Origin of the sequence: Variovorax sp. J2P1-31 (genome assembly GCF_030317215.1) — a bacterium.
In the GTDB taxonomy this organism is placed as follows: domain Bacteria; phylum Pseudomonadota; class Gammaproteobacteria; order Burkholderiales; family Burkholderiaceae_C; genus Variovorax.
In genome coordinates, this window is record NZ_JASZYA010000001.1 from 2,015,734 (window position 1) to 2,072,134 (window position 56,401).

Sequence of the window (56,401 nt, forward strand, 5' to 3'; positions counted from 1 at the left end):
CGGAGCATCCACACGTGACCGATCCATCCGAATACAGTCCGCCCAAAGTCTGGACCTGGGACAAGGCCAGCGGCGGCAAGTTCGCCAACATCAACCGCCCGATCGCCGGGCCGACGCACGACAAGGAACTGCCCGTCGGCCGGCATCCCCTGCAGCTCTATTCGCTGGCCACGCCCAACGGCGTCAAGGTCACGGTGATGCTGGAAGAACTGCTCGCGCTCGGGCATGCGGGCGCGGAGTACGACGCCTGGCTCATCAGGATCGGCGAAGGCGACCAGTTCGGCAGCGGCTTCGTCGGCGTCAATCCCAATTCGAAGATCCCGGCGCTGCTGGACCGCAGCGGGCCGGCGCCGGTCCGCGTGTTCGAGTCGGGCGCGATCCTGGTCTACCTGGCCGAGAAGTTCGGCGGCGCCTTGCTGCCGACCGAGCCCGCGAAGCGGGCCGAATGCCTGTCCTGGCTGTTCTGGCAGATGGGCAGCGCGCCCTACCTCGGCGGCGGCTTCGGCCATTTCTACGCCTACGCGCCGACGAAGATCGAATACGCGATCGACCGCTTCGCGATGGAGGTCAAGCGCCAGCTCGACGTGCTCGACCGGCGCCTGGCCGAATCGCCCTATCTGGCGGGCGAGGACTACACGATCGCCGACATCGCGGTGTGGTCCTGGTACGGCGCGCTCGCCAAGGGCCTGCTCTACGAGGCGGGCGAGTTCCTGCAGGTGCAGGCGTACACCCACGTGCAACGCTGGACCGAGGCCATCGCCGCGCGGCCCGCGGTGCAGCGCGGCCGGCGCGTCAACCGCACCTGGGGCGATGCGGCCGGCCAGCTGCCCGAGCGGCACGCGGCCAGCGACTTCGACGCCCCGCCGCCGCAGGCCTGAGCGCCGCGCGCCGGCTCAGGCCCGGCGCTTGAACAGGGCCGACGCCCCGCTCGCCAGCGCGAGCTCGTGCGTGGTGCGCAGCAGGGCCGGCCCGAGTTCGAGCATGCGCGCCTCGCTCAGGCGCACCAGCGGCCCGGCGATGGTCACCACGCCGAGCACGGCGCCGTTGCCGCTGCGGATGGGCGCGGCCATCGCGGTCATGGCCGGCGCGAACACCTCGACGATCATGCTGAAGCCGCGCTGCCGTGCGGCCTTCAGGAAGCCGAGCAGGGCCTTCACGGTGGTGGGCGCTTTCGGTCCGAAATCCTCCGGCTTGCCGAAGCCCTGCTTCGAGACCAGGGCCAGCGCCTCTTCGTCGCTCAGCGTCGACAGCCAGGCGTGGCCGGCCGAGCTGCAGGACAGGTTGACCGACAGGCCCATGTCGGGGTCGTAGCGCAGGCCCCGCATCGCGCCCTGCGCCTTCGCGACGAAGGTGAGCTCGTCGCCGTCGACGACCGCCAGCCGCACGAGCTCGCCGGACTCCGCCGCCAGCCGGTCCAGCAGCGGCTGCGCGATGTCCACGATGCCGCTGGTGCTGAGGAAGCCGAGCCCCAGCGAGACCAGCTTGATGGTCAGCATGTAGTCGCCGTGGCTCTGGTCCTGCCGCACGTAGCCGCAGCGCACCAGCTCCGCGAGCAGGCGGTGCGTGGCGCTCAGCGGCATGTCCAGCTCGGAGGCCAGGGCCGACAGCGGCTTGCCTTCGGGATGCTTCGCCAGGTGCTCCAGGACGTTGAAGCTGCGTTCGAGGATGCTGCTCATGGGCGGTTCGGGTGGTCGGTATGAGAAGGGCCGGGTGCCCGCGACATCCGGAATCTACCAAACTTTGCCAAAGGGTTTCCACTATGGAAATCATTTCCACTTTTTAAATAGCATCCATCGGTCGGCGCCCTGCGGGTCGTCACGTCCTGTTCGCCTTTTGATGGAGATCTCCGTGAAGCCCACCGCCCGTATCCTGGCCGCCGCCGGCCTGTGCCTGCTCCTCGCCCTGCCCGCCGCCGCGCAGCAGGAGCGCGTCATCCGCTTCGGCCACCTCAACAACGCCGACCATCCGGTGAGCTTCGGCGTCAAGCGCTTCGCCGAGCTGCTGGCCGCCAAGAGCGGCGGCAAGCTCAAGGTGCAGGAGTTCCCGGCCTCGCAGCTGGGCAACGAGATGCAGCAGCAATCGGCCCTGCAGGGCGGCGTGCAGCAGATGTCGGCGCCGGCCACCACCTCGCTGGCGGGCATCGTGAAGGAATTCGGGCTGGTGGACTTCCCCTTCGCGGTCGGCAGCTTCGCGCAGGCCGACGCCCTGCTCGACGGGCCGCTGGGCCAGGCGCTGATCGCCAAGCTGCCCGAGAAGGGCCTGGTGGCGCTGGGCTACTGGGACCTGGGCTTTCGCAACGTGACCAACAGCAAGCGCCCGATCACCAGGGCCGAGGATTTCGACGGACTCAAGCTGCGTGTGATCCCGAACCCGGTGTTCCTCGAGACCTTCAAGGCCTTCAAGGCCAACCCGGTGCCGATGCCCTTCGCCGAGCTGTACGGCGCGCTGGAAGCCAAGGCGGTCGACGGCCAGGAGAACCCCTTCGCCGTGATCCTGTCGAACAAGTTCTTCGAGGTGCAAAAGTTCCTGAGCGCGACCAACCACGTGTATGCCGCGAACATCGTGCTGGTCAGCAAGAAATTCTGGGATTCGCTCACGCCCGCCGAACAGAAGATGATGAACGACGCCGCCAACGAGGCGCGCGGCTACCAGCGCCAGGTGAGCCGCGCCGCGGCCCAGCGCTCGGTCGGCGACCTGCAGGCCAAGGGCAGTTCAACGAGGTGGCGCCCGCCGAGCAGGCGCGCATGCGCCAGATCGCCAAGCCGGTCATCGACAAGTTCTCGGCCAGCTACGACCCCGCGATCGTGAAGCTCTACAACGACGAACTCGCGCGCATCCGCAAGTGATGCGGGCCCAGGCGAACACCCCCATGCGCATCCTCGTCCTCCACGGCCCGAACCTCAACCTCTTCGGCCGCCGCGAACCCCACATCTACGGCAGGACCACGCTGCCCGAAATCAATGCCCGCCTCGAGGCGCTGGCCGCCGAGCTGCAGGTCGAGCTGGCCACCGTGCAGTCGAACCACGAAGGCACGCTGATCGACTTCCTGCACGAGCACATCGACAGCGCCCAGGGCGCCCTGGTCAACCCCGCCGGCCTGACGCAGCACGGCGTGCCGCTGCACGACGCGATCAAGGCCATGCCTTTCCCGGTGATCGAGGTGCACATGTCGAACATCGCGGCCCGCGAGGCCTGGCGCGCGCACTCGATCATCTCGCCGGCCGTGAAGGCCACGGTGCAGGGCTTCGGCCCGCACTCCTATCTCGCGGCACTGCGCGCGCTGGTCGAGAGCCTGCGCGAGAGCGCGCCCGAGCACGGCGCGAGCCGGCCATGAACCGCTGGCTCGACGGCATCTGCCGCGGCATCGAGGCGCTCATCGCCTTCATGCTCGCGGTGATGGTGGTGCTGGTGTTCGGCAACGTGGTGCTGCGCTACGGCTTCAATTCCGGCATCACGGTGTCGGAGGAGGTGTCGCGCTGGCTCTTCATCTGGATGACCTTCCTGGGCGCGGTGGTCGCGCTCAAGGAGCACGGCCACCTGGGCGTCGACATGGTGGTGCAGAAGCTGCCGCCGGCCGGCAAGAAGGCCTGCCTGGCGCTGAGCCATGCGGTGATGCTCTACATCGTCTGGCTGCTGTTCGAAGGCAGCCTCGCGCAGGCGCGCATCAACTGGGACGTGAGCGCGCCCACCACCGGCGCCTCGATGGCGATCGTCTATGCCGCGGGCATCGTGTTCTCGGTCTGCGCGGCCTTCATCCTCGCGCTCGACCTGTACCGGCTGCTGACCGGCCGGATCGCCGACGAGCACCTGGTCATGGTGCAGGAATCCGAAGAGGCGGTGCAGCTGCAGCAGATCCTCGGCGCGGCGCGCGAGCCCGGGAGCCGGCCATGACCATCGCCGTCTTCGTCGGCTCGCTGCTGCTGGCCATGGCGGCCGGCATCCCGATCGCGTTCTCGCTGCTGGCCAGCGGCGTCGCGCTGATGTGGCACCTGGACCTTTTCGATGCGCAGATCCTGGCGCAGAACGTGATCGGCGGCGCCGACAGCTTCCCGCTGCTCGCCGTGCCCTTCTTCATGCTGGCCGGCGAGATCATGAACGTCGGCGGCCTGTCCAAGCGCATCGTCGACTTCGCGCTCGCGCTGGTCGGCCATGTCAAGGGCGGCCTGGGCTACGTGACCATCATGGCGGGCTGCCTGCTGTCGGCCCTGTCGGGTTCGGCGGTGGCCGATGCGGCGGCGCTCACCGCCCTGCTGCTGCCGATGATGGTCAAGGCCGGCCACGACAAGGCGCGCGCCGGCGGGCTGATCGCGGCCACCGGCGTGATCGGGCCGGTGATCCCGCCCAGCATCGGGCTGGTGATCTTCGGCGTGGCCGCCAACGTCTCGATCTCGAAGCTGTTCCTGGCCGCCATCGTGCCGGGCATCCTCATCGGCGTGGCGCTGTGGCTCACCTGGGCCTACCTGGTGCGGCGCGAGAAGATCGTGCCGCCGCCGCGCAAGTCGGCGGCCGAGATCGCCACCGCCTTCCGCAAGGCGCTGTGGGCGCTGATGCTGCCGGTCATCATCCTCGTGGGCCTGCGCATGGGCGTCTTCACGCCGACCGAGGCCGCGGTGGTGGCGGCGGTGTATGCGCTCTTCGTGTCGGCCGTGATCTACCGCGAGATCAGCTGGCAGGATCTCTACGGCATCTTCGTCGCGGCCGCCAAGACCAGCGCGATCGTGATGTTCCTGATCGCCGCGGCGATGGTGAGCGCCTGGCTCATCACCGTGGCCGACCTGCCGTCCAAGGTCATCGGCCTGCTCGAACCCTTCATGGGCAACAAGATCCTGCTGATGGCCGCGATCATGGTGCTGGTGATGGTGGTCGGCACCGCGATGGACATGACGCCGACCATCCTGATCCTCACGCCGGTGCTGATGCCGGTGGTGAACGCGGCCGGCATCGACCCGGTCTACTTCGGCGTGATGTTCATCATCAACAACTCGATCGGGCTGGTGACACCGCCGGTGGGCACGGTGCTCAACGTGGTGGCGGGCGTCGGGCGGATCTCGATGGACGACGTGACCAAGGGCGTCGTCCCTTTCATGATCGCGGAGTTCGCGATCATGTTCGTGATGGTGCTCTTCCCCTGGCTCGTGACCTGGCCGGCCAAGCTGTTCCATGGTTGACACACAAAAGAAGGAGACCTCATGACCGCATCCCTCGTTCGACAGCTCACCGTCGCGGCCCTCGCTGCGCTCGCCATGCTCGGCGCCCAGGCGCAGGTCAAGGAGCGCACGCTCAAGTTCGCGTTCCAGAACCAGGCCGGCCACCCGCAGGCGCAGGGGGCGCAGAAGTTCGCCGACCTGGTGGCGGAGAAATCCGGCAGGAAGATCACGGTCAAGCTCTTCCCCGGCGGCGCGCTGGGCGGCGACCTGCAGACGGTCTCGGCGCTGCAGGGCGGCACGGTCGAGATGACGGTGCTGAACGCCGGCATCCTCAGCGCGCAGGTCAAGGAGTTCGCGGCCTACGACCTGCCCTTCCTGTTCGGCAACGCACAGGAAGCCGACGCGGTCACCGACGGTGCCTTCGGCAGGAAGCTGCTGGCCCGGCTGGAGGAGAAGAACCTGCACGGGCTCGGCTACTGGGACCTGGGCTTCCGCAACCTGACCAACAGCAAGCGCCCCATCGCGAAGGCCGAGGACATCGCCGGGCTCAAGATCCGCGTGATCCAGTCGCCGCTGTACATCGACCTGTTCAGCACGCTGGGCGCGAACGCCACGCCGCTGCCCTTCCCGGAGCTCTACGCCGCGCTGGACCAGAAGGCGGTCGACGGCCAGGAGAACCCCAACACCACCATCCTGGCCTCGAAGTTCGCCGAGGTGCAGAAGTACATCACCCAGACCCGCCACATCTACAACCCGCAGGCGCTGCTGATCGGCCGCAAGACCTGGGACGGCATGAGCGCGGAAGAACGCAGGATCATCGAGGACGCAGCGCGCGAAGCGACGCAGTTCCAGCGCGGCGTGTCCAGGGGCGAAGCCGACAAGGCGCTCGAAGCGCTCAAGGCCGCGGGCATGGTGGTGTCGGAACTGCCGCCGGCCGAGATGGCGAAGCTGCGCGAGAAGGTGAAGCCGGTGGTCGAGAAGTACGCGGCCGCGGTCGGCGCCGAGACGGTCAAGGAACTGAACGCGGAGATCGCCCGGGTGCGCAAGTAGCGGCCCCCGGGCGCCCGTCGCTCAGTGGCTGATCATCCAGGGCCGGCGCCCCGGCGCGCTCTTCGCGCCGTTGGGCGCGGTCACCGTGGCGCCCCGCTTGGCGCCGCTGCAGCAGCCGCAGCCCGAGGGATGCTTCAGCCGCGCGTAGTCGCCCGAGCGCACCGGCTCGTGCGCCGCGCGTTCGTTGCCCGCGATGGCGCGGCGCGTGCCGTCGGCCATCAGCGCCAGGCGCGGCGCGCCCGACATCACGCGCGGTGCATCGGCGCCGCAGTCGGGGCAGATCGCCGGCACATCGCGCTGGCTCACGCTGCGGATGGCATCGAAGCCGCCGCAGCCGGCGCATCGGTAGTCGTAGGTCGGCATCGCGGCGCGGCCTTCAGCGCAGGTCCGGCGACAGCGGCATGTCGATGCTGCCGTCGATGAACTTCGTCGGCCCGCTGGCGTTCGGGTTGATGTCGAAGTCGAAGATCTCGGTCGGCAGCCACAACGTGGCGCACGAGTTGGGCACGTCGACCACGCCGCTGATGTGGCCCTGCACCGGCGCCGTGCCCAGGATCGAGTAGGCCTGCGCGCCCGAGTAGCCGAACTTCTTCAGGTACTCGATGGCGTTCAGGCAGGCCTGGCGGTAGGCCACGTTGACGTCCAGGTAGTGCTGCTTGCCCGACTCGTCGACCGAGATGCCTTCGAAGATCAGGAAGTCCTTGTAGTTGGGCGTCATCACGCTGGGCTTGAAGATCGGGTTCTTGATGCCGTACTTGGCCATGCCGCCCTTGATCAGCGTGACCTTCATGTGCACCCAGCCGGCCATCTCGATCGCGCCGCAGAAGGTGATCTCGCCGTCGCCCTGGCTGAAGTGCAGGTCGCCCACCGAGAGGCCCGCGCCGTCGACGTAGACCGGGAAGAACACCTTGGAGCCGCGCGACAAGTCCTTGATGTCGCAGTTGCCGCCATGCTCGCGCGGCGGCACCGTGCGCGCGCCCTCGGCCGCGGCCCTGGCACGCGCTTCGCCGGTCATCTTGCCCATGTGGGCGGTGCCGGCCGAGGGCGGGTTGGCCAGGCCGGGCACGCGGTGTGGGTCGGTGTCGATGAGCTTCTGCTCGCGCTCGTTCCACATGTCGAGCATGGGCTTGTCGGGCAGGCAGCCGATCAGGCCCGGATGGATCAGGCCCGCGAAGTTCACGCCCGGGATGTGGCGCGAGCTGGTGAACATGCCCTTGAAGTCCCAGATCGACTTCTGCGCCTGCGGGAAGTGGTCGGTCAGGAAGCCGCCACCGTTCTTCTTCGAGAAGAAACCGTTGAAGCCCCAGAGCGAATCCTGCTTGGCGCCGATGTCGAGCAGGTCGACCACCAGCAGGTCGCCCGGCTCGGCGCCCTTCACGCCCACCGGGCCCGAGAGGTAGTGCACCGTCGTCAGGTCGATGTCGCGCACGTCGTCGGCGCTGTCGTTGTTCTGGATGAAACCGCCGGTCCAGTCGAAGGTCTCGAGGATGAAGTCGTCGCCCGGGTTGACCCAGCAGGCCATCGGGATGTCCGGGTGCCAGCGGTTGTGGATCATCTCGTTCTCGGTGGGCGACTTCGTCAGGTCGACCTTGATCAGCGTGTCTGTCATTTGCAATGGCTCCTGGAGTGGTGGTTAAACAGAGAGGTAGGTCTTGATGTGCGCGACGTCGGTCTTGTCGCGCGCGGTCTCGTGCACCAGCCGGCCGCCCTCGATCACGAACAACCGGTCGGCCACGTCCATGGCGAAGCTCAGCACCTGCTCCGACACGACGATCGTGATGCCGCGCATCCTGCGGATCTCGTTGAGCGCCTTGGCGATGTCCTTGATGATCGAAGGCTGGATGCCCTCGGTGGGCTCGTCGAGCAGCAGCACCTTGGGGTCGGTGACCAGTGCGCGCGCGATGGCCAGCTGCTGCTGCTGGCCGCCCGAGAGGTTGCCGCCCTTGCGCCGCTTCATGTCCCAGAGCACCGGGAACAGCGCGTAGATTTCCTCGGGGATGCGCTTGGCCTTGGCGTTCTCCAGGCCGGTCTGGATGTTCTCTTCCACCGTCAGCGTGGGGAAGATCATCCGGCCCTGCGGCACATAGGCGATGCCCTTGGCCACGCGCCTGAAGCTCTCGTCGTGCGACACGTCCTGGCCCGCGACGCTGATGCGGCCGCTCCTGATCGGCAGCACGCCCATCAGGCTCTTGAACAGCGTGGTCTTGCCCATGCCGTTGCGACCCATGATCGCGACCGTCTCGTTGGGCCTGGCTTCGAACGAGATGCCGTGCAGCGCCTCGCTCTGGCCGTAGGCGGTGTGCAGGTCGGTGACTTTCAACATGTCGTGGGTTCCTTGGAGGCGGCTGAATACGGACTTCCGGACGCAGGGGACGCAGAGGTTTCGCAAAGGACGCCAAAAAGAAAGGCGAAGGAAGCACCGGATCTTTTGGATGTTTTCTTTGGCGTCTTCTGCGAAACCTCTGCGTCCTCTGCGTCCGGTCTTGGTCTTGGTCTTCGTCTTCCAAACTCGCTCATGGTCAATGCCCCAGATACACGTCGATGACGCGCTCATCCGCCTGCACCTTGTCCATCGGCCCTTCGGCCAGGATCTTTCCCTGGTGCATCACGGTGACCTTGTGCGCGATCTGCTTGACGAACTCCATGTCGTGCTCGATCACGATCACCGCGCGGTCGGTGCAGATGCGCTGGAGCAGTTCGGCCGTGAGCTCGCGCTCGCGCGCGCTCATGCCGGCGATGGGCTCGTCGAGCATCAGCAGCTCGGGCTCCTGCATCAGCAGCATGCCGATCTCCAGCCACTGCTTCTGGCCGTGCGACAGCAGTCCGGCCTCGGTGTCGAGCCGGTCGGCCAGGCGCACGTCGGTCGCGACTTCCTGCACCTTGGCCTTCACCGCCTCGGTGCACTGGAAGGCCAGCGCGCCGAACACCGAGCGGCCCGCGGGGTAGGACACCTCGAGGTTCTGGAACACGCTGAGGTTCTCGTAGATCGAGGGCGTCTGGAACTTGCGGCCGATGCCCAGGCGCACCCGCTTGTGCTCGGCCATGCGGGTGAGTTCGGTGTTCTTGAACTTGATGCTGCCGCCGCTGGCCTTGGTCTTGCCGCAGATCAGGTCGAGCAGCGTGGTCTTGCCGGCGCCGTTGGGCCCGATGATCACGCGCAGTTCGTTCCTGTCGATGTAGAGCGTCAGCTTGTCGATGGCCTTGAAGCCGTCGAAGGAGACCGTGAGGTCTTCCACGGCGAGGGCGAAGTCGGTGTTGCTCATGGCGTGCGTCCCTTGTTCAGATGCGCTGGCTGCTCACGCCGTCGGGCAGGCTGGCCTCGTCGGCGCGAGCCGCAGCGGGCGGTGCGACCGGCGCCGGCGCGGCGGCCTCGCGCAGCGCCTGCCGGCGGCCCCTCCACCAGGGCACGATGTGGCTCTCCCACAGGCCGGCCAGCCCCATCGGGAAGGCCATGGTCACGCCGATGAACAGCGCCGCCATCAGGAACAGCCAGAGGTCGGGAAAGCTTTCGGAGAACAGCGTCTTGCCCGCGTTCACCAGCAGCGTGCCGTAGACCGCGCCGACCAGGCTCATGCGCCCGCCCACCGCGGCGAAGATCACCATCTCGATCGAGGGCACGATGCCCACGAAGCTGGGCGACATGAAACCCACCTGCAGCGAGAACAGTGCGCCGCCGATGCCCGACAGCGCGGCCGCCAGGCAGAAGGTGAAGACCTTGAAGTTCGACACGTCGTAGCCCGAGAAGCGCACCCGGTCTTCCTTGTCGCGCATGGCCAGCAGCAGCGTGCCCAGCTTGCTCACCTGGATCCAGCGGCACAGCAGGATGCTGGCCACCAGCAGCGCGACGCAGACGTAGTAGAGGATGTACTTGGCGCTGTCGGTGCGCGTGTCCCAGCCGGCCAGGGTCTTGAGGTCGGTCATGCCGTTGACGCCGCCGGTGTAGCCCTGCTGGCCGATGATCAGCACCGTGACGATCAGCGCCACCGCCTGCGTGATGATCGCGAAGTAGACGCCGCCCACGCGGCGCTTGAACATCGCGTAGCTGATGATCCAGGCCAGCAGCGTCGGCACCGCGATCACCAGGATCAGCGTGAGCGTGAGGCTCTTGAAGGGCAGCCACATCAGCGGCAACGCGGTGATCTGGTTCCAGTCCATGAAGTCGGGGATGCCGGGCGTCGACTGGATCTTGGTGGTGATCGGGTCCGAGGCCTCGAGCTTGAGGAACATCGCCATCGCGTAGCCGCCAAGGCCGAAGAACACGCCCTGCCCCAGGCTCAGCACGCCGCCGTAGCCCCACACCATCACCAGCCCGACGGCGACGAAGGCGTAGGTGAGGTACTTGCCCACCAGGTTGAGGCGGAAGATGTCGAGCGTGAGGGGCAGCACCACGGCCAGCAGCAGCACCAGCAGCGCGAGGCTCCAGAGCTTGTAGCGCAGGATCGAGGCCTTGATGAAGTTCATCGATGACTCCAAAGCAAAAAGAGGAGGTTGAAGGTGCGCAGCAGGTTCACGCGTACCTTCAACGGCGGACCTTGGAGGCGAACAGGCCCTGCGGCCGCATCATCAGGATCAGCACGATCAGCGACAGCGTCAGCACCTTGGCCATCGAGCCGGTCATGAAGAACTCCGCGATCGACTGCGTCTGGGCGATGCCGAAGGCCGAGACCACGGTGCCCAGCAGGCTGGCCGCGCCGCCGAAGGTGACGACCAGGAAGGCGTCGACGATGTAGAGCTGGCCCGAGGTCGGCCCGGTCGAGCCGATGGTGGTGAAGGCGGCGCCCGCCATGCCCGCGATGCCGCAGCCGATGGCGAAGGTCAGGCGGTCGGTCTTCTTGGTGTCGATGCCGGTGGCGTTGGCCATCACGCGGTTGGCGACCGTGGCGCGCACCCGCAGGCCCCAGCGGCTGTGGTGCAGCGCCAGCAGCACGGCGGCGGTGGTGAAGAGCGTCAGGGCCAGCACGAACAGGCCGTTGATCGGGATGTCCAGCCCCTCGGCCGGCGACCACGATCCCATCAGCCACTCGGGCAGCGTGGGGCTCACCTCCTTCGGCCCGATGAAGGTGCGGAAGATCTGCTGCAGCCCGAGGCTGATGCCGAAGGTGGCCAGCAGCGTGTCGAGCGGCCGCTTGTAGAGGTGCCGGATCAGCGCCCACTCCACGCCCCAGCCGACGATGAACGCGAACAGGAAGGCCAGCCCGATCGCGAAAGGAAAGTAATAGGGCATCCACGTGGGCGCGAGGCTTTCGGTCAGCCGCGCCGCCATGTAGATGGTGTAGGCCCCGATGGTCATGAACTCGCCGTGCGCCATGTTGATGACGCCCATCTGGCCGAAGATGATGGCCAGGCCCAGGCCCATCAGCAGCAGCACCGCGAACAGGCTCAGCCCCGCGAAGCCCTGCATCAGGCCGATGTTCCACATGTCTGAAATGCTCATGGCACTGCGTCCGGTAAGAGTCTGGAACAAGTCGTGGGACACCGCGGAACCGGCTTTGTCGGGCCGCTGGTGTCGCCCCCTCGAGGGGGAGGCGGCTACACGAAGTGAGCCGCTTCGGGGGTGGGCTTATTGGTAGCCCTTGGGGAACGGATCGGGCTTGATCAGCTCGGCCGATTCCGCCACCACCTTGAAGGTCCCATCCAGCTGCCCCTGCCCGATGCGCGCCTTGCTCCACAGATGGTGGTTGGCGTCCAGCTTCACGTAGCCTTCGGGCGCGGTCTTGAGCTCGATGCCCGGCGAGGCGGCCACCACCTTGTCGATGTCGAAGCTGCCGGCCTTCTCGACCGCGGCCTTCCACAGCCAGGGGCCCAGGTAGCCGGCCTGCGTCACGTCGCCGATCACCGCGTCCTTGCCGTACTTGGCCTTGAAGGCCTCGACGAACTTCTTGTTGTTCGCGTTGTCCAGCGACTGGAAGTACTTCATCGACGAATAGAAGCCGGCGAAGTTCTCGCCGCCCACGCCGGTCATCTCGTCCTCGGTCACGGCCAGCGTCAGCAGGAACTGCTTGTCGCCGGTGATGCCCGCGGCCTTGAGCTGCTTGTAGAAGGCCACGTTGGAGCCGCCCACCACGGCCGCGAAGATGCAGTCCGGCTTGGCGACCTTGATCTTGTTGATCAGCGAGTTGAAGTTGGTGTGGCCCAGCGGGTAGTACTCCTCGCCCTTCACCGTGCCCAGCTTGCCCACGGTCTCGATGTGCTTGCGCGCGATCTTCATCGAGGTGCGCGGCCAGATGTAGTCGGAGCCGACCAGGAAGAAGGTCTTGGCCTTCTTCTCCTTCGCGCCCCAGTCCAGGCCCCAGATGATCTGCTGGGTGGCTTCCTGGCCGGTGTAGATCACGTTCTTGCTCTGCTCCAGGCCTTCGTAGAAGGTCGGGTAGTACAGGAGGCCGTTCTCCTTCTCGAAGATCGGCAGCACCGCCTTGCGCGAGGCGCTGGTCCAGCAGCCGAAGACCGCGGCGCAGTGGTCGTTGACCAGCAGCTTCTTCGACTTCTCGGCGAAGGTGGGCCAGTCGGAGGCGCCGTCCTCCTTGATCACCTTGATCTTGCGGCCCAGGATGCCGCCCATGGCGTTGATCTGGTCGATGGCGAGCTGTTCGGCCTGGATCGAGCCGGTCTCGGAGATCGCCATGGTGCCGCTGGACGAATGCAGCTGGCCGACCGTGACCTCGGTGTCGGTCACCGCGAGCTTGGTCGTGTTGACCTTGGCGGTGGGGAACTGCTGGCCGAAGCTCAGGCCGCTCAGGCCCATCACCGGCAGCACGGCCGCGCCCTGCAGCAGGCGGCGGCGGCGCAGCGCGAGCTGCTGCGGCAGCATCGAATCGAGGGACGGGTCTTGGTCGCGGTCATGGGCCATTGAGGATCTCCAGTCAAGGATGGAAGGGTGGAAGGACGAACGGGCCACGGGGCGGCGGTGCACCAACGCTGTGCGGCGCTTGGCACACCGAGCACCATGGCCGTGACTGTAGGAACGCAGGCCGCATGGCCGAATACGTCAATCAACGTAGCCGGGCCGCGGGCCGCAGCGGCGAGACTGGCCGACCGGTTTTCCATCGCCGGACGGACAAGGAGCGCTTCTTGCAACGTGACGGCCATTCCCCCTTCCCGAAAGAACGGAACATGCCGCCCGTCACCGGTCAGAAGATCTTTCGCATCCGCCGCGAATACAACACCTGGGTCGCCAACGAGACGCTGGAGGACTACGCGCTGCGCTACACGCCGCGCAGCTTCCGCAAGTGGTCGGAGTTCCGCGTGGCCAACGCGGCCTTCGGCGCCACCTCCTTCCTCGCGCTGGAGGCCATCGGCGGCGCCATCGCGCTGAGCTACGGCTTCGAGAACGCGCTGTGGGCGATCCTGGTGGTGGGGCTGATCACCTTCCTGACCGGGCTGCCGATCTGCTTCTACGCCGCCAAGTACGGCGTCGACATGGACCTGCTCACCCGCGGCGCCGGCTTCGGCTACCTGGGCTCCACCCTCACCTCGCTGATCTACGCCAGCTTCACCTTCCTCTTCTTCGCGCTCGAGGCCGCGATCCTCGCGCTGGCGCTGCAGATGTACTTCGACTGGTCGCTGGCGGTGTGCTACCTGGTGTCGTCGATCGTCATCATCCCGCTGGTGATGCGCGGCGTCACCATGATCTCGGCGCTGCAGCTGTGGACCCAGCCGGTCTGGCTGCTGCTGTTCGTCTGCCCCTTCGTGGCGGTGCTGTGGAAGAACCCGCAGGCCTTCGTCGACTTCACCGGCCTGGTCGGCCGCCTCTCGGGCAGCAACACCTTCGACCCGCTGATGTTCGGCGCCGGCGCCACCGTGGCCTTCGCGCTGGTGGTGCAGATCGGCGAGCAGGTCGACTACCTGCGCTTCCTGCCCGAGAAGACCGCCGCCAACCGCGGCCGCTGGTGGGCCGCGGTGCTGGTGGCAGGGCCCGGCTGGATCGTGCCGGGCATGCTCAAGATGATGGGCGGCGCCTTCCTGGCCTTCCTGGCGCTGCAGCACGAGATCCCGGCGCTGCACGCGATCGAGCCGACCCGCATGTACCTGGCCGGCTTCGCCTACGTCTTCAGCGACCCGGCCTGGGTGCTGGGCATCACCACGCTGTTCGTGGTGATCTCGCAGATGAAGATCAACCTGACCAACGCCTACGCGGGCTCGCTGGCCTGGTCGAACTTCTTCGCCCGGCTCACCCACAGCCATCCGGGGCGCGTGGTGTGGCTGGTGTTCAACGTGCTGATCGCGCTGCTGCTGATGACGCTGGGCGTGTTCGCGGCGCTGGAGAAGGTGCTGGGCCTCTACAGCAACATCGCGATCGCCTGGGTCGGCGCGCTGGTGGCCGACCTGGTGATCAACAAGCCGCTGGGCTGGAGCCCCAAGTCGATCGAGTTCAAGCGCGCCCACCTCTACGACATCAACCCGGTGGGCCTGGTGTCGATGCTGGTCGCGGCCACGGTCGCGATGGTGGCCTATGCCGGGCTGCTGGGGCGCTGGGCCGAGGCCTTCGCGCCCTTCATCGCGCTGCTGACCGCGCTGCTCGTGTCGCCCTTGCTGGCCTGGAAGACGAAGGGCCGCTACTACCTGGCGCGCACCGACATCCGCCAGTGGCAGCCCGGCGAGATGGTGCGCTGCTCGGTCTGCGACAACCGCTTCGAGTCGGAGGACATGGCGCACTGCCCGGCCTACGGCGCGCCGATCTGCTCGCTGTGCTGCACGCTGGAATCGCGCTGCCACGACGGCTGCAAGAAGGACTCGCGCGCCTCGCAGCAGATCGGCCTGTGGCTCAAGGCGCTGCTGCCGCCGGCGCTGGCGCTGCGGCTGAACTTCCGGGTGGCGCACTACATGCTGGTGGCGGCCTCGCTGGTCGCGCTGCTGGCCACGGTGATGGGCATCGTGTTCGCGCAGGAAGGGTTGCTGGACGCGCAGGCCGCCCACCTGTACCTGCGCGCGCCCTTCCTCAAGGTGTTCGCGCTGCTCGCCATGGTGGCGGCGGTGGCCGCCTGGTGGGTGGTGCTGGGCAGCGAGAGTCGCAAGATGGCGCAGGAGGAATCGAACCGCCACAACCACCTGCTCACGCTGGAGATCGAGGCGCACCGCCGTACCGACGCCGCGCTGCAGAGCGCCAAGGAGGCGGCCGAGGCGGCCAACCAGGCCAAGACCCGCTACGTGGCCGGCATGGCGCACGAGCTGCGCACGCCGCTCAACAGCATCCTGGGCTATTCGCAGATCCTGCTGAAGAACGACCACGCCACCCACCCGCCGCGCGCCGCGGTCCAGACCATCCACAAGAGCGGCGAGCACATGCTGGGGCTGATCGACGGCCTGCTCGACCTGGCGCGCATCGAGGCCGGCCGGTTGCAGCTGGAACCCATGCCGCTGGCCCTGCCCGGCTTCCTCGACGAGGTGGTGCGCATGGTCCGGCCGCAGGCCGAGGGCAAGGGCCTGGCCTTCGTCTACACGCACAGCGGGCGGCTGCCGGCCTGGGTGCATGCCGACGCCAAGCGGCTGCGCCAGATCCTGATCAACCTGCTGACCAACGGCGTGCGCTTCACCGAGGCCGGCACCGTGACCCTGCATGTCGATGCCCGGCGCGAGGTGCTGCGCTTCGACGTGGTCGACACCGGCATCGGCGTGGCGCCGCAGGACCACCAGCGCATCTTCCTGCCCTTCGAGCGCGGCGCGGCCGGCCGCCGCCACGGCGAGCCGGGCACCGGGCTGGGCCTGACCATCACCGGCCTGCTGACCTCGCTGATGGGCGGCGAGCTGCGCCTGAGCGCGACCTCCGCCCAGGGCAGCACCTTCAGCGTGCGGGTCTACCTGCGCGAGGTGGCCGACCCCGGTCCGCAGGCCGAGCCGCAGCGCCCGATCTCGGGCTACTTCGGCCCGCGCCGCACGCTGCTGGTGGTCGACGACCAGCCGGTGCAGCGCCAGATGCTGGCCGGCATGCTGATGCCGCTGGGCTTCGACGTGCGCGAGGCCGCCAGCGGCACCGAGTGCCTGGACAGCCTGCGCGAGCACGTGCCGGCCGCGATTCTGCTCGACATCAGCATGGACGACATGGACGGCTGGGAGACCGCCACCCGGGTCCGGGCTGCCGGCTTCGAGCAGGTGCCGATCGTGATCGTGTCGGCCAACGTGTTCGAGAACCAGGCCGAGCGCCTGCGCGCCACCGGCTGCCAGGCCTTCGTCGGCAAGCCGGTGATCGAGTCGCAGCTGATCGCCACGCTGGAACGCCACCTGGGCCTGCAGTGGCTGCAGCACGCACCGCCGCCGGCCGCGCACGATGCAGCGCCGCCGGCGGCCGAGCCGGTCGCGCTGCCCGAGGAGGCGCGGCTGGAGCTGATGCGGCTGGTGCAGGTGGGCCATGTGCGCGGGCTGCAGCAGGCCCTCGACCGGATCGGCGCGGGCGACCCGGCGCTGGCCGCGGCCCGCACGCGGCTGCGCGGCATGCTGACCCGCTTCGAGCTCGAGGATTTCAAGAACGCGATCGCGGAGGATGCCGATGCACCCAGTGCCTGAGAACGACCGCCCGGTGGTGCTGGTGGTCGACGACGCGCCCAGCAGCCTGGGCATGCTGTGCGACACGCTGGAGGCCAGCGGCTACACCGTGCTGGTGGCGGCCGACGGCGAATCGGCGCTGCAGCGGCTGGAGCTGGTGGTGCCCGACGCGATCCTGCTCGACGGCATCATGCCCGGCCTCTCGGGCTTCGAGACCTGCCGCCGGATCAAGGCCAACCCGGCGCTGGCCCACATCCCGGTGCTGTTCATGACCGGCCTGTCCGAGACCCAGGACGTGGTCGAGGGCTTCGCCTGCGGCGGCGTCGACTACGTGGTCAAACCGATCCGCGCCCAGGAGGTGCTGGCGCGGCTGCACACCCATGCGCGCAACGCCCGCATCACGCGCATGGCGCGCGACGCGGTCGACGTGGCGGGCATGGGCGTGGTCTTCGTCGACACCCGCGGCCGGCTGGCCTGGCGCTCGCCGCAGGCCGCGCTGTGGCTGCACGCGCTGGGGGAGCCGGCCTCGCCGGGCCAGCTGCCGGCCGTGCTCGACGCGGCGCTGGTGGCGGGCGGCAGCGTGCTGGTACGCACCGCCGCCGGCACCCGGCTGTCGGTGCGCAACCTGGGCTCGGCCACGCTGGGCGAAACCATGCTGCTGCTGGCGGTGCACCGCGAGGGCCCGGCGGCCGCGGCCCGGGTCAGCGAGGCGGCGCTCACGCCGCGCGAGACCGAGGTGCTGTCCTGGCTGGCCAAGGGCAAGACCAACCGCGACATCGGCGACATCCTGGGCATGAGCCCGCGCACGGTGAACAAGCACGCCGAGCACATCTTCGAGAAGCTGGGCGTGGAAACCCGCTCGGCCGCGGCCGCGCTGGCCAGCGGCCACCTGGTCTGAGGCCGCGCGCTCAGCCGTGCGCCGCGTGGCGCTGGCGCGTGGCCGCGGCCTTCTTCGCCGAGGCCGAGCGCGCGGCCGCGGGGCGCGCCGCCGCCGCCGCGCCGCCCGCACGCCCGCCCTTGCGCGAAGACTCGTGGTTCTCGGGCTGGCCGCGGCCCGAACCGCTCTGCTTGCCGCCGCCCGACGCCTTGTTCACCGTGGCCCAGGCGCGGCGCTCGGCCTCCGCCTTCGGCACGCCGCGGTCCTCGTAGCCTTCCTCGATGTGTTCGGCCTTCCGCTTCTGCTTGTCCGTATAGGACGACTTGTCGCCTTGAGGCATGGCAATGCTCCTGTGAATGGCAAGGCCGCCATTGCCGCGCGCGAGCCGTGCGGCGCGGGTAGGAAAAGGCAGCATGCGCCCGTCGGTCGCGCACGGTGCGCGCACCGACAGCCGGCGTCGGCCCGGGCCCACAGCCGCCGCCCGCCGCGCGGCCGCAAGCTGGGCTTTTGACGACATGCCGCAGGAGAAATGACATGGCCACGAGCAGCGCCGCAGGCGCCCCCAGCACCCATCCCGTCCAGCCTGACGACGACACCCGCCTGCTCGGCCCGAGCGACAGCTCGGACAGCGGCAGCGACACCCTCGGCCAGCGCGCCGACCTGGCACCACCGGAGGACAGCCTGACCGGCACCACGCTGGAGCCGCTGGACGGCGGCAGCGACAGCGCCGGCACGGGCGAGCGCGCCGATGCCGAGGGCGACCTGCCGCCCGACGGCGCGGACATCCTGCCCGACCGCATCATCGGACCGGGCGGCCGGCGCCTCGACCCGGCGGAGGTCCATTCTCTGGGCGGCAGCTGGGCCGCCGAGGACGGCACCGACAGCGACGATCCGGCGGACGACGCGGACGACGCCTGAGCGGGTCCGACGCCTCCTACGGCGATTGCAGGCGGCGCCGACACCGCGTGCGCAGGCAGGGAATAAGGTGTACAAAGTATTACTCCGAAAGCGAGGCATGCCATGCCCCACACCCGCAAATCGCCGCCGGAAAACGGCGAGCACCCTCATGCCCCGGACCTGAAGAAGGGTCTGTTCCAGGGCACGCCCGAAGAGGTGGGCCGTGCGCTCAAGCGCTCGGCCGAGCGCAACCCGAAGCGCAAGGCCGATGCCTTCCCCTCGGCCATGTCGATGCTGAACTTCTACCTGAACCGCGCCGGCCACCAGCTGACCGCCGCGCGCCGCAGCCAGCTCGAAGCGGCCAAGGACGTGCTGCGCGAACTGTTCCACCGGCCGCCGCACCATCCCCTGTCCTGAGCCGGCGCCGGGCGCGCGCGCCCGCATAAACTGGCGGCTTCCGAAGCTTTGCGCCCCGGGGCGCCCGATGCCATGGACCGTCCGCCTCTCTCCTCCGCCGCGATGCGCGCGGCCTTCGCGCCCACCGGCACGCTGCGCGCGTCGATCAACCTGGGCAACCCGATCCTCGCCGCGCGCGATGCGGCCGGCGGCGAGCCCACCGGCGTCTCGGTCGACCTGGCACGGGCCCTGGCGCAGCGCCTCGATCTGCCGCTCGAATGCCTGGTGTTCGACAAGGCGGCCCAGTCGGTGGAGGCGGTGCGCGGCGAGCGTGCCGACATCGGCTTCTTCGCCATCGACCCGGCGCGCGGCGAAGGCCTGGGTTTCACCGCGCCCTATGTGCTGATCGAAGGCAGCTACCTGGTGCCGGCCGGCGCGGCGCTGCAGGACAACGCCGAGGTCGACCGGGCCGGGCTGCGCGTGGGCGTGGGCTCGGGCAGCGCCTACGACCTGTTCCTCACGCGCGAACTCCAGGCCGCGCACATCGAGCGACTGTTCAATGCCGAAGCCGTGATCGAGGCGCTGCGCGCCGGGCGCGTCGAGGTCGCGGCCGGCATCCGCAAGCAGCTGCAGACCCTGGCCCAGGCCGACGCGGGCCTGCGCCTGCTGCCCGGCCGCTTCATGGTGATCCAGCAGGCGATGGGCCTGCCGGCCAGCCGCGGCGCGCACGCCCAGGCCGCGCTGGCGGCCTTCGTCGAGGAGATGAAGGCCAGCGGCTTCGTGGCCGAGGCGCTGGCGCGCCACCGCATCGACGGCGGCACGGTCGCGCCGGCCGCCTGAGCGCGGGCGCTACAGCAGGTCTTCGGGCAGCAGCTTCAGCAGCAGCCAGTCCTTGAGGCTGCCAAGCCAGCTCGCGCCGGGCTCGTCGGTGATCCGCTTCTGGCTGCCGTCGGGATCGTGCTCGATCCATTCGACGTTCTCGCCGTCGTCGCCGCGCAGGCGCAGTTCGTAGGCGCCCATCGAGCGCAGCGTCATGAGCTTGCCGAACTGCTCGGCCAGCGCCGGGCTGTCGACCAGGATGCCGATCTCGGTGTTGAGCCGCGCCGAGCGGCCGTCGAGGTTCATCGAGCCCAGGAAGATCCGTCGCCGGTCCACCAGCGCCACCTTGGCGTGCAGCCGGCCGGAGGAGCTGCGGAAATCGCCCAGCCCGGCCTGGCGCGGCGCGAGCTTGCCGCCCAGCTCGAACACGCGCACGCCCGCCTTGAGCATGCGGTAGCGGTACTTGGCATAGCCGGCATAGACCAGCGATTCGTCGGTGGCGTCGAGCGAGTTGGTGAGCACGATCACCTGCACGTCGTTGTCGACCGCCATCTGCAGCAGCTTGATCCCCTCCTCGCCCGGGATGAAATAGGGCGAGACCATCACCACCTCGGAGCGCGCGCCGCTGAGCATGGCGATGGTGCGCTGGGTCACGCTGTCGGCGAAGCTGGCCTCGGGGTCGTCCATCGCGACCTTCTTGGGCGTGTCGGCGATCGCGCGGCCGTCACCCGGGATCAGCGCGAGGCGGCCGGCGTGCAGCTGGCGTTCGATGGGCGCATGGCCGAGCACGTCGGTCTCGCGTTCGGTGGTCGCGGGCGCGGCCCCGGCCAGGCGGGCCTGCAGCCAGCCGCGCGTGACCTCGCTGTCGGCCGGGACCCGCATCAGGTTGTCGATCGGACGGGTCTGCGCACTGTTCCAGAAATCGTCGAAGGTGTCGGACAGCTCGGGCACCACCGGCCCGCTGACCAGCACGTCGAGGTCGATGAAGTTCGCGACATCGCTGCGCATGAAGTACTCGTCGGCGATGTTGCGCCCGCCGGTGATGGCCAGGCTGTTGTCGGCCACGAAGAGCTTGTTGTGCATGCGCCGGTTGAAGCGGCGGAAATCTCCCAGCGACAGGGCCAGCCGCAGGCCGAGCGGCCCGCTGCGCACGGCCAGCGGATTGAACAGCCGCAGCTCGAAGTTGGGCTGCGAGGCCAGCGCGGCGAACAGCTCGTCCTTGCCCGCGGTGTAGAAGTCGTCGACCAGCAGCCGCACCCGTACGCCGCGCCGCGCGGCGTCGAGCAGCGCGCCCAGGAACTGCTTGCCGCTGGCGTCGTCCTGCAGGATGTAGTACTGGGCGTCGAGCGTCTTCTGGGCCGCGCGCGCCAGCGCCAGGCGCGCGTTGAAGGCGGTCGGCCCCTCGGGCATCAGCTGGAAGCCGGAGAAGCCGGTGGGCATGTCCTGCCCGCTGGCCAGCGCGATCTGCGCCAGCCGGGTGTCGGCGACGTCGGTGCGCGCCGCCGAGAAGCGTTCGGGCTGCGGTGGCGGCAGGCTGGCGCAGCCGGCCAGCAACACCGCAGCAAGCAGGGTCGCGGCACGCAGGCGTCGCTGGAGCTTCAGCGCCATCGCGTCACCACGCCCGTTCAGACCCGTTCGGCCACCCAGCCCTGGACCGAGGCCAGCGCGGCCGCGAGGCCGCTGGGGTCGGTGCCGCCGGCCATCGCCATGTCGGGCTTGCCGCCGCCCTTGCCGCCCACCTGCTGGGCCACGAAGTTGACCAGCTCGCCGGCCTTGACCTTGGCCAGCGCGTCGGCGGTCACGCCCGCCGCCAGCTGCACCTTGGCGCCCTCGGCGATCGCCAGCACGATGACCGCGCTCTTGAGCTTGTCCTTGAGCTTGTCCATGGTGTCGCGCAGCGTCTTGGCGTCGCCGCCGTCGAGCTGGGCCACCAGCAGCTTGAGGCCGCCGAGGTCGATCGCCTGGGCGATCAGTTCGTCGCCCTTCGACGACGCCAGCTTGCCCTTGAGCGTGCCGACCTCGCGTTCGAGCACCTTCATCTGGTCGAGCAGCTGGGCCAGGCGCGCCTGCACCTCGGCCGGGGTCGACTTGAGCGTCTGGGCCGCGGTCTGCACCGCCGACTCGAGCGCCTGCAGGTAGGCCAGCGCGTTGGCGCCAGTGATCGCCTCGATGCGGCGCACGCCCGCGGCCACGCCGCTCTCGCTGGTGATCTTGAACAGGCCGATGTCGCCGGTGCGACTCACGTGCGTGCCGCCGCAGAGCTCGCGGCTGGAACCGATGTCGAGCACGCGCACGGTCTCGCCGTACTTCTCGCCGAACAGCATCATCGCGCCGGTCTTCTGGGCCGACTCGATGTCCATCACGCGCGCCTGCGTCGCGGCATTGGCCAGGATCTCGGCGTTCACGCGCTTCTCGATCTCGAGGATCTGCTCGCGCGTGACCGCGGCGTTGTGCGCGAAGTCGAAGCGCGTCTTGTCGGCGTCGACCAGCGAGCCCTTCTGCTGCACGTGCGTGCCCAGCACCTCGCGCAGCGCCTTGTGCATCAGGTGGGTCACGCTGTGGTTGCGCATGGTCGCGTGGCGGCGCTCGCCGTCGACCGCGGCCTTGACCGTGTCGCCGACCTTGAGCGTGCCCTGCGTCTGCGTGCCATGGTGGCCGAACACGTCGGCCTTGATCTTCTGCGTGTCGTCGACGCCGAACTGCACGCCCTCGGCGCTCAGCGCGCCCTGGTCGCCGACCTGGCCGCCGCTCTCGGAATAGAAGGGCGTGGTGTCGAGCACCACGATGCCCGGCTGGCCTTCCTTGAGTTCGGGCACGGCCGCGCCTTCGAAGTACAGCGCCTGCACGGTGGCCTGCGCCTCGAGATGCTCGTAGCCGGTGAAGGTGTTGCCCGCGCCGGCGTACTCGACGTTGCGGTCCATCTTGAACTTGCCGGCCGCGCGGCCCGCGGCCTTCTGCTTTTCCATGGCGGCGTTGAAGCCGGCCTCGTCGATCGACCAGCCCTGTTCACGACAGACATCGGCTGTCAAATCTAGAGGGAAGCCGAAGGTATCGTGAAGCTTGAAAGCGACATCGCCAGGGAGCACTTTGCTCTGTGGCGACTCCGCGCTTCCAATCACGCGTTCGATGTCCGTATGCGCCGGATGTTCAGACGTCCGGGCGATCGCCACCTTTTCGCTTGGGAACATTGCGCTGTTCAGAATGTCCATGCCGTTGGCCAATGTCTCGAAGAAGCGTTCTTCCTCGGCCTTGAGCGTGTCGGTGATGTGCTTCTGCTCGGCCACCAGCTTGGGATAGGCGTCGCCCATGATGGTCACCAGGTCGGCCACCAGCTTGTGGAAGAAGGGCTTCTTCTGGCCCAGCAGGTAGCCGTGGCGGATGGCGCGGCGGATGATCCGGCGCTGCACGTAGCCGCGGCCCTCGTTCGAGGGGATCACGCCGTCGGTCACCAGGAAGGCGGTGGCGCGGATGTGGTCGGCGATCACGCGCAGGCTCTTGTGGTCGAGGTCGGTGGTGTGCGTCTCGCGCGCGGCCGCCTTCACCAGCTTGTCGAACAGGTCGATCTCGTAGTTGCTGTGCACGTGCTGCAGGATCGCGGCCAGCCGCTCCAGGCCCATGCCGGTGTCGACGCAGGGCGCGGGCAGTTTCCTGACCGAGCCGTCGGGCTGCATGTCGAACTGCATGAACACGTTGTTCCAGATCTCGATGTAGCGGTCGCCGTCTTCGTCCGGCGAGCCGGGCGGGCCGCCCGCGATCTCGGGGCCGTGGTCGTAGAAGATCTCGGAGCACGGGCCGCAGGGGCCGGTGTCCGCCATCATCCAGAAGTTGTCGGACATGTAGCGGCCGCCCTTGTTGTCGCCGATGCGCACCACGCGCTCGGGCGGCAGGCCGATCTCCTTGGTCCAGATGTCGTAGGCCTCGTCGTCCTCGATGTAGACCGTGGCCCAGAGCTTCTCGGCCGGCAGCTTGTAGACCTGGGTCAGCAGCTCGAAGGCCCATTGGAGGGATTCGCGCTTGAAGTAGTCGCCGAAGCTCCAGTTGCCCAGCATCTCGAAGAAGGTGTGGTGGCGCGCGGTGTAGCCCACGTTCTCCAGGTCGTTGTGCTTGCCGCCGGCGCGCAGGCAGGCCTGCACCGAGGTCGCGCGCTGGTAGGGGCGCTTGTCCTCGCCGAGGAACACGTCCTTGAACTGCACCATGCCCGAGTTGGTGAACATCAGGGTCGGGTCGTTGCCCGGCACCAGCGGGCTGGACGGCACGATGGTGTGGCCCTTCGAGGCGAAGAAATCGAGGAAGGTCTTGCGGATGTCCGCGACCGTGAAGGTGGGCTGGCTCATGGGATGAAAAGGCTGGCGCAGCGGAACAGTGCTCCCGCTAACTGCTTGATTTGATTGGCCATTCGATTATAGGTTTGGGACCACCCCCGCACCCGCGTGGGCCCATGCCCTTTGCCGCGCCGCCCGCGCCCGCGAAGCGCTACTTCAGGTCCATGAAGTTGCTCTCGATCCAGACCCGGCCTTCCTCGTTGAGCGCGAGGTCGAGCGCCTGGTCCTTGGAGATCTTCTTTTCCTTGATCGCCACCGACAGCGGGTTCTCGAAGGAATCGTCCTTGCGGTGGTTGTAGATGCGCTCGTTGCCCTCGGGATCGCTGTAGATGTAGGACACGCTGATGCCGTCGAGATCGGCGAAGGGCTGCAGGAACTCCATGAACTGCGAGGCGGTGATGCCCTCGGCCTTGATCGCCTGCCAGTGCTTGAAGTAGATCGACTGGCCCAGCACCTGCTCGCGGCGCTGGATCTGCTGGGCGAGCTGCGGATCGGCTTCGGGCGCCCGGCGTGGCCATTCGCGCGGCGCGATCGGGGCGGCGGGGGGCGGCCGCACGGGGGCCGGCGGTGGCGGTGGCGCCGCTGCCGGGAAGGTCGGCGGCGCGATCGCCGTGCTCGGCCGGCGCACCTCGGCCGCGCGGCCGCGCCAGAGCTGCCGCAGGCGATCGATCACAGGGAGCCCGCTTGGGTCCGCTCGGTGGCCGCCAGGCGGGCCACGGTCGGATCCGACAGGATCAGCACGGCGCGGTAGGCCGCGCGGCCGGCCAGCTTGGCGTCCTCGGCCAGCTGCTTCCAGCTGCGCTCCTGCTCCTGCGGCGACAGCGCCGCCGACTGGCGCAGCAGGGTGCGGCTGATCTCCAGCAGCGCCTGCGCCGAGGTCAGACAGAAATGCACGGCCGACAGTTCGGGCCGTTCCCGGTAGTGCGCCATTTCCGTCTGGCGCACGTCGAGCTGGTCTTCCGCCGACAGCATGCCGAAGTCGGTCGACCGGCAGAACGGCACGCTGCCGAAGGCGCCGCCGAAGCCCTGCATCGCAGCCTCGATGGCGGCCGAGGCCTCGTCGACGAGGACGGCCTCCCGCTCCCTCAAATCCATAAGTGTCTTCCGTACGATTGCATGTATCCCCCACGAAGGAAGGCGTCTGGATCCGGGCCTCACCGGGCCGCCCATCGGGGGACGGGCGAGGAACGCGGATGGGGCCGGATGCTACCGTGCGCCCCCGCTGGCGCCCGCAAACGAAAGAATGAAATCGACGCCGGTAGTGCTTAAAGTAACAAATTATGTGAGAAAGTGGTGGATTGTCACCACACTGTTAACTGACATCGGCCGGCGTCAGGGAACCGCAAGAAACTTCCCACCGACAGAGCCCCTCAGCGCGCGCATTCCCGCGCCGTCTCGAGCGCCGGCTGCCCCCGCATGTCGTGGTATTCGGGCGGCAGCGTCTGCACTTCCCTCAGCGTTACGCGGTGGCCGGCACGGCCCAACGCGTCGGCGAAGCGGCGCTGCAGCACGAAGGGCGTGACGTTGTCCGCGGGGTTCCCCAGCACGAAGAGCTGGCGCCGGTCGTCGCGCACCACCCCGTCGATGTGCGCCAGCGGGTCGTACATGCCCTGCACCGCGGCCAGGGCGCGCGCGCTCGGCGGCCCCTCCCCCGCCATCTCCCGGCGCAGCCGCACCCGCTCCTCGTAGGCGAAGGCGGCCGAGGTCATCACCACGCAGCGCAGGTCGCTGCGCCCCAGCGTGAGCATCGCCGCCGCCGCGGTCGCGCCGCCGCTGTGGCCCACCAGCACGAACTGCCCGATGCCGTGGCGGCGCTTGAGCGCGTCGAGCGCGGCATCGATGGGCGCGAATTCCTCGGACAGGCGCCGGCGCCGGCCGTGGTCGCCCGAGGAGCCATAGGTGCCGGGGCGCGCCATGAAGATCCACGGCACGCCCGCGCGGTCGCGGCTGCGTTGCGCATCGAGGGTGCGCAGGGCTTCGGTGTTGCCGGGAATGCGCGTGGGCGCCTCGTCCATCACGTCGTCGCGGTCGCCGGAGAACTGCACGATGGCCACGCGCGCGCCGTCGATGTCGCCGCTCGCGAAGTAGCGGATGCAGGCTGGCCCCGCGGCGGGCTGCACCCACAGGTAGCCGGCGCGGTCGGGGCAATGGGCGCGCACGGCGGGCTGGTTCCAATACAGCACCGCCGCCGGCATGCCGGGCCCGGCGTGTTGCGCGCAGGCCGCCTGCGCCAGGGCCAGCAGCACCAGCGCGAAGCGGGCGGGCCGCCGGAGGGTGCGCGCCGCCGTCGTCACAGCTTTTCCAGCAACACCGACACGTTGCCGAAGTCGGACTGCTGGCGGTCGCCCTTCACCAGCACCAGGTCGCCGTCGCGCAGGATGCCGCCGAGGTAGCCCGCGAGCTGCGCCGCATCGTCGAAGTGCGGGCCGAGCAGTTCGGCCGGCACCTCTTCGCGCAGCCAGCGCATCTCGTCGCCGTGCGTCACCACGTGCTGGATGCCCGAGGCCAGCAGCGGCGCCGCCAGGCTGCGGTGCATGGCCTCGGCCTCGGCGCCCAGGTTGATGATGCGGCCCAGCACGCCGATCTTGCGCGCCACCGGCGCGGCCTGCGCGGGCTGGTAGGTGCGCACGAAGTCCATCGCGTTGCGCATCGACATGACCTCGGCGTTCCAGCTGTCGTCGATCAGCGTGGCCTGCACGCCGCCCTGCGTGCGCAGCGCGCGCACCTGCATCACCGAGGCGGGCAGCCGCACGTGCGGCATGCGCGCGCAGGCGGCCTCGCCATCGAAGCCCATGGCCAGCAGCGCGGCAAAGGCCAGGGCCGAGTTGCGCACCAGGCCCGCGCTGCCGAGGGGGAAGACATATTCGAAGGCGCGCCCCGCCGTCGCGATGCGCACGCGGCAGCCGCCGCCGGGCTCGGGCCGGGTGTCGAGCACGCGAATGTTGGCGTCGGGCCCGCTGCCCACCACCCAGATCGCGCCCGCGGTGCGCGCGGCCGCCTGCACCACCTGCGCCAGGCAGGGGATGTGGTCGGCCACGATGGCCACGCCGCCCGGCTCCAGCCCCAGGAAGATGCGCGACTTGTACTCGGCCGTGAGCGCCAGCGTCGAGGCCTGGCGGGTCTGCGACAGGCCGATCTCGGTGACGATGGCCACGTGCGGCCGCGCCATCAGCGCGATCGGTCCGCGGTCCATCCAGAGCCCGCTCTGCGCCATCTCGAGGATGCAGACGTCGGCATCGGCCGCCAGGTTGGCCAGCATGGCCGGCACGCCGACGCGCGAGTTGTAGTTGTCGATGGTGGTGTGCACGCGCGCGGCCGGGGGCAGCAGGTCGCGCAGCATGGCGATGGTGGACGACTTGCCGACCGTGCCGGTCACGCCCACCACCAGGCCCTGGTAGCGCGCCCGCGCGGCCGCGCCGAGCGCGAGCATGGCGCGGATCGGGTCCTCCACCTGCAGCAGCGGGAAGCCGGGGGCGAGCCCGTCCACCGGATGCGCGACCAGGGCGCCGGCCAGTGCGTGCTGCAGCCGCGGCAGCTCGAGGTGGCGGTCCCAGTTGTCCGGGCGCGGCTTGCTGTAGCTCTCGTGCACGGCCAGCGTGCGGTAGTCGGAGGCCACGAAGAGCGCCGGCGGCGGCAGCATCGACATGTGGAGCGGCCCGCGCACCACCGAGTTCACGCACCAGCCCGGCGGCGGCTCGACCAGCCAGCGGCCGCCCGTGACCTGCTGCAGCTGCGCGGCGGTCCAGACCGGCCCGGCCTTCGGGCCGGCGCCGGGGCGCGAGGCGGCCAGCACCGGTGCCGGGCGCTCGGGCAGCGGCACCGGGAAACCAGGCACGCGCAGGCCGCACCAGACGGGCAGCAGGTGCGCCGACAGGCCCGGCGCGTCGCCGCGCACGCGCACCTCGAGCCGCAGCACGTCGCTCTCGAGCAGGCCGGGGCGCGGCGGGCGCAGGCCGTAGCGGTCGCGGTAGATGCGGCCGGGCTCCCAGCGGCTGGTGGGCCACATCCAGTCGCAGGGATCGTGGTCCATGCCCTCGCCCCAGGCCGGCATGGTGGTGCTGCGCATCGGCAGCGCGCGGAACTGCAGGCGCAGGTCGGCCGCCACGGGCGCGTCGACGGTCCAGAACGACTCGACCCACAGGATGCGGCGCCCGACGACCTGGCGCGGCGCGCAGCGCAGGCCCAGCAGGCGCATCGGTCCGATCTGCAGCGGCGTCATGCGGGCGTCGGGCGGCACCGCATCGACCGTCCATTCGGGGCGCGGCGCGCGCAGCGGGCCGACGGTCGGAGGCAAAGCGGCCACCGAGGCGATGGCTGCATCCGTTGCCGGTCCGACGAGCGGCCGCTCGGGCGGCGACAGGCGCAGCACACAACGGCCGCCGGGCATCGGCGCCATCTCGGTGCCGAGGGCCCGGCACTGCGCGGCAAAGCGCGCGCTGGCCGCTTCGGCCGGCTCGCCCTCGACCTGCCGGGTGACACCGAAGCCGACACCGATCGGCGTGAACAGCACCTGCTCGACACCGTGCAGGCCCAGCGTCAGCGAGAACACGCCCGAGTCGCCGAAGTCGTTGCGCACCGCGTCGAACAGCAGGTCGCCCGCGTCGTGCAGGATCGGCCGGCCGCGATGGACTTCGATGCCCTGCAGCACATGCGCCGAGGTACCGAGCACCGCATCGGCGCCCGCATCGACGATGGCATGGCCGACCGCGATCTCGGCGCGCGAAGGCGCGGTCTCGAGGTTGGCGCCCCAGTGCACCGCCACCAGCACCACGTCGGCCTCGCGGCGTGCGGCCTCGATGCGCGGCGCGAGCGTGGCCGTCCAGGCGGCCAGGTCGTCGAGCGACAGCCAGGCCGCGCCGGGCTTGTGGGCGGTGGCGGCGAAGCGCGGCTGCGTGGCGTCGAGCGAGAACAGCGCCACGCGCACCCCGCCCGCGCGACCGAAGGCCGGCCGCAGCGCGGCCTCCAGCGTGCGGCCGGTGCCCGCATGGGCGATGCCCGCGGCGTCCAGCAGGCCGTGCTGTTCAATCAACGCCTCGGGGCCGTAGTCGCCGCTGTGGTTGTTGGCGGTGGCGACCATGCCGATGCCCGCCTCGGTCAGCACCGCCAGCATCTCGGGCCGCGCACGGTAGTAGTAGGGGCCGGCCTCGTCCTTCTCCACGCCCTGCTCGCCCGTGGTCGCGACCACGCATTCGAGGTTGACGATGCGCAGGTCGGCCTCGCGCAGCGCGGCGATGTCGCCGAGCACCCTGTGCGCCCCGCCCAGCTCGCGCGTGCGGTAGTGCTGGCGGCGCGCCAGGTTGACGTCGCCGCCCCAGGCGACCACGCCGGAGGCCGCGCCCCCGACCGCCCGCTGAGGCAGTGCCGCCGTTTGCGCCGACCGCGCTTCACGTGCCTTCAGCAGGCGGTGGTAGGCCACATAGCCCGACAGGTAGTGCTCCACGTCGTCGATGCGCACGCGGAAGCTGTGGTGCCGGATGAAGAAGCCGCCGAGGATGCGCCCCGGGTTCTTGAAGAACATCGCCAGCTCGGGCCAGAAGTGGCCATTGAGCAGATAGCGCGCGCGGTAGGCCAGCGCGCGCTCGAACTTGGCGAGGTCGAAACCGTCGAGCAGGTGCGCGAACACCGGATCGGCCTGCAGCCGCGTGACCATCTTCTGCGCCGCCATCATCAGTTCGAGCAGCGTCGGGTAGGTCGTGATGCGCTCGAGCACGAAGTCGAGATAGCCGCGCACGTTGTCCAGTCCGAAGCGGTAGTAGCGTTCCTCGGGCCGGTAGAGCGTGAGCTCGTTGATACAGTAGCTCAACCAGTGGTCGTGCGCGCGCCAGTGCTCGGCCTCGATGAAATAGGCCACCGCCTTCTCCACGGTCTGCAGCCAGCGCGGGTCGCGCGTGAGGCCGTAGAGCCGCATCAGGCCGAAGGCCGCCTCGCCGTCGTAGTAGATGGTGCGGTGTTCGGCCTTGAGGCGGAGATCGGGATGCAGCAGCACGTGCACGAAGCGGCCGGTCGCCGGGTCCTGCATGTGCACGATGCCCAGCGCCAGTTCGGCCAGCAGCGGCAGGTACTGTTCGTCGCCCGTGAGCTCGGTGTACTTCACGAAGGCCAGCAGGCACACCGCGTTGCCGCCCAGCTTGATCTCGTCGCCGAGGTCGACCAGGAAGGCCGCGCGCTGGCCGTCGGGCAGGTCGAGGTGTTGGATCAGCGTGCCGCGCAGGTAGGCCAGCGCGGACCGGATCGCGGCCATCTGTGAGGCCCGGAGCGAAGCATCCTGCGTGAGCTCCCAGCCTTCGAGCAGCGCGTAGGTCGAGCTCGCATGGCGCAGCGCGTTGTAGGTCGGGATCGGCCGGTCGAAGCAGGGGAACCAGCCGTAGTGGTACTCGCCCGAAGGCTTGACCTGCGCCGCCAGGTAGGCGGTGCTGGTGTGCACCACCTCGCGCACCGCCTCGGCATCCCAGCGCGGCAGCTGGCGGTAGCCGTGGTTCGGCCCCTGCGGCTCGATCACGTGCGCCGACGCGCCATCGGTGAAGACCGCCCGCGTGCTGAAGATCCACATTGGCTGCGCGGGCTGCGTCGGCCATTCCAGGGCCTGGCCGAAGCGGCGCTGGCCGTAGCCCGCGAGGTTGATGGCGTTGGGCGTCGCCGATTCCACCGCGTTGTCGTAGAGCAAGGCGTTGGCGCCGATCTCCGGCTCCAGCACCGCGACCGACAGGTCGGCCGTGAACGCGATGCCGAAGCGGAAGTAGTTGCGCTTGATCGCCCCGAACAAGGCCTGCAGCGCGTCCCAGCGCAGGGCCTCCACCACGTCGACCGCATCGACGCGCAGCCAGACCGGCGGCTGCGCCTGTGCCCCGACCCATTCGGCCACCAGGCGCTCCCCTTCGCGCCAGGCCTGCGCCAGATCCGCCCCCGCCGCGCGCAGCACGTGCGCGCGCGTGTCGAGGTTGCCGAGCGAAAAGAAGAGCGTGCAGACCGGTCGGTCGCCGGGAGGCACGGCGGACGCATTGCGTGCCTGCCACAGCGTCTCCAACGCAGGCCTCGCCTGTCGCAATAGATCGTTCGTATTCATATCTTGCGGAATCCAGGAAGCGCTGCCGCGAGAAGAACGTCAGCCGGCGCGCTGACGATTCTGAATGCATTCTTGATGGATGCGTCGCATGCCTGGCTGCGCGTTGCAGCGGATGGCGGACGGGCTGCGTTCAGCGTGCGGACAGGGCACAGCGCTTAAGCTGCCCGATCCCCCAACGCTCGTCGTCCGAAGCGCCCCACCCCTCCCATTCCACCCGCACACCATGCTCAAGATCCATCACCTCGGCCGCTCCCAGTCGGAACGCATCGTCTGGCTCTGCGAAGAACTCGCTGTCCCCTATGCGCTCGAGCACCATGCGCGCGACGCCTTCACCAAGCTCTCGCCGCCCGCGATCAGGGCGCTGCATCCGCTGGGCGCCGCGCCGCTGATCGAGGACGGCGAGCTGCTGCTGGGCGAGTCGGCCGCCATCGTCGAATACATCATCGTGAAGCACGGCGGCGGCCGCCTGAAGCCCAGGCCCGAGCATCCGGACTACGCGGCCTTCCTCTACTGGTTCCACTTCGCCAACGGCAACCTGCAGCCGGTGATGGGCCGGATGATGATGGTGAGCCGGGCCCAACTCCCGCCGGAGCATCCGGTGCTGGCCGGGGTGCAGGACCGTCTGGACCGCGTGCTGGCGCTGGTCGAAGCGCGGCTGGGCGCTGTGCCCTATCTGGCGGGCAGCGAGTTCACGGCGGCCGACATCATGAGCGTGTTCTCGCTCACCACGATGCGCCTGTTCCAGCCGCTCGACCTCGCGCCCTACCCGCACATCCGCGCGTACCTGCAACGCATCGGCGAACGGCCGGCTTATCGCAGGGCGATGGCGAAGGGGGATCCTGGGTTTGTGCCGATGTTGGACTGAGCGCGGATGGTGCGGCGTGCCTGGCAGGCCGCAGCCACAGCCTTGTCGAGCGGAGGGGTGCCGATGAGGCGGTGGAGCGGGTGAAGGGAATCAAACTCACCCGATGCAGTCGCTTCCCAGAGGAGAAACGCGATCAGTCGTCGTGCAGTACGCACGCTTAGTACACACGGCGAAGTGTCATGATAGCGCGGCCCTCAGCAGGCCGCTGAACACTTCCCAGATTCAAAAAATGCTTCGACTGATTGATGTCATCCCTAACGCCGACCTTTTGCTTTCGATGGAGCCGGAGGAGTTGGGCGGTGCGCTCCTCCAGCTAGTCAAAGATCAAACCAAGGGCCAGGGGCAAGGAATGTTTAACGCCTACAGCTACCTGATGAGCACAAGCGATTTGCAGGACTACAACCAGGGGAACACGAATCCATTACGGCAGGCAGTGAATGAGGGCCTCAACTGGCTTGAGCAGTGCGGATTTTTGGTGCCTGCAGAGGGCAGCAATGGGCAGAACGGCTGGCGCGTTCTCAGCAGGCGTGCGCACTCAATTCAAACGGGCGCCGACTATTCGGCCTACTTGAAGACCATAGGCTTCCCACGCGCTCTCCTGCATTCCAGCATCGCAGACCCGGTGTGGCTAATGCTGATGCGCAGGGAGTTTGACACAGCGGTTTTTCATGCGTTCAGGGAGGTCGAAATCGCGGTGCGCGATGCTTGCGGGTTCGATGCAACGACCATTGGGGTGCCGCTGATGCGAAAGGCGTTTCACGTTGACACGGGACCACTCAGCGATGCCGGCCAGTTGACAGCAGAGCGCGAGGCGTTGGCTAACTTGTTTGCTGGTGCCATCGGGTCTTACAAGAACCCGCACTCCCATCGTCGGGTAGAAATTGACTCTGCAGAGGCACAGGAGATGGTGCTGCTTGCTTCGCACTTGCTCAGGATTGTGGAGGCGCGGAAGCCCAGCCGCCTTGCAGGTTGACCTAGCCTTCTGGGTCTTCTAGGACCATCTGCGGGTCCGCCGTCCCAACATCCTTCCTTGGTTCCGCAACGACGAAGTCGGCCTTGTTCCGAGGTGGCGTGACTCGCACCATGGTCTCTCCTGATCTCGCGTGGTGTGAATGTACGTCCTCAACAACATAGTCATGCGGTTCGATGTTCCCTGCGTCGTCTTCGCGCAGGTGAATCATTAACCGACAAACCAGAGTCGTGCCGTTCTGAAACTTCACTCGCTTCTGTGCGACCTTTGCGAGAAACAGATCATCGGAGATAAGGAAGCTGATGACGCGACCCTCAAACCGGCCGCGCCACTTGCCGCCGTCGCGGATCAAGACTGGGGCAATAATCTCGATCTCTGCTTTCTCGATTCGAGTCGGCTCAAGCTCTTCCAGCCGGACAATGAATTCCTCGAATGAGGGGCGTTTAATAATTCGTTCCTGCTCTGGCTGCGGCTTGTGTGTGGGGGCAAAACCCACCGCCGATACTTTGCTGTAGCCAAGCAGCGATTCGTAGAACTGGGAACGCAGCTTGATGATCCGGCGATTGCCCAAGAGAGCGGGGAGCACTGCCTCGACCGTAGGCGGCTCATCTATGTGAAGTGAAAGTGTGGACCCGGTGGCAGGAAGTCGTGGAGCGTCTGCGGCCGCTTCCTGCTCCAACTTCTTGAGTTCCAAGCGGGTCTTCTTGAGGTTCAGATCGTTCAGTTCGATCTGCTGAATGGACAGCTTCTTGTCGCGCTCCAGGGCAAATGCATTCATCTCAACCTGCTGGTCTAGGAGCTTGCTCTGATAGCGCATCCAAACGGTGGCAGAGCAAATGCCAGTGACCACCCCGCCTAACAGAGTTAGCGAAACGGCGTGCTTACCGATGAAGTTGAGATAGACCTCCAGCCCTCCTTCTCCATAGGCCCTTGATTCAATTCGCAACTCGATGCCAAGCTGCTTTCCGACCTCCTTGACAAGCGCCAGCACCTCTCCCTCACACGCGTGCAGCACTAGTGCATCCATTACATGCGATTGGTCCTCCAGGAAGAAATGGACCAACAGTTGCCCTTGGGCTGGTAACGACTCCTCGGACTCGATGCTCACTGCGTTCTCCTCGGGTTTCTTGTGCACGAAATGTATGCCAAGCCGCAAGCAGGGGGGCAAAAAGCACTACAGGTGCCTGCAATGCGCGTCATTCGCTGAGAACGGCGCTGGCCAAGCGCAGGCGGACTTTGGTCGTCACGGGCGCGTAAAGCAACGCGCGTTCAAGGTTTAGAGTCGTTTGAGGCCGCTTTATGAATTGCGCTCTTCCGATAGCCTAGCTCGGCCATCTTGTTGTAGATAGACGCGCGAGAGATGGGCGCCATTTGCTTTGAGATTCCATGGGCGTAAGGCCACGCTCAAGGTATTCCTTCAACTTTGCAGTCTTCGCGGCATCGAACACGGGTTTGCGGCCCATGTACTTCCCGGAAGCCTTCGCCGCCGCGATGCCTTCTCGCTGCCGCTCACGTATCAGGGGTCCGCTCAAACTCAGCGAAGGCGCCCATGATCTGAAGCATCAGCTTCGCCATGGGGTCCTTGGCACCCGGGAGAACTTGAGGCCCTCCTTCACGAACTCAACGGACACCCCACGAGTCACCAAGTCCTCCACGGTCTTCTTGAGGTCCATCAGCGACCGACTGAAGCGGTCCATGCTCGCCACGGCGATGCTGTCGCCAGCCTCAACGAGGTATTCAGCGATATACGGACCCAGAAGTGGCGACCGATGATCGGGCGGAGCTTGAGGGGCACTTTGATCTGGAGGTGATAGATGTCGCCCCTTTTGGCGACACCGGTGGGGAGGGGCATATCGGGTCTCACGGTTCAATGATAGAACGTGAGTACTCGGCCAGTACACAAAGAAGTCCGCAGCTTTCGCTGGAGGATCATCTTTTCACTCGATAGATGATGGAGCGGGTGAAGGGAATCGAACCCTCGTCAGTTGCTTGGGAAGCAACAGCTCTGCCATTGAGCTACACCCGCAGGGGTCGGCATGCGACCATGAAAGACCGGCCGCGCATTCCAGATGAACGGCCGGGTGCACATTATGCCGTGCGCGGCATCACGCCTTTCGCGCCTCGGGCGCTTCGCGGCGCCTGCCTCCTGCCGCGCGTCTTCAGCTGCCCTTCAGCCCGTCTTCAGCCGCTCCCCAGTTCCCGTCGATACCTTGGAAGCACGCACCCGCCGCGGTGCGCAGCCCACCAGATTCCACCGACGGAGCCCCTCTTGCCTTCACCCAGTCTTCCTTCCTTCGCACATCGCAGGCACCTGCTGCGCGCCGCCACCGCCGTGCCCACCGCCCTGCTTCTCGCCGCCTGCGGTGGCGGTGGCAGCGATCGATCCGACCCGCTCGCGCCGCCCTCTGCCATCCGGGTCACGGACCGCCGCGTGCCCGTGGCGCCCGGCGTGTCGCTGCATGTGCGCGACTGGCAATCCGGCCGCCTCGCCGGCCCCACCTTCGTGCTGCTGCCGGGCTTCGGCGCCTCGGCGGCCCACTTCGACAGCCTGGCGCGTGCGCTCGCGCAGCGCGGGCGGGCCATCGCCATCAGTTGCCGCGGCTTCGGCCGGTCGGACAAGCCGCTGCCCGACGACACCCACCGCTACGACACCGGGACGCTGGTCGACGACGTGCATGCGGTGCTGCAGGCGCTCGGCGTCGACCGCATCGTGCTCGGCGGCCACTCGATGGCCGGCAACCAGGTCACGCTGTTCGCGGGGCGCTACCCGGAACGCGTGCGCGGCCTGGTCTACCTCGACACCAACTTCGACTACACCACCGTCTCGCCCGACGACAGCGACGACCCCTCGCTCGCCGAGCCCTCGCCCACCGAAGCCGACACGGCCTCGGTGGCCGCGATGATCGCGTTCAACCGACGGCTCAACCGCAACTGGTCGGCACCGATGGAGGCCGACCTGGTCGACAAGCTGGAGGTCAAGGCCGACGGCAGCGTCGGCTTCAACACGCCCGACGCCGTGGCCGCGGCGATGTACGTGGCAGGCCGGCAGTTCTCGCCGGATTACAAGGCCGTGCGCGTGCCGGCCCTGGTGCTGACAGCGCTGCCGGGCGACTGGCGCGACATGTGCCCCTGGCTGGCGACCGATGGCGATGCGCGGACGAAGGAAGCCGCGAACGCCGCGGTCCGGCTCTTCAACAGCGTGCGCGCACCCGATGCCGACCGCCTGTTCGAGGCCTTGCCCGCCGGCAGCCAGCGCGCGCTGTTCCAGCCCGCCACGCACGTGGACTTCTTCATCGAGCGTGAGGCGGAAGTGCTGCGGTTGGTGGACGGGATGGGCTGGCGCTGACCCGCCAGCCCGCGGAAGCCCAAGGATCAGACCGCCAAGGCCGTCGCATCCAGCCGTTCACGCAGGCGCACCACCGCCGCATCGAGCACCGCGCTTTCAGGCACCTCGCGGCGCCCGTATTCGGCCATCAGTTCGGCGGCGACCAGGTCCGCGCAGGTGGCCAGCCGGGACACGTCCATCTCGCCCATGCAGAGCCCCTGGTAGCGGATGTAGACCTTGGGGAAATTCACGCTCAGCGCCTGGGCCGCATCGAACACGCAGGCCGACAGGGAGCTCAGGCCTCGGTCGACGTAGCAGGCGGGCGGAACGGGTCCGCCGTGTCGCGGCGCGCGGATGCTGTAGGTGTAGGAGCGCTCGTGGCGCTGGATGAACTCGAGAACGGGCTGCATGGGCAACTCTCCTGGCGGGGCAACGGCGCGGCCGCGTCGGCGGGATGCAGTCTACCCCTCGGAAGGGCCGCTGCAAGGGCTTTGCAGAGGGGCGGCTCCGCCCTCGCCTTCCTCGCCGGGCAGGCCGGCCAGCAGTTGCTGCGCATCGTCGTCGAAGCCGCCCACGGGCTGGGCCTTGGCGAGCGCCATCCAGACGGCGAAAGGCATGCGCGGCAGCACCCGATGGACCGCCGGGCGGGCCACCACCAGCCGGCCCTGCTCGAGCATCAGCACGCCGCATTCGGCGGGGATCTCCTCGGGCGTGGCGATGGGGCGGTCGCGCGCGTCGCGGCCCAGCACGTACCAGCACTCGCCGCCCAGGTCGAGGTAGGCGGCGCGCTTGTCGGGCTTGCGCAGGTCGGCCATGAGGTCGGCGCGGCGCACCTTGATCTCGTGGACGATGGGCTGCGCATAGGCCTCGACGCTGGTGTTGCGGATCGAGAAGACGTCGGGCCGCGCGATGCACCAGCGCGCCGCCTCGCCCTCGGCGGCGCCCGGCACGCGGGCGCGCAGGCTCAGGCCGCGCCAGGCGATGCGGCCGTTGCGCGTCATCTCGCGCGCCACCTGCTCGACCAGCGCCTCGTGCGCCGACAGCGCGGCGCGGTTCACCACCAGGCTGTCGGCGATCAGCGCGATGCCGCGGTCGGTGACGCGCAGGGTCTCGTGGCCCAGCGCCGAGCGCTGGCGCGCCAGCAGGCCGGCAGCGAGCAGGTCGACCTCGATGGCGTCGCAGCAGGGCCAGCCGGCGGAGCGGTAGACCTCGCGCAGGCGCCGCGCATGCACGCGGCCCAGCACGATGTCGCCGGGCGGCGGCTCGATCACGGGCGGGGTGCGGCCGGGGTCGGTCATGGGGGGCGCGGCCGGCGGCGGGTCGCCCTCGGGCGGCCGCGGCGGCGGTCCGCCGGGTGGCGGCACGTTGAGGGGCGGCACCGGGTCGACGGGCACGTCGGTGCCCTGATGGCGCAGGGTGGTCATGGACATGGGACGAGGTTAGTACCGGACGCCGACCCTGTCGACCCTGGGGCCGCGCCGTAACGGCGCAACACTTCGTAGCGGGCGGTCGGCACCAGGCGGGACCAAACCAGGGCGAAGTCGTTGACGGGCCAGTCGACCGGCGGTATCCGAGGCGGTGGCACCGCCCCCTGCGTGTGGCGGGCGATCGTGACGTGCGGCGTCCATGCGGTGCCGGCGCGCAGGCCCACGCGCTGCAGCGGCCGCCGCAGGTTGTCGTGCAGGGCACGCAGCCCGGCGTTCTCGTCCGGCTGCACGACGGCGACGCCCCAGACCGCCGGCTTGCGCAGCGTGAGCCTCGTTTCCTCCATCGGCACTTCGGCCAGCGCCTCCTTCAATTCGAGGGCGCGGGACAGCGCGACGTCGCCGAGAAAGCCGAGGGTGAGATGGAATCGATCCGCCGGGGTGGGCACCGCCGCACGCGGCATCGGCCACGCCGCTCTTTGGCGATCGAGGGCCCGCTGCGTGATCGCATCCGGCAACAGGCCGATGAACAGGCGAAACGTCGGCTCCAGCGCGAACATCTCGAGCTGATCGGGTGAGATAGGGCGTCGTCTGGGCATGAGAGATCTCCTGAAGTCACGGTGGAAGGGTCAATGAAAATCCCGGCTGCGCCGGCCTTCGGCCAGCCGCCCCAGCCAGGGCGTGAGGTCCTTGAAGCGCTGCGCCAGCAGGTGGCGCACCTGCCCGCCGCTGGCGGTGTCGCGCTGCCACACGCCCTGCACCGCGAGCAGCTTGGACTTGAGCAGCGGCTCGCGCTGCTCTTCCACCAGGTCGTTCCAGACGATCACGTTGACGATGCCGGTCTCGTCCTCGAGCGACACGAAGATCGTGCCCTTGGCGGTCTGCGGGCGCTGGCGCATGGTGACGATGCCGCAGGCGCGCACCAGGCGGCCGTGCGGCACGCTGCTCAGCTCTTGCGCGCTCAGCAGCTTGAAGCGCGCCATGCGCGGGCGCAGCAGCGCCAGCGGATGGCGGCGCAGCGTGAGGTCGAGCGCGGCATAGTCGCCGACGATCTCCTCGCCCTCCGAGGCCTCGGGCAGCTGCAGCGGCGTCTCGTGGATGGGCACGCCCTTGAGCAGGGCCGGCGCGCGGTTCGCACCGCCGCGTGTGGCAGTGGCATCCCAGACCTGCTGGCGGCGGTGGCCCGACAGGCCCATCAACGCATCGGCGGCCGCGAGCGCGGCCATGTCGCGGGTGTCGAGGTCGGCGCGCAGGGCCAGGTCCTCGGTGCTGGTGAAGGGGGCGAAGGCGCGGGCGGCGAGCAGTCGTTCGGCGCCGGCCTTGCTCAGCGCGGCGATGCGCTCCAGTCCCAGGCGCACGGCCGGCTGGCCGGGCTGCCCGAGACGCGCGGCGTACTGCGGGTCGGTGCCGGGCGGCCTGCGCGGCGCATCAGGGGCGCGGGCCTCGAGCGTGCTGCCCAGCTCGCTGACCGTGACGTCGACCGGCCGCACTTCCACCCCATGGCGGCGCGCGTCCTGCACCAGCTGCGAGGCCGAGTAGAAGCCCATGGGCTGCGAGTCCAGCATGGCCGCGAGGAAGCAGGCCGGCTCGTGGTGCTTGAGCCAGCTGCTCACGATCACCAGCAGCGCGAAGCTGGCCGCGTGGCTCTCGGGAAAGCCGTAGTCGCCGAAACCCTTGACCTGCTCGAATATGGCTTCGGCAAAAGGCCGGTCGTAGCCGTTGTCGACCATGCCCCCGATCAGCTTGTCCTGGTATTTCTCGATGTGGCCGGTGTGCTTCCAGGCCGCCATCGCGCGGCGCAGGCCGTCGGCCTCGTCGGAGGTGAAGCGGGCCGCGATCATCGCGATCTCCATCACCTGCTCCTGGAAGATCGGCACGCCCAGCGTGCGGCCCAGCGCTTTCTCGAGCGCGGGGTAGCGGTATTCGATGGTCTCGCCGCGCCGCAGCTTCTCGCGGTTCTTCAGGTAGGGATGCACCATGCCGCCCTGGATCGGCCCGGGCCGCACGATGGCCACCTCGACCACCAGGTCGTAGTATTCGCGCGGCTGCAGGCGCGGCAGCATCGACATCTGGGCGCGGCTCTCGATCTGGAACACGCCGATGGTGTCGGCCGCGCAGATCATGTCGTAGACCTTCGGGTCGTCGTTGGGGATCTGGTGCATCTGCACCGCCGTGCCGCGCCAGCGGTTCATGAAGTCGAGCCCGCGGCGGATCGCGCTCAGCATGCCCAGCGCCAGCACGTCGACCTTGAGCATGCCCATGGCCTCGAGGTCGTCCTTCTCCCACTGGATCACGGAGCGCGCCGCCATCGAGGCCTTCTCGACCGGCACCAGCCGCGTGAGCTTGGTCTGGGTGAGCACGAAGCCGCCCACGTGCTGGCTCAGGTGGCGCGGGAAGCCCTTGAGTTCGTGCGTGAGCTCGAGCCAGAAGTCGAGCTTGCGCGGGTTCTCGCGCACGCCGGCGCGCGCCATGGCCTCCTCGAGGTGCTGGGTCAGCACGCTGGTGTCGAACCAGTAGTGGTCTTTCGCGAACTCGTCGATCAGGCGTTCGTCGACGCCCAAGGCCTTGCCCACGTCGCGCAGCGCACTGCGCGAGCGGTAGCAGATGACCACGGCCGCGATGGCGGCACGATCGCGGCCATATTTCTCGTAGATGTACTGGATGACCTTTTCGCGCTTCTGATGCTCGAAGTCGACGTCGATGTCGGGCGGCTCGTTGCGCTCGCGGCTCAGGAAGCGCTCGAACAGCAGGTGGCCGGTGTCCGGGTCGATGGCCGTGATGCCCAGGCAGTAGCAGACCGCCGAGTTGGCCGAGGAGCCGCGGCCCTGGCAGAGGATCTCCTTTGAACGCGCAAATGCCACGATGTCCTCCACGGTCAGGAAGAACATCTCGTAGTGCTTCTCGATGATCAGGTCGAGTTCGTGCTGGACCTGCATGCGCACCTTGTCCGGCACGCCGCGCGGATAGCGGGTGCGCGCCCCCTCCCAGGTCTTGCGCACCAGCGTCTGCGCCGGTGTCTCGCCGTTGCCCAGCAGCTCCAGCGGGTACTGGTAATGGGCCTTGATGGCGTCGGGGTCGAAGCGGCAGCGGTCCTTCACGATCAGCGTGTTCGCCACCAGTTCGGCCGGGTACAGCTTCGCCAGCCGGATGCGCGGACGCAGGTACCGCTCGGCATTGCCCTGCAGCGCAAAGCCGCATTCGGCCACCGGCCGGCCCTCGCGGATCGCGGTGATCACGTCCTGCAGCGGCTTGCGCGAGCGCTGGTGCATGTGCACATCGCCGGCCGCGACCAAAGGCACGCCCGTGGCCTCGCCCACCTGCTCGAGCGTCGCGAGCCAGAGGTCGTCGTCGAGCTCGTTGAGCAGCTCGACCGCGATCCACAGGTGCTCGCCGTAGAGCGCCTGGGCCGCGGCCACGTCGGCGCACATCGCGGCGATGTCCATCGCACCGCCCGGCGCGCGCTGCGGCACCCACAGGATCTCGCAGTGCTGCAGCGAGGCCACCTGGCTGCCTTCCCAACTCACCTGGTACTCGCCCTTGGGCGCTTCGGTGGTGCGCGCGGCGGTGATGAATTCGCAGAGGTGGCCCCAGCCTTCGAGGTCGTGCGCAATGGCCACCAGCTTGAAGCGTTCGAAGCGGAACTCGCTGCCGAACAACAGCCGGAAGTCGGGGTTGCGCGGGATCGGCGGCTCGTCGGGGTTCTTTTTCTCCCACTCGTCCAGCACGGCGGGCAGCTCGCGCAACGCGACGTGCGCGCGCACGATGCCCGCGACCGAGCATTCGTCGGTGATGGCCAGCGCCTGGTAGCCCAGGTGGTAGGCCTGGGCCACGAGTTCGTCGGGCCGCGAGGCGCCGCGCTGGAAGCTGAAATTCGTCAGGCAATGCAGCTCGGCATAGCCGGGCAGGCCCTGCGCCGGCACGCCGGGTTGCGACGGCCTCGCCTGCAGCCGCGTAGGCTGGCGCGCCTGCATCTGTTTGTCGGTGAGTTCAGGCATAGATCCCCTGCAGGAACCAGCGCGCCGCATCGGCAGCGGCGAAACCACCCGAGGCGCGTTCGCGGAACACCCACAGCAGGCCGGCCTCGGGGCTCTGGGCCACGAAGTAGTCGCGCAGCGCCAGGTGGCCACCTGCGTCCTGCGCGCCATCGCCCCACCAGCCGGCCTCGATGCGCTGCGGGCCGACCAGGGACTGCAGCCGGCCCTGATACCAGGGATGGCCGTCGTGCACCTCCAGCGGCAGCGGCTCGCGCAGCAGCCAGGGCGGCAGCAGGCTGTCGGGCTGCTGCCGCCCTGGCTGCTTCGCGGGCGGGGCCACCTTCTGCAAGGCCGGGCGCCAGTCCTGCATGGCCTCGGGCCGGTGGTCGGCCCGCGGCACCGGCACCTGCACCGCCCGCGGACCGAGCCGGGCGCTGAGCCGCTCGACCATCTCGTGCAGCCTGTCGCCCTTGCGGTTGTCCTCGGGCAGGAAGCTGGTGCTGGCGCCGGCCCAGGGCTGGGTGTCGAGCGAGCGCAGGCGCAGCCAGCTCGCGGGCGCGGCCAGTTGGGTGAGCGCCAGCCGCTCGCTCATCAGGCGGCGCAGGTGCGCCATGTCCTGGGTGGGCTCGGCGGTGCGCACCGTGATGCGCTGGTACGGCGGCAGGTCGACGCCGTCGTAGCGCTTGAGGTCCAGCGTCCATTCGAGCTCGAGCGCCAGGGCGCCGCGCTGGCGCGCGCGCAGCCAGATCTGCAGCGCGGCCAGCAGCCGGTTGGCCGACCACATGAGTTCGTGCGCGTTCTCGGCCAGCGCGGGCAGTTCCAGCTTCTGTTCGAACACGTCGGGCAGCGTGAGCCAGGTGTGGCGCTCGGGATGCCGGCCCCAGGCCATGTCCAGCGCCTCGCGCAGTGCCGCGCCGAAGCGCCGCGACAGACCGCCGCGCGGCAGCGCCGCCACGTCGCCCCAGGTGCGGCAGCCCAGGCGCGCCAGCACGTCCAGATGGGGGCGCGCGAGCGTGAGCGTGTGCAGCGGCAAGGCGGCCGGGATGTCGGCCGGCGGCCGCTGGCCCAGCGCGAACAGCCGCAGCCGGGCCAGCGCGACCAGCGCGGTGGCGCCCTGCACCTTCTGCAGGCGGCTGTCGGGCACGGGGTTCCAGCTGCTCATCAGGCGCATGAGCTGCTGCTGGCCGCCCCAGAGCCGTTCGCAGGCCGAGACCTCGAGCACCAGCGCCTCGTCGAGCCAGGCCACGCGCGGCGTGAACTGCAGCGCCCACCAGCCCAGGGTTTCGAGGGTCATCGGCAAGGCGGCCGGCACCGGGTCGGTGGCCGCCGCCTGGGGCGCTTCAGCCCACCAGCGCAAGGCGATCCACTGCATGGGCGCCCTCCTCTCTGCGACGGCGCAGGTCGAGTCGGACCACGGTCGCGCCCCGGGCTGCGGGGGGTGGTGGTGCCATCTTTCCCTCGCGGCGCCGCTGGCTGGCGGCCAGCAGGGCCGCCAGGCGCGCGCTGCGGGCCGGCAGGCTCAAGGGCTGCGCGAGCGGCGGGCCGCGGCGCTTGAGCAGGTGCACATCCATGCGCCCCTCTTCGGCCGCCACCAGCTGCAGCCGCAGCCGCGCCGGCGAGGCCGACTGCGCCACGGCCTCGGGCCGCATCACGAACAGCAGGCCTTCGTGCTGGGCGGCCGCCAATTGCAGCCGGCGCAGTTCGCTGGCGCGCGCCTGCGGCAGCCAGGCCAGCACGGCCGCCACGTCGGCGCAGCGCAGCGCCTGCTCGCAGGCCCAGGTGCATTCGGCCGAGCTCTGGCCCCGGACCCACATCAGCGCCGCGCTGGGCAGGCCGCCCGCGGCCAGCGCCGGCCCGAAGGGCTCGTAAGGTGCGCCGATCAGCATCACCGGCCCGCCGCGCTCGGCCACCGCGCGCGCCAGCGCGGGCAGCAGCAGCGCCCACACATGCGCCTCGGGCCGGGCTTGCAGCAGCTCGGTCATCGCACCCACGGGCCAGCCGCCGCCGGGCAGCTCGGCATCGAGCACGGCATGGCCGGTGCCCAGCACCGGCAGGTCGGCCGCGCCCAGCTCGTCGCCGCGCCAGACGTTGTGGCGGGCGGAAACGAAGGACGAGGAGATGGAAGGCAGGCCCATGGTGGATCGACAGTTAACTGTATTTTTATACAGTATCTCGACGATTGCCATGTGTTGTGGCTATCGGAATGCCGCAGCGGGTTGAGGCCGTCGGATTGACCTTTCGCCCCGCACTTCGTCGGGTCAGGCCGGCGGCGCTAAGCTCGCGCGCCCTTCTTTTCTCTTGCGCGCCTCAGGCGCCCCTTCCATGCATTTCCTGCCTGGCCGCCTGGCCGCCTGCTTCCTCACCGCCGTCCTGGGCCTGCTCGCGACCGGCTGCGCCACCGGCAACGAATGCGATCCGCGCGCCGCGGCATCGCCCCAGATGGGCGGCGAATGCCGCTTCCGCAACATGCCCAATCCGCAGGCCCTGCCCTCGGAAAGCGGCTGGAAGATCTGGTCGCGCTTCCTCACCGCGACCAAGCAGGGCACGGTGCCGGTCGACCCGATCCCGGTAAGGAAGCTCGACCGCGCCGCGCTCGATGCGCTCGACCCCGCGGCCAACCACGTGGTGCGCCTGGGCCATTCCTCGCACCTGCTCAAGCTGCACGGCAAGTACTGGCTGATCGACCCGGTGTTCAGCGAACGCGCCTCGCCGGTCCAGTGGTTCGGGCCCAAGCGCTTCCACGCGCCGCCGCTCACGCTGGCCGAGCTGCCGCCGATCGAGGGGCTGATCCTGTCGCACGACCACTACGACCACCTCGACCTGGCCGCCATCGACACGCTGCGCGAGCGCGTGCAGCGCTACTTCGTGCCGCTGGGCGTGGGCGCGCGGCTGCGCGATGCGGGCGTGGCGCGCGAGCGCATCGAGGAGTTCGACTGGTGGCAGGCGAGCCACCATGGCGCGGTGCAGATCACCGCCACACCCTCGCAGCATTTCTCGGGCCGCACGCTCTGGGACCGCGACAGCACGCTCTGGGCCTCGTGGGTGATCGAGAGCGGCGGCGAGCGCATCTTCTACAGCGGCGACTCGGGCTACTTCCCGGGCTTCGCGCAGATCGGCGAACGCTTCGGCGGCTTCGACCTCGCGCTGATGGAGAACGGCGCCTACGACAGCTACTGGCCCGCGGTGCACATGACGCCCGAGCAGACGGTGCAGGCCTTCCGCGACCTGCGCGGCAAGCTGCTCTACCTGGTGCACAACAGCACCTTCGACCTGGCCTTCCACACCTGGCGCGACCCGCTCGACCGCGCGGCCGCCCTCGCACACGACCAGCAGATCGCGCTGGCCACGCCCGAGATCGGCGAGGTGCTGACGCTGGGGCAGCCACGCACCAACGTGCTGTGGTGGAAAAACCTGCGTTAGGCGCGGTCGGCAGGGCCGCTCAGCTCCGGGCGGACACGAAGACCGGCTCCGCGTGGTTCGACGGCACGTGCCGGTCCTTCCAGTTCAGGATCCTGGATTCCATCGCGTACCACAAGGCGTAGGCGATGCAGAAGCTCAGCGCGGCGGCAACCAGGGTCTGGGTCACCGCCTCGCTGTGCCGCGACAGTTCCCATGCACCGACCCAGCGGGTCGCGACATACAGCACCGGGTAGTGGACCAGGTAGAGGCTGAAACTCACCATGCCCACGGACCGCAGCCAGCGCACGCGCAGCGCCCGCATCCACCACGACGACGCACCGGACTTCCGCAAGACCGCGAACACCAGCAAGGCCAGCCCGACATCGGCCAGCACCAGGCCCAGCGTGGCGAACAGCCGGTTGGATTGCTCGCCCCTGAGCAGGACCCAGAGGGCCAATGCCGCCACGCCCACGACGATGCCGGCCAGGTCGAAGCGGCGGTCGAAGCGCTGCCATTTGACGATGTCCTGTTGCCGGGCATGCATCAGCAAGGCCACGATGGAGCCGTAGGCCAGGGCATCCATCCGGCAATAGAAGGTATAGAACTCCGGATAGTTCGGCGTGTGCAGCCAGAACCGGAGGATCGGCGCGGCGACGATCATCGCCAGCAGGATCAGGGCAAACACCTTCTGCGTCGTGTACCGCACGATGGGCGCCCAGAAGCTGTAGTACAGCTCCTCCACCGACAGGGACCACAGCACCCCCAGCCCCAACTGGACCGGGGCGATGACCACCAGCTTCAGCTCCGGGGGCTGTCCCACGAAAAGGCTGGTGTAGAAGAACACATACTGGGCCCACAGCGACAGCGTCCCGGGCTCTCCCGAAAGAAGGGACACCGCCAGGTAGATGGCCAGCATCAGGAAATAGACGGGAAAGATCCGCAGCGCCCGCCGCCCGTAGAAAACCGGAAAGTAGTTTTCCTGGCCCCGCATCTTGACCAGGATGCTGGTGATCAGGAAACCGGACAGCACGAAGAAGAGATCGACGCCCAGCCATCCGTGCCGGGCGCCGGTGGCCGGCAGCCAGGACAGGTAATGCTGCACCATCACAGCCAGTACTGCGATGCCCCGGAGGCCATCCAGCTCCTTAAATCTCATTTCTTGCCTTCAAGCTGATGCAGCGTTCCGAGGGGTGCCTGCGCGAACGGCTGCGGACCGGGCGCCACGCAGGGAGGCCGGACGCTTCGCGTCGGAGGCACGCCTGCCGGCCTGCCGAGGCCTGCACGGTTCCACCGGGCGCGGTCACGAAAGACGTTTCCAACTCTGCACGATTGATTCGAGAATGTGAAAAATTAGGGCCGATGGTAAGGGGAGTATCGGGCCTGGGCGAGGGTCTTATTCACACTATTTACTTACTTTTCATCCGGACTTGCCGCGACAGCCCCCTCCGGTCCAGCGGATGAGACGCCCTCAACCCGGGTGCGGCACACCCCGCGGGGCCGGCGCCCGCGCCAGCTTCTTCCCGCCGCCACCCCCGCCGCCTTCCCAGCGCAGCACCGCACGGGCCACCGCGTACAGGCCGACGAACACGCCGCCCAGCACCCAGAGGTCGGCGCCATAGGGCAAGGCCGCATAGCCGCCGCCGGTGAGCGACACCACCACGAACACCGCCACCAGATGGGCGCAGAAGACCGGCAGCGAGGCCGAGCCCATGTCCTCCAGCCAGCGCGGGCGCGGCAGCCGGTGCAGCAGCGGCGGCCCGAAGCGGATCGCCACGATGCACAGCGCCGCCAGGTTCACCAGCCGCAGCGGCCCCAGGTGCCACTTGTCGAACAACAGGTTGAGCCCGGCGTCGTCGCCGAAGGGCGCCTGCCCGGTCGGCCCGAAATGCCGCCACGCGAAGCAACCGCCGGCCACGGCCAGCGCCAGGCCCAGCAGCCACTTCGGGAAGACGAAGGGCCGCGCATCCGGTGCATTGCGGCTCGCGCCCAGCCACATGCCGACGAACCAGAGGAACTGCCAGGCGAAGGTGTCGAAGGCGCCGGTCTCGCCGTAGGGCACGGGCAGGTGGAGCGCGCTGCTCGTCACGCCGTAGAGCCACTCGGTGGTGCCGAACTGCGAGGCGGCCCACCAGGTCGCGCTCAATGCCATCGGCCACTGCCAGCCGTGGCGCATCGCGAAGGCGATCACCCACGGGCTCGCGAGCATGAACAGGATGTACATCGGCAGGATGTCCAGCAGCGCCGGCTGGTAGACCAGCAGCAGCGAGAAGCTCAGCGCGTCGTGCGGGTGCGCGAGGTAGTACTTCACCATCTCCTTGACCGCCGGCTGGTCGAGCTGCAGCCCGACGCCGGTGATCACGGTGAACAGGAACAGCAGCAAGGCCGCCTGGATGAAATAGATCTTGAGCGCGCGGCGCCAGAAGGCCTGGCGCATCACGGCCACGCCCTGGGTGTAGCCGATGCGGCTGTAGACCAGGCCCGAGACGAAGGCCGACAGCAGCACGAAGCCTTCGGCCGCCGACACGAAGCCGAAGGGCTGGCCCACCGGGTCGGTCAGGCGCGAGGGCACATGCGTGATGGTCATCAGGACCAGCATCAGGCCGCGCGCGGCGTCGAGTTCCCAGAGTCTTTTCATGGTTTCAGGCGCGATCGCTTCCATGCAGTGAAGGCCGGGCGTCCAGCCGTCGTTGAAATGAAGGATCCGCCGCCGCCCGGCAGCGCCGGGTCGGCCAGGACGCGCGATGCACGTCAGAACACGCGAAGGGCGGGCCGCCAGCGGCCCCTGCCCCGGTTCTCAGCCCTCGTCGGGTCGCATGGGGATGTCGCCCATGGCTTCGTCGTTGCGCACGTCGTGCGCGGCCTTCATCAGGCCGATCGACAGGCCATCGCCCTGCCCTGCAAAACCCTTGGCGATGCCTTCCAGTGCCTTCGACAGGGGCGCATCGCCGTCGTCCTGCGCGTCCATGCTGATGCTCAGGATGCGCGCGGCCATCTGCCGGTAGGTGACCACGCCCGACTTCTCGAGGACGGCCACCAGATCCAGGTACAGCGCCAGGTTCAGGTCGAACGCCAGCTTGGCCGTGACATCGAGGTTGTCGTCGTTCTTGTCCATGTGTGTGTGCTCCTTCTTCCTGTGCCCATTATTGCCATGGGCCTTGACCGGCGGACGTCAGAAAGATGCCACACCTGCGAGCGCCTCAGCGGCGCTGGCTGCGTTCGCGCGCGCGCCGGACCTGGCGCGACTGCGTGGCTTCGAGCGCGGCGCGCTCGCGCGCCTGCTTCTTCGCCACCCGGCCCTGGCGCCAGCGGCGCCCGAGGAAATAACTGCCGAGGCCGGTGACCACGGCCACCACCATGCCCAGCGTGCTGAGATCGAGGCCGCCCATGGTCATTGCACCCGCACGATGGACATCGGCTTGAAGCCGAGGTCGGCCGCCTTGCCCTTGCGGCCGCGCGTGGTCTTGGCGTTGTTGAGCGAGCGGATCTCCAGCGTCTCGTCGCGCTCCTTGCCGCCGCGCCCCAGGCCCTCGATCTTCACGCTGCGCGTGTAGGCCGCGGCACCGGCCAGCGTGTCCTTGGCTTCGAGGTCGATCAGCGTGAGCCCGCGGCCGCCCTTGGGCAGCGCCTTGAGTTCGGTGATCTCGAAGGTCAGGATGCGGCCGCCGGTCGAGGCGCAGGCCACGTGCGTGGCGGCCGGCTGCGGCTCGGCGCCGCTGGCGCCGCCCACCAGCGAGGGCCGGCACAGCTGCTCGCCCTCGCCCACGTCGATGAAAGCCTTGCCGCCGCGCTGGCGCGACATCATGTTCTCGACCGAGGCGATGAAGCCGTAGCCGCCGGTGTTCGACAGCAGCAGCTGCGCGCCCGCGGGGCCGGCGAAGTAATGCGCGACATGGGTGCCGCTGTCGAGTTCGATCAGCGTGGTCACGGGCTGGCCGTCGCCGCGGCCGCCGGGCAGCGAGGCCACGGGCACGGTGTAGACGCGCACGCCCTTGTCCTTGGCGGTGCCGAAGACCAGCAGCGTGTCGACCGAACGGCACTCGAAGGCGCCGTAGAGCGTGTCGCCCGACTTGAAGCTGTACTCGACCGGCGCGCCGCCCGCGGCGGCCTTCTCGCTGGCCCAGCCCTTCTGCGTGCGCACCCAGCCCTTCTGCGAGACGATCACCGTGACCGGCTCGTCGACCACCTTGACCTCGGCCACGGCGCGCTTCTCGGCCTGGATCAGCGTGCGGCGCGGGTCCTCGAAGCTCTTGGCATCGGCTTCGATTTCCTTCACCAGCAGCCGGCGCAGCGCGGCCGGGCTGCCCAGGATGTCCTCGAGCTTCTTCTGCTCCTCGCGCAGGCCCTTGAGCTCCTGCTCGATCTTGATGGCTTCGAGCCGTGCGAGCTGGCGCAGCCGGATCTCGAGGATGTCCTCGGCCTGGCGCTCGCTGAGGTCGAAGCGCGCGATCAGCGCGGCCTTCGGGTCCTCCGCCGCGCGGATGATCGCGATCACCTCGTCGATGTTGAGCAGCACCAGCTGCCGCCCCTCGAGGATGTGGATCCGGTCCTGGACCTTGCCCAGGCGATGCTTGGAGCGCTTCTCGACCGTGATCTCGCGGAAGGCGATCCACTCGTTGAGCATCTGCCGCAGCGACTTCTGCACCGGCTTGCCGTCGATGCCGACCATCGTGAGGTTGATCGACGACGAGCTTTCCAGCGAGGTCTGCGCGAGCAGCGTGGTGATGAACTCCTCCTGGCTGATGCGCGAGGTCTTGGGCTCGAACACCAGCCGCACGGCCGCGTCCTTGCTCGACTCGTCGCGCACCACGTCGAGCACCGACAGCAGCGCGGCCTTGAGGTTGGTCTGCTCGGTCGTGAGCGCCTTCTTGCCGGCCTTGACCTTGGGGTTGGTGATCTCCTCGATCTCTTCCAGCACCTTCTGCGTGCTCACGCCCGGCGGCAGCTCGTTGACCACCAGCTGCCACTGGCCGCGCGCCAGGTCCTCGATCTTCCAGCGCGCGCGCACCTTGAGCGAACCGCGGCCGGTGCGGTAGGCCTCGGCGATGTCGTTGGCGCTGCTGATGATCTGCGCGCCGCCGGGGTAGTCGGGGCCGGGCACGATCTGCAGCAGCTCCTCGTCGCCGAGCTTGCCGTTCGACTTGATCAGCGCCACGCAGGCGTCGGCGATCTCGCGCAGGTTGTGGCTCGGGATCTCGGTGGCCAGGCCGACCGCGATGCCGCTGGCGCCGTTGAGCAGCACGAAGGGCAGCCGCGCGGGCAGCAGGCGCGGCTCCTCGGTGCTGCCGTCGTAGTTGGGGATGAAGTCGACCGTGCCCTCGTCGATCTCGTCGAGCAGCAGGCTGGTGATGCGCGCCAGGCGTGCTTCGGTGTAGCGCATGGCGGCGGCGCCGTCGCCGTCGCGGCTGCCGAAGTTGCCCTGTCCGTCGACCAGCGGATAGCGCTGCGAGAAGTCCTGTGCCATGCGCACCAGCGCGTCGTAGGCGGCCTGGTCGCTGTGCGGATGGAAGCGGCCCAGCACGTCGCCCACCACGCGGGCGCTCTTGACCGGCTTGGCGCCGACCGTGCCGTTGGCGCCGCCGAAGCCCAGGCCCATGCGCGACATCGAGTACAGGATGCGGCGCTGCACCGGCTTCTGGCCGTCGCTCACGTCGGGCAGCGCGCGGCCCTTGACCACCGACAGCGCGTACTCGAGGTAGGCGGTCTGCGCGTAGTCGGCCAGCGTCAGCTTGCTGGGATCTTCGGGGCTCTGGAGGTCGAGCGTGGGTTGTTCGTCCATGTCTTTCTTGCTTCTCGGTAACTCTGTCTGTCTGTTTATTCGGTGGCGGCCGGCGCGGATTCGGAACGGGCCTCGGGCGCGGCCGGCAGCGCCGGCATGCGCCAGGGCTGCGCGGGCGGCAGGTTGCCGCGGCCCGCGGCGCCGCCCTCGGGCACGGTCATTTCCATGCGCACGCGCCCGGGCGCCTTGCCGCCGCGCGCCGTGCCCATGCCCGGCTTGAGGTAGGCGTAGAGCTGCAGCACGGTGCGCACATAGTCCTGCGTCTCGCGGTAGTTGGGGATCTTGTTGCCGGCCCGCTGGACCGCGCCCTCGCCCGCGTTGTAGGCGGCCAGCGCGAGCTCGATCTGGCCCTGGAACAGCGCGATCAGGTCGCGCAGGTAGCGCGAACCGGCCGCGATGTTGGTGCGCGGGTCGAACAGCTTCTTCTCGAGCGTGGCGCGCTTGTCGCCGCGCACGCCGTAGCGCTCGGCGGTGCCGGGCATCAGCTGCATCAGGCCCATCGCGCCCTTGGGCGACACGGCCTGCGCGTCGAAGCCCGACTCGGTGGCGACCAGCGCCTGCAACAGTTCGTAATCGATCGCGTGCGCCGAGGCCGCCTCGTGCAGCGCGGCCTTGGCCGCCCTGTGGCTGGGCGAGGCTTCGAACAGCGCCAGCAGGGTCTGCGCGGCCGGCGGCACCGCGCCGCCGCGCACGTCCTTGGGCGCGCGCGCGATGCCCAGCGGCGCGATGCCCTGGGCGGTGTCGAAATCCTGGCCGCCCTTGAAGAAGACCTGGTAGCGCGCGTCGAGCTTCTCGGAGGCGAAATGCGCCACGCCGCGCTCGTCCACATAGCCGTAGATGTCGGCGGCATGCACCAGCGGCTGCGCGGCGAGCAGCACGAGGCCCGCCAGCAGGGCTCGGGCGTGCGTCGCGGACTTCTTCACGGCGTTCAAGCGATGCGTTCCAATCGTGATTCGCAGGGGATGCGGGAGCGCAGGCTCAGACATCCACCTCGATGTCGTCGGCCCGGATTTCCATCAGTTCGCGCCGCGCCGCGGCCTCGCCCTTGCCCATGAGCTTGGTGATCTCGCCCTCGGTCTCGCCGAAGGCCAGCCGGCCGAGGCCGACCTGCAGCAGGCGGCGCGTGTCGGGATTGAGCGTGGTTTCCCACAATTGTTCCGCGCTCATTTCGCCCAGGCCCTTGAAGCGGCTGATGCTCCAGGCGCCTTCGCGCACGCCATCCTTGCGCAGTTTGTCCAGGATGGCAACCAGCTCGCCCTCGTCCAGCGCGTAGACCTTGGCCGCCGGCTTCTTGCCGCGCGCGGGCGCATCGACCCGAAACAGTGGCGGCTTCGCGACATACACGTGGCCGGTTTCGATCAACTTGGGGAAATGGCGGAAGAACAGCGTGAGCAGCAGCACCTGGATGTGCGAGCCGTCCACGTCGGCATCGGACAGGATGCAGACCTTGCCGTAGCGCAGGCCGCTCATGTCGGGCGTGTCGTTGGGGCCGTGCGGATCGACGCCGATGGCCACCGAGATGTCGTGGATTTCGGTGTTGGCGAACAGCCGGTCGCGCTCGACCTCCCAGGTGTTGAGCACCTTGCCGCGCAGCGGCAGCACCGCCTGCGACTCCTTGTCGCGGCCCATCTTGGCGCTGCCGCCGGCCGAGTCGCCCTCGACCAGGAAGACCTCGTTGTGGCTGATGTCCTTGCTCTCGCAATCGGTGAGCTTGCCCGGCAGCACGGCCACGCCCGAGCCCTTGCGCTTCTCGACCTTCTGGCCGGCCTTCTGGCGCGTCTGCGCGGCCTTGATGGCCAGCTCGGCCAGCTTCTTGCCGTAGTCGACGTGCTGGTTGAGCCACAGCTCGAGCGCGGGACGCACGAAGCTCGACACCAGCCGCACCGCGTCGCGCGAATTGAGCCGTTCCTTGATCTGGCCCTGGAACTGCGGGTCGAGCACCTTGGCGCTCAGCACGTACGAAGCCCGCGCGAACACGTCTTCCGGCAGCAGCTTCACGCCCTTGGGCAGCAGCGAATGCAGCTCGATGAAGCCCTTGACCGCCGTGAACAGGCCGTCGCGCAGCCCGCTCTCGTGCGTGCCGCCGGCGCTGGTGGGGATCAGGTTGACGTAGCTCTCGCGCACCGGCTGGCCGTCTTCGGTGAAGGCCACGCACCAGTCGGCGCCCTCGCCTTCGGCGAAGTTGTCGGCGTTCTTGTCGGCATGGCCCGCGCCTTCGAACAGCGGAATCACCGGCTCGCCGTTGAGCGTCTGCATCAGGTAGTCGCGCAGGCCGCCCTTGTAGAGCCAGGTCTGCGTTTCCTTGGTCTTCTCGTTGACCAGCGTGACGCTCACGCCCGGCATCAGCACCGCCTTGCTGCGCAGCAGGTGGGTGAGCTCACCCATCGGCAGTGTGGCGACCTCGAAGTACTTGGCATCGGGCCAGGCGCGCACCGTGGTGCCCTGCTTGCGGTCGCCGCCGGTCTGCGGGCGGACCACCAGCGCCTCGATCACGTCGCCGGCCGAGAAGGCCAGCTGGGCCACCGAGCTTTCGCGGTAGGAGACGACTTCGAGCCGCGTCGACAGCGCATTGGTCACGCTCACGCCCACGCCGTGCAGGCCGCCGGAGAAGCTGTAGGCGCCGCCCGAGCCCTTGTCGAACTTGCCGCCGGCGTGCAGCCGGGTGAACACCAGCTCGACCACCGGGGCCTTTTCCTCGGGGTGCAGGCCGAAGGGAATGCCCCGGCCGTCGTCCTCGATGCTCACCGAGGCATCGGTGTGCAGCGTGACCTTGATCTTCTTGCCGTAGCCGGCCAGCGCCTCGTCGGCGGCGTTGTCCAGCACTTCCTGGATGATGTGCAGCGGGTTGTCGGTCCGGGTGTACATGCCCGGGCGTTGCTTGACAGGTTCGAGGCCCTTGAGGACGCGGATCGAGCCTTCGGAATATTCGGGAGGGGTCTTGAGGGGAGTCGCCATGGGGGCGGATTGTAGTCAGTGAAGTTGAAACAACTGGATGTTCATACAGCCGCGGGGTCCGCGACAAACATGCGGGCCCCCAGGAAGTCGACGAAGGCCCGCAGCTTGGGCGAGGGATGGCGCCCCGAAGGCCACAGCACGCCCAGCCCGATGGCGTGCGGGCGCAAGTGCCCGGCCAGCACCGCTTGCAAACGGCCCGCGGCCAGGGCCTCGCGCACGCAGAAGTCCGGCAGCAGCGCGATGCCGCGCCCGCGCAGCGCGAAACACAGCCGGGTTTCCATGTTGTTGCAGATCATGGAGGTCGGCGGCCTGGCCTCGGCGCCGTCGGGCCCGGGTTGCAGCGGCCAGACCTCCACCTTGCCGGTGGCCGGGTAGCGGTAGTGCAGGCAGGCGTGCGCCGCCAGGTCCGCGGGCGTGGCGGGCGTGCCGCAGCGCTGCAGGTAGTCGGGCGAGGCCACCAGCAGCTGCGAGAACGCGCCCAGCCGGCGCACCGAGAGCCGCGAATCGCCGAGTTCGCCGGTGCGCACCACGGCGTCGAAGCACTCCTCGATCACGTCCACCAGCCGGTCGCTGAAGTCGAGGTCGAGCTCGATCGCCGGGTGCTCGCGAAGTCGGCCAGCAGGGGCAGCACCAGCGAGCTCACCAGCGGCAGGCTCACGCGCAGCTTGCCGCGCGGCGCGCCCGCCGAATGCGAGAGCTCCTGCTCGGCCGCCTCGACCTCGGCCAGCACCCGCCGGCTGCGCGCCAGGAACAGCGCGCCTTCGGCGGTGAGCGTGATGCTGCGGGTGCTGCGGTGGAACAGCCGCACGCCCAGCCGCTCCTCGAGCCGCGCCACGCGCTTGCCGATGGCCGACGCCGACACGCCCAGCGCCCGGCCGGCGGTGACGAAGCTGCGGGTCTCGGCGACCTGGATGAAAACGGCCAGGCCGCTGAGGCTGTCCATGAAGGGCTCCATTGCGGAATCAGATGTCCGCATTGAGTAGAACTGTATCCCCCTTTTTCCGGAGTCGGCTTCTGCCTATCGTGGGCCGCATGTCATCCCTACCGCTTCAAACCCTCCCTTCCAGCACCCGGCTCCCGCTGTCCGGCCTGCTCGCGCTGGCCGCTGCCAGCTTCGTCACCATCCTCACCGAGGCCATGCCGGCCGGCCTGCTGCCGCAGATCGGCGCCGATCTGTCCATCACGCCCGCGCTGGTCGGCCAGATGGTGACGGTCTATGCGCTCGGCTCGCTGCTCGCCGCCATCCCGCTGGTCGCGTTCACCCGCGGCTGGCGCCGGCGCCCTTTGCTGATGCTCGCGATCGGCGGCTTCGCGCTGGTCAACACGGTCACCGCGCTGTCGCACAGCTACCCGCTGACGCTGGCCGCGCGCTTCTTCGCCGGCGTGTTCGCCGGGCTGCTCTGGGCGCTGGTGGCCGGGCATGCGGGCCGCATGGTGCCGCCCTCGATGCAGGGCCGCGCCATCGCGGTGGCCATGCTGGGCGCGCCGCTGGCGCTGTCGCTGGGCATTCCGGCGGGCACGCTGCTGGGCACGGGCGTGGGCTGGCGCCCGGCCTTCCTCGTGATGTCGGCGCTGTCGCTGCTGCTGCTCGGCTGGGTGCGCTGGCAAGTGCCCGACTTCCCGGGGCAGGCCGCCGGGCAGCGGACCAGCGTGAGGCGCGTCTTCCTGCTGCCGGGCGTGCGGCCGGTGCTGGCGGTGATGCTGGCCTTCGTGCTGGCGCACAACATCCTCTACACCTACATCGCGCCCTTCCTGGCGCATGCCGGGCTCGGCGCACGGGTCGACCTGGTGCTGCTGGTGTTCGGCCTGGCTTCGGTGGCGGGCATCTGGATCACCGGCCTGCTGATCGACCGCTGGCTGCGCGAACTGGTGCTGGCCAGCACGGCCGTCTTCGGGCTCACGGCGCTGGTCCTCGGCGTCGCCGCGGGATCGCCCGCAGCGGTGTGTGCCGGCGTGGCGCTCTGGGGCCTGGCCTTCGGCGGCGCGGGCACGCTGTTCCAGACCGCCTCGGCGCAGGCGGCCGGCGCCTCGGCCGACGTGGCGCAGTCGATGGTGGTCACGGCCTGGAACCTGGCCATCGCGGGCGGCGGCCTGCTGGGCGGCCTGCTGCTGCAGGGCTTCGGCGCGGGCGCGCTGCCCTGGTCGCTGATCGCGCTGCTGGCGCCGGCGCTGTGGCTCGCCTGGCGGGCGCCGCACGGCTTTCCGGCGCGCTGAGCCTCACCCATGCGCCGCCCTCATCGAAAGGCGGCGGAAATTTCACCAATGCCGGGCCCGGCATCGGCGCCGGGACTTGGCTAAAGTCAGAGGATGCATTCTCCCGGTCAAACCCTGTCGACCAAGCAGGTCCTGCTTTGCGGCGCGCTCATCGTCACGCTCTCCATGGGCATCCGCCACGGCTTCGGCCTGTGGCTGCAGCCGATCACCCAGGAACAGGGCTGGACGCGCCAGACCTTCTCGCTGGCCATCGCGATCCAGAACCTGTCCTGGGGCGTGATGGGCGTGTTCGCCGGCATGCTGGCCGACAAGCTGGGCGCCTTCCGCGTGCTCTGGATCGGCGCCCTGCTCTACGCGCTGGGCCTGGCCGGCATGGCGCTGTCGCCGACCCCGCTGCTGTTCGCGCTGACGGCCGGCGTGCTGATCGGCGCGGCCCAGGCCGGCACCACCTA

Annotated in this window: 47 protein-coding genes, 1 tRNA gene and 2 pseudogenes (1 of these 50 cut by a window edge); 17 read left to right on the top strand and 33 right to left on the bottom strand. The window is 68.9% G+C overall.

Annotated features, from left to right (window positions below):
• The first annotated feature begins 14 nt into the window (after window positions 1-14).
• Entirely contained in the window at window positions 15-878 is an 864-nt protein-coding gene (yghU, locus tag QTI20_RS09360) for a glutathione-dependent disulfide-bond oxidoreductase (RefSeq protein WP_286548277.1), read from the top strand.
• A 15-nt stretch (window positions 879-893) separates the two neighbouring features.
• Here the strand turns inward: yghU and QTI20_RS09365 are convergent, their stop codons facing one another.
• The gene (locus tag QTI20_RS09365; protein ID WP_286548276.1) at window positions 894-1,676 is read right to left on the bottom strand and encodes an IclR family transcriptional regulator; all 783 of its coding nucleotides are present in this window, start codon (window positions 1,674-1,676) and stop codon (window positions 894-896) included.
• 160 nt (window positions 1,677-1,836) lie between these two features.
• Here QTI20_RS09365 and QTI20_RS09370 point away from each other — a divergent pair.
• From QTI20_RS09370 to QTI20_RS09390, 5 genes and pseudogenes are all read left to right on the top strand, one after another.
• Window positions 1,837-2,846 (top strand): annotated as a pseudogene (locus tag QTI20_RS09370) (TRAP transporter substrate-binding protein).
• A 23-nt stretch (window positions 2,847-2,869) separates the two neighbouring features.
• Window positions 2,870-3,334, top strand: a complete 465-nt coding sequence (locus tag QTI20_RS09375; RefSeq protein ID WP_183027019.1) for a type II 3-dehydroquinate dehydratase — start codon at window positions 2,870-2,872, stop codon at window positions 3,332-3,334.
• Entirely contained in the window at window positions 3,331-3,891 is a 561-nt protein-coding gene (locus QTI20_RS09380; protein WP_286548275.1) for a TRAP transporter small permease, read from the top strand. The genes QTI20_RS09375 and QTI20_RS09380 overlap by 4 nt, the downstream gene beginning before the upstream one ends.
• A complete protein-coding gene (locus QTI20_RS09385) occupies window positions 3,888-5,168 on the top strand; it encodes a TRAP transporter large permease (protein WP_286548273.1) in 1,281 nt (426 codons plus the stop codon). Before QTI20_RS09380 ends, QTI20_RS09385 begins: the two co-directional genes overlap by 4 nt.
• A 21-nt stretch (window positions 5,169-5,189) precedes the next feature.
• Entirely contained in the window at window positions 5,190-6,197 is a 1,008-nt protein-coding gene (locus QTI20_RS09390; RefSeq protein WP_286548272.1) for a TRAP transporter substrate-binding protein, read from the top strand.
• Between the two features lie 21 nt (window positions 6,198-6,218).
• Here the strand turns inward: QTI20_RS09390 and QTI20_RS09395 are convergent, their stop codons facing one another.
• From QTI20_RS09395 to urtA, 7 genes are all read right to left on the bottom strand, one after another.
• Window positions 6,219-6,560, bottom strand: a complete 342-nt coding sequence (locus tag QTI20_RS09395; protein ID WP_183027015.1) for an FmdB family zinc ribbon protein — start codon at window positions 6,558-6,560, stop codon at window positions 6,219-6,221.
• A 13-nt stretch (window positions 6,561-6,573) separates the two neighbouring features.
• Window positions 6,574-7,806, bottom strand: a complete 1,233-nt coding sequence (gene fmdA, locus QTI20_RS09400; RefSeq protein WP_286548271.1) for a formamidase — start codon at window positions 7,804-7,806, stop codon at window positions 6,574-6,576.
• Between the two features lie 24 nt (window positions 7,807-7,830).
• Window positions 7,831-8,520 carry an urea ABC transporter ATP-binding subunit UrtE gene (urtE, locus tag QTI20_RS09405; protein ID WP_286548270.1) on the bottom strand — a complete coding sequence of 230 codons (690 nt, stop codon included), beginning with the start codon at window positions 8,518-8,520 and terminating at the stop codon, window positions 7,831-7,833.
• Window positions 8,521-8,716: 196 nt separating this feature from the next.
• The gene (gene urtD / locus QTI20_RS09410; protein WP_183027012.1) at window positions 8,717-9,460 is read right to left on the bottom strand and encodes an urea ABC transporter ATP-binding protein UrtD; all 744 of its coding nucleotides are present in this window, start codon (window positions 9,458-9,460) and stop codon (window positions 8,717-8,719) included.
• A gap of 16 nt (window positions 9,461-9,476) precedes the next feature.
• Window positions 9,477-10,658 carry an urea ABC transporter permease subunit UrtC gene (urtC, locus tag QTI20_RS09415; RefSeq protein ID WP_286548268.1) on the bottom strand — a complete coding sequence of 394 codons (1,182 nt, stop codon included), beginning with the start codon at window positions 10,656-10,658 and terminating at the stop codon, window positions 9,477-9,479.
• Window positions 10,659-10,716: 58 nt separating this feature from the next.
• Window positions 10,717-11,631, bottom strand: a complete 915-nt coding sequence (gene urtB, locus QTI20_RS09420) for an urea ABC transporter permease subunit UrtB (protein ID WP_183027010.1) — start codon at window positions 11,629-11,631, stop codon at window positions 10,717-10,719.
• Window positions 11,632-11,757: 126 nt separating this feature from the next.
• The gene (gene urtA, locus QTI20_RS09425; protein ID WP_286548267.1) at window positions 11,758-13,044 is read right to left on the bottom strand and encodes an urea ABC transporter substrate-binding protein; all 1,287 of its coding nucleotides are present in this window, start codon (window positions 13,042-13,044) and stop codon (window positions 11,758-11,760) included.
• Between the two features lie 263 nt (window positions 13,045-13,307).
• Between urtA and QTI20_RS09430 the strand changes: the two genes are divergently transcribed.
• Together QTI20_RS09430 and QTI20_RS09435 are read left to right on the top strand one after the other, a co-directional pair.
• On the top strand, window positions 13,308-16,694 hold the full coding sequence (locus QTI20_RS09430) for an ATP-binding protein (RefSeq protein WP_286548266.1): 3,387 nt from the start codon (window positions 13,308-13,310) through the stop codon (window positions 16,692-16,694).
• Complete coding sequence (locus tag QTI20_RS09435) at window positions 16,672-17,571, top strand: response regulator transcription factor (protein WP_286548265.1); 900 nt, start codon at window positions 16,672-16,674, stop codon at window positions 17,569-17,571. The genes QTI20_RS09430 and QTI20_RS09435 overlap by 23 nt, the downstream gene beginning before the upstream one ends.
• Before the next feature lie 10 nt (window positions 17,572-17,581).
• Here the strand turns inward: QTI20_RS09435 and QTI20_RS09440 are convergent, their stop codons facing one another.
• Window positions 17,582-17,890 carry a plasmid stabilization protein gene (locus tag QTI20_RS09440; protein WP_286548264.1) on the bottom strand — a complete coding sequence of 103 codons (309 nt, stop codon included), beginning with the start codon at window positions 17,888-17,890 and terminating at the stop codon, window positions 17,582-17,584.
• A 194-nt stretch (window positions 17,891-18,084) separates the two neighbouring features.
• Here QTI20_RS09440 and QTI20_RS09445 point away from each other — a divergent pair, with 194 nt between their 5' ends.
• The 3 genes from QTI20_RS09445 to QTI20_RS09455 all read left to right on the top strand — a co-directional run bounded on the left by QTI20_RS09445 (window position 18,085) and on the right by QTI20_RS09455 (window position 19,683).
• The gene (locus tag QTI20_RS09445) at window positions 18,085-18,468 is read left to right on the top strand and encodes a hypothetical protein (protein WP_183027006.1); all 384 of its coding nucleotides are present in this window, start codon (window positions 18,085-18,087) and stop codon (window positions 18,466-18,468) included.
• Window positions 18,469-18,570: 102 nt separating this feature from the next.
• Window positions 18,571-18,864, top strand: a complete 294-nt coding sequence (locus QTI20_RS09450; RefSeq protein WP_286548262.1) for a DUF3175 domain-containing protein — start codon at window positions 18,571-18,573, stop codon at window positions 18,862-18,864.
• Window positions 18,865-18,936: 72 nt separating this feature from the next.
• Window positions 18,937-19,683 carry a transporter substrate-binding domain-containing protein gene (locus QTI20_RS09455; RefSeq protein ID WP_286548261.1) on the top strand — a complete coding sequence of 249 codons (747 nt, stop codon included), beginning with the start codon at window positions 18,937-18,939 and terminating at the stop codon, window positions 19,681-19,683.
• A 9-nt stretch (window positions 19,684-19,692) separates the two neighbouring features.
• On the opposite strand, the gene QTI20_RS09460 is transcribed toward QTI20_RS09455, so the two are convergent.
• The 6 genes from QTI20_RS09460 to QTI20_RS09485 all read right to left on the bottom strand — a co-directional run bounded on the left by QTI20_RS09460 (window position 19,693) and on the right by QTI20_RS09485 (window position 31,047).
• Window positions 19,693-21,270, bottom strand: a complete 1,578-nt coding sequence (locus tag QTI20_RS09460; protein ID WP_286548259.1) for a phospholipase D-like domain-containing protein — start codon at window positions 21,268-21,270, stop codon at window positions 19,693-19,695.
• A 17-nt stretch (window positions 21,271-21,287) separates the two neighbouring features.
• Window positions 21,288-23,996, bottom strand: a complete 2,709-nt coding sequence (gene alaS, locus QTI20_RS09465) for an alanine--tRNA ligase (RefSeq protein ID WP_286548257.1) — start codon at window positions 23,994-23,996, stop codon at window positions 21,288-21,290.
• Between the two features lie 139 nt (window positions 23,997-24,135).
• The gene (locus tag QTI20_RS09470; RefSeq protein WP_286548255.1) at window positions 24,136-24,657 is read right to left on the bottom strand and encodes a hypothetical protein; all 522 of its coding nucleotides are present in this window, start codon (window positions 24,655-24,657) and stop codon (window positions 24,136-24,138) included.
• Window positions 24,654-25,079, bottom strand: coding sequence for a hypothetical protein (locus QTI20_RS09475; RefSeq protein WP_286548254.1), 426 nt, complete (start codon window positions 25,077-25,079; stop codon window positions 24,654-24,656). The genes QTI20_RS09470 and QTI20_RS09475 overlap by 4 nt, the downstream gene beginning before the upstream one ends.
• A 275-nt stretch (window positions 25,080-25,354) precedes the next feature.
• Window positions 25,355-26,278 (bottom strand): alpha/beta hydrolase family protein, encoded by a 924-nt coding sequence (locus tag QTI20_RS09480; protein WP_286548253.1) that lies wholly within the window; start codon window positions 26,276-26,278, stop codon window positions 25,355-25,357.
• Window positions 26,275-31,047: a CapA family protein gene (locus tag QTI20_RS09485; protein WP_286548252.1), complete on the bottom strand. Its 4,773-nt coding sequence runs from the start codon at window positions 31,045-31,047 to the stop codon at window positions 26,275-26,277. The genes QTI20_RS09480 and QTI20_RS09485 overlap by 4 nt, the downstream gene beginning before the upstream one ends.
• A gap of 223 nt (window positions 31,048-31,270) precedes the next feature.
• Between QTI20_RS09485 and QTI20_RS09490 the strand changes: the two genes are divergently transcribed.
• Complete coding sequence (locus tag QTI20_RS09490; RefSeq protein ID WP_286548251.1) at window positions 31,271-31,912, top strand: glutathione S-transferase family protein; 642 nt, start codon at window positions 31,271-31,273, stop codon at window positions 31,910-31,912.
• A gap of 229 nt (window positions 31,913-32,141) precedes the next feature.
• A complete protein-coding gene (locus tag QTI20_RS09495) occupies window positions 32,142-32,885 on the top strand; it encodes a TIGR02391 family protein (protein ID WP_286548249.1) in 744 nt (247 codons plus the stop codon).
• Window position 32,886: 1 nt separating this feature from the next.
• On the opposite strand, the gene QTI20_RS09500 is transcribed toward QTI20_RS09495, so the two are convergent.
• The 4 genes from QTI20_RS09500 to QTI20_RS09510 all read right to left on the bottom strand — a co-directional run bounded on the left by QTI20_RS09500 (window position 32,887) and on the right by QTI20_RS09510 (window position 34,908).
• Complete coding sequence (locus tag QTI20_RS09500) at window positions 32,887-33,990, bottom strand: hypothetical protein (protein WP_286548248.1); 1,104 nt, start codon at window positions 33,988-33,990, stop codon at window positions 32,887-32,889.
• A 454-nt stretch (window positions 33,991-34,444) separates the two neighbouring features.
• Entirely contained in the window at window positions 34,445-34,639 is a 195-nt protein-coding gene (locus tag QTI20_RS30765) for a recombinase family protein (RefSeq protein WP_503011826.1), read from the bottom strand.
• Window positions 34,555-34,734, bottom strand: coding sequence for a DUF6538 domain-containing protein (locus QTI20_RS30705; RefSeq protein ID WP_353507272.1), 180 nt, complete (start codon window positions 34,732-34,734; stop codon window positions 34,555-34,557). Before QTI20_RS30705 ends, QTI20_RS30765 begins: the two co-directional genes overlap by 85 nt.
• A 100-nt stretch (window positions 34,735-34,834) precedes the next feature.
• Window positions 34,835-34,908: transfer RNA gene (locus QTI20_RS09510), tRNA-Gly, on the bottom strand.
• 243 nt (window positions 34,909-35,151) lie between these two features.
• Here QTI20_RS09510 and QTI20_RS09515 point away from each other — a divergent pair.
• Complete coding sequence (locus QTI20_RS09515; RefSeq protein ID WP_286548247.1) at window positions 35,152-36,228, top strand: alpha/beta fold hydrolase; 1,077 nt, start codon at window positions 35,152-35,154, stop codon at window positions 36,226-36,228.
• 26 nt (window positions 36,229-36,254) lie between these two features.
• On the opposite strand, the gene QTI20_RS09520 is transcribed toward QTI20_RS09515, so the two are convergent.
• The 6 genes from QTI20_RS09520 to imuA are packed head-to-tail and all read right to left on the bottom strand — an operon-like array spanning window position 36,255 to window position 43,740.
• Window positions 36,255-36,617 carry a hypothetical protein gene (locus tag QTI20_RS09520; RefSeq protein WP_183027057.1) on the bottom strand — a complete coding sequence of 121 codons (363 nt, stop codon included), beginning with the start codon at window positions 36,615-36,617 and terminating at the stop codon, window positions 36,255-36,257.
• 51 nt (window positions 36,618-36,668) lie between these two features.
• Entirely contained in the window at window positions 36,669-37,637 is a 969-nt protein-coding gene (locus QTI20_RS09525; protein WP_286548246.1) for a hypothetical protein, read from the bottom strand.
• Window positions 37,628-38,230: an RNA 2',3'-cyclic phosphodiesterase gene (gene thpR, locus QTI20_RS09530; protein ID WP_286548245.1), complete on the bottom strand. Its 603-nt coding sequence runs from the start codon at window positions 38,228-38,230 to the stop codon at window positions 37,628-37,630. The genes QTI20_RS09525 and thpR overlap by 10 nt, the downstream gene beginning before the upstream one ends.
• 30 nt (window positions 38,231-38,260) lie before the next feature.
• Complete coding sequence (locus tag QTI20_RS09535) at window positions 38,261-41,626, bottom strand: error-prone DNA polymerase (protein ID WP_286548244.1); 3,366 nt, start codon at window positions 41,624-41,626, stop codon at window positions 38,261-38,263.
• Window positions 41,619-42,977, bottom strand: a complete 1,359-nt coding sequence (locus tag QTI20_RS09540; RefSeq protein WP_286548243.1) for a Y-family DNA polymerase — start codon at window positions 42,975-42,977, stop codon at window positions 41,619-41,621. Before QTI20_RS09540 ends, QTI20_RS09535 begins: the two co-directional genes overlap by 8 nt.
• Window positions 42,946-43,740: a translesion DNA synthesis-associated protein ImuA gene (gene imuA, locus QTI20_RS09545; protein ID WP_286548242.1), complete on the bottom strand. Its 795-nt coding sequence runs from the start codon at window positions 43,738-43,740 to the stop codon at window positions 42,946-42,948. The genes QTI20_RS09540 and imuA overlap by 32 nt, the downstream gene beginning before the upstream one ends.
• Before the next feature lie 187 nt (window positions 43,741-43,927).
• Here imuA and QTI20_RS09550 point away from each other — a divergent pair, with 187 nt between their 5' ends.
• The gene (locus tag QTI20_RS09550; RefSeq protein WP_503011350.1) at window positions 43,928-45,025 is read left to right on the top strand and encodes an MBL fold metallo-hydrolase; all 1,098 of its coding nucleotides are present in this window, start codon (window positions 43,928-43,930) and stop codon (window positions 45,023-45,025) included.
• Window positions 45,026-45,044: 19 nt separating this feature from the next.
• Here QTI20_RS09550 and QTI20_RS09555 read toward each other — a convergent pair whose 3' ends face one another.
• The 8 genes and pseudogenes from QTI20_RS09555 to QTI20_RS09590 form a co-directional block, all read right to left on the bottom strand.
• Window positions 45,045-46,160 (bottom strand): acyltransferase family protein, encoded by a 1,116-nt coding sequence (locus tag QTI20_RS09555; protein ID WP_286548241.1) that lies wholly within the window; start codon window positions 46,158-46,160, stop codon window positions 45,045-45,047.
• A 312-nt stretch (window positions 46,161-46,472) separates the two neighbouring features.
• Window positions 46,473-47,639: an OpgC domain-containing protein gene (gene opgC / locus QTI20_RS09560; RefSeq protein WP_286548240.1), complete on the bottom strand. Its 1,167-nt coding sequence runs from the start codon at window positions 47,637-47,639 to the stop codon at window positions 46,473-46,475.
• A gap of 159 nt (window positions 47,640-47,798) precedes the next feature.
• Window positions 47,799-48,116: a hypothetical protein gene (locus QTI20_RS09565; protein WP_183028744.1), complete on the bottom strand. Its 318-nt coding sequence runs from the start codon at window positions 48,114-48,116 to the stop codon at window positions 47,799-47,801.
• 85 nt (window positions 48,117-48,201) lie between these two features.
• Window positions 48,202-48,390, bottom strand: a complete 189-nt coding sequence (locus QTI20_RS09570; RefSeq protein WP_286548239.1) for a hypothetical protein — start codon at window positions 48,388-48,390, stop codon at window positions 48,202-48,204.
• Window positions 48,391-48,392: 2 nt separating this feature from the next.
• Complete coding sequence (parC, locus tag QTI20_RS09575; RefSeq protein WP_286548238.1) at window positions 48,393-50,780, bottom strand: DNA topoisomerase IV subunit A; 2,388 nt, start codon at window positions 50,778-50,780, stop codon at window positions 48,393-48,395.
• Between the two features lie 35 nt (window positions 50,781-50,815).
• Window positions 50,816-51,703 (bottom strand): lytic transglycosylase domain-containing protein, encoded by an 888-nt coding sequence (locus QTI20_RS09580; RefSeq protein ID WP_286548237.1) that lies wholly within the window; start codon window positions 51,701-51,703, stop codon window positions 50,816-50,818.
• Window positions 51,704-51,758: 55 nt separating this feature from the next.
• Window positions 51,759-53,735, bottom strand: a complete 1,977-nt coding sequence (locus QTI20_RS09585; RefSeq protein WP_286548236.1) for a DNA topoisomerase IV subunit B — start codon at window positions 53,733-53,735, stop codon at window positions 51,759-51,761.
• Between the two features lie 41 nt (window positions 53,736-53,776).
• Window positions 53,777-54,678, bottom strand: a pseudogene (locus QTI20_RS09590) (LysR family transcriptional regulator).
• A gap of 89 nt (window positions 54,679-54,767) precedes the next feature.
• Here QTI20_RS09590 and QTI20_RS09595 point away from each other — a divergent pair.
• Both QTI20_RS09595 and QTI20_RS09600 read left to right on the top strand, forming a co-directional pair.
• Window positions 54,768-55,949 carry an MFS transporter gene (locus QTI20_RS09595; RefSeq protein WP_286548235.1) on the top strand — a complete coding sequence of 394 codons (1,182 nt, stop codon included), beginning with the start codon at window positions 54,768-54,770 and terminating at the stop codon, window positions 55,947-55,949.
• A gap of 93 nt (window positions 55,950-56,042) precedes the next feature.
• Window positions 56,043-56,401: the 5' end (the start) of an MFS transporter gene (locus QTI20_RS09600; protein ID WP_286548234.1), read on the top strand. The gene runs 865 nt beyond the window's last position; only the first 359 of its 1,224 coding nucleotides appear in the window; it begins with the start codon at window positions 56,043-56,045; its stop codon lies beyond the right edge, outside the window.

What these genes read in the sequence shown, in the direction of transcription:
- QTI20_RS09520 (WP_183027057.1), bottom strand. Translation starts at nt 36,617, where the DNA reads ATGCAGCCCGTTCTCGAGTTCATCCAGCGCCACGAGCGCTCCTACACC.
- QTI20_RS09455 (WP_286548261.1), top strand. Translation starts at nt 18,937, where the DNA reads ATGGACCGTCCGCCTCTCTCCTCCGCCGCGATGCGCGCGGCCTTCGCG.
- QTI20_RS09435 (WP_286548265.1), top strand. Translation starts at nt 16,672, where the DNA reads ATGCCGATGCACCCAGTGCCTGAGAACGACCGCCCGGTGGTGCTGGTG.
- QTI20_RS09495 (WP_286548249.1), top strand. Translation starts at nt 32,142, where the DNA reads ATGCTTCGACTGATTGATGTCATCCCTAACGCCGACCTTTTGCTTTCG.
- QTI20_RS09525 (WP_286548246.1), bottom strand. Translation starts at nt 37,637, where the DNA reads ATGTCCATGACCACCCTGCGCCATCAGGGCACCGACGTGCCCGTCGAC.
- urtE (WP_286548270.1), bottom strand. Translation starts at nt 8,520, where the DNA reads ATGTTGAAAGTCACCGACCTGCACACCGCCTACGGCCAGAGCGAGGCG.
- QTI20_RS09440 (WP_286548264.1), bottom strand. Translation starts at nt 17,890, where the DNA reads ATGCCTCAAGGCGACAAGTCGTCCTATACGGACAAGCAGAAGCGGAAG.
- urtD (WP_183027012.1), bottom strand. Translation starts at nt 9,460, where the DNA reads ATGAGCAACACCGACTTCGCCCTCGCCGTGGAAGACCTCACGGTCTCC.
- QTI20_RS09395 (WP_183027015.1), bottom strand. Translation starts at nt 6,560, where the DNA reads ATGCCGACCTACGACTACCGATGCGCCGGCTGCGGCGGCTTCGATGCC.
- QTI20_RS09445 (WP_183027006.1), top strand. Translation starts at nt 18,085, where the DNA reads ATGGCCACGAGCAGCGCCGCAGGCGCCCCCAGCACCCATCCCGTCCAG.
- urtC (WP_286548268.1), bottom strand. Translation starts at nt 10,658, where the DNA reads ATGAACTTCATCAAGGCCTCGATCCTGCGCTACAAGCTCTGGAGCCTC.
- urtA (WP_286548267.1), bottom strand. Translation starts at nt 13,044, where the DNA reads ATGGCCCATGACCGCGACCAAGACCCGTCCCTCGATTCGATGCTGCCG.
- QTI20_RS09365 (WP_286548276.1), bottom strand. Translation starts at nt 1,676, where the DNA reads ATGAGCAGCATCCTCGAACGCAGCTTCAACGTCCTGGAGCACCTGGCG.
- QTI20_RS09570 (WP_286548239.1), bottom strand. Translation starts at nt 48,390, where the DNA reads ATGGGCGGCCTCGATCTCAGCACGCTGGGCATGGTGGTGGCCGTGGTC.
- urtB (WP_183027010.1), bottom strand. Translation starts at nt 11,631, where the DNA reads ATGAGCATTTCAGACATGTGGAACATCGGCCTGATGCAGGGCTTCGCG.
- parC (WP_286548238.1), bottom strand. Translation starts at nt 50,780, where the DNA reads ATGGACGAACAACCCACGCTCGACCTCCAGAGCCCCGAAGATCCCAGC.
- QTI20_RS09430 (WP_286548266.1), top strand. Translation starts at nt 13,308, where the DNA reads ATGCCGCCCGTCACCGGTCAGAAGATCTTTCGCATCCGCCGCGAATAC.
- QTI20_RS09540 (WP_286548243.1), bottom strand. Translation starts at nt 42,977, where the DNA reads ATGCAGTGGATCGCCTTGCGCTGGTGGGCTGAAGCGCCCCAGGCGGCG.
- QTI20_RS09385 (WP_286548273.1), top strand. Translation starts at nt 3,888, where the DNA reads ATGACCATCGCCGTCTTCGTCGGCTCGCTGCTGCTGGCCATGGCGGCC.
- opgC (WP_286548240.1), bottom strand. Translation starts at nt 47,639, where the DNA reads ATGAAAAGACTCTGGGAACTCGACGCCGCGCGCGGCCTGATGCTGGTC.
- QTI20_RS09460 (WP_286548259.1), bottom strand. Translation starts at nt 21,270, where the DNA reads ATGGCGCTGAAGCTCCAGCGACGCCTGCGTGCCGCGACCCTGCTTGCT.
- QTI20_RS09380 (WP_286548275.1), top strand. Translation starts at nt 3,331, where the DNA reads ATGAACCGCTGGCTCGACGGCATCTGCCGCGGCATCGAGGCGCTCATC.
- QTI20_RS09535 (WP_286548244.1), bottom strand. Translation starts at nt 41,626, where the DNA reads ATGCCTGAACTCACCGACAAACAGATGCAGGCGCGCCAGCCTACGCGG.
- thpR (WP_286548245.1), bottom strand. Translation starts at nt 38,230, where the DNA reads ATGCCCAGACGACGCCCTATCTCACCCGATCAGCTCGAGATGTTCGCG.
- QTI20_RS09450 (WP_286548262.1), top strand. Translation starts at nt 18,571, where the DNA reads ATGCCCCACACCCGCAAATCGCCGCCGGAAAACGGCGAGCACCCTCAT.
- fmdA (WP_286548271.1), bottom strand. Translation starts at nt 7,806, where the DNA reads ATGACAGACACGCTGATCAAGGTCGACCTGACGAAGTCGCCCACCGAG.
- QTI20_RS09585 (WP_286548236.1), bottom strand. Translation starts at nt 53,735, where the DNA reads ATGGCGACTCCCCTCAAGACCCCTCCCGAATATTCCGAAGGCTCGATC.
- QTI20_RS09490 (WP_286548251.1), top strand. Translation starts at nt 31,271, where the DNA reads ATGCTCAAGATCCATCACCTCGGCCGCTCCCAGTCGGAACGCATCGTC.
- QTI20_RS09555 (WP_286548241.1), bottom strand. Translation starts at nt 46,160, where the DNA reads ATGAGATTTAAGGAGCTGGATGGCCTCCGGGGCATCGCAGTACTGGCT.
- QTI20_RS09595 (WP_286548235.1), top strand. Translation starts at nt 54,768, where the DNA reads ATGTCATCCCTACCGCTTCAAACCCTCCCTTCCAGCACCCGGCTCCCG.
- QTI20_RS30705 (WP_353507272.1), bottom strand. Translation starts at nt 34,734, where the DNA reads ATGCCCCTCCCCACCGGTGTCGCCAAAAGGGGCGACATCTATCACCTC.
- QTI20_RS09485 (WP_286548252.1), bottom strand. Translation starts at nt 31,047, where the DNA reads ATGAATACGAACGATCTATTGCGACAGGCGAGGCCTGCGTTGGAGACG.
- QTI20_RS09565 (WP_183028744.1), bottom strand. Translation starts at nt 48,116, where the DNA reads ATGGACAAGAACGACGACAACCTCGATGTCACGGCCAAGCTGGCGTTC.
- alaS (WP_286548257.1), bottom strand. Translation starts at nt 23,996, where the DNA reads ATGAGCCAGCCCACCTTCACGGTCGCGGACATCCGCAAGACCTTCCTC.
- imuA (WP_286548242.1), bottom strand. Translation starts at nt 43,740, where the DNA reads ATGGGCCTGCCTTCCATCTCCTCGTCCTTCGTTTCCGCCCGCCACAAC.
- QTI20_RS09550 (WP_503011350.1), top strand. Translation starts at nt 43,928, where the DNA reads ATGCATTTCCTGCCTGGCCGCCTGGCCGCCTGCTTCCTCACCGCCGTC.
- QTI20_RS09390 (WP_286548272.1), top strand. Translation starts at nt 5,190, where the DNA reads ATGACCGCATCCCTCGTTCGACAGCTCACCGTCGCGGCCCTCGCTGCG.
- QTI20_RS09475 (WP_286548254.1), bottom strand. Translation starts at nt 25,079, where the DNA reads ATGGATTTGAGGGAGCGGGAGGCCGTCCTCGTCGACGAGGCCTCGGCC.
- QTI20_RS09375 (WP_183027019.1), top strand. Translation starts at nt 2,870, where the DNA reads ATGCGCATCCTCGTCCTCCACGGCCCGAACCTCAACCTCTTCGGCCGC.